Genomic DNA, 57,671 nt, shown 5'->3' with positions numbered 1-57,671 from the left:
TGATTTAAATTTCCATAAAAACTTTGATTGCTAGTCATAATTATATCACCAGCTGCAGAGTAGTCTCCGTCTCCTAGTCTAACAGCACCGTGAGTGTCTAGCGCGCTTTGTAAATTTGAAGCTTGCTCTTGCGGGAGAAAGAAAGCATTAAAATATGCGTTTTCGGCAGGAGTATTTTGTTCTGATGTTTGTGTAAAACCTTTAAAACAGATTATTAAGATGGTAAAGAGTGGTTTTATTTTATTCATTTTTTTAGAATTTGGAAATTTTTAGAATCTCCATTACTATTAATTAATTTGAGAATATATAGCGCAGAGCTTATATTATCTATATTGATAGTTATATTATATTTATCTAATAAACCATTTTTTACATTTTTACCAGTCTGGTCAATGAGTTGATATTTAATAATATCAATTCCATCGTAAGCTAATGAAATAGATGAATTAGCTGGGTTAGGATAAATGGAGCTATTATTCAGTGTTTCTTTAAGACTTATGTTGTTTGCCGATAGTGTATTATCTGAATTTTTAACAAGCTTTTCAGGACTTATACCTTCAAAAATATACTTACAAATTGAGTTTACAAATCGGTTTCTATAAGGTTCTAAACCATTTTCTAAGTGAATGTTATCTGAGCTTAAATAACTTTCATAATTATTATATACAAGAACATAAGGTTGCATAAAACTTTGCCCATCTTCAAAAGCAAACTCTGGAGTTCTTTCTAATATTTTAGGAATTATTAAATTATCGTTATACGGTTTACTGCCATTTTCTTCATTTTCATATGTGGTGTCATCGTAATTGCGAAATGTAATATCAAACAAAATAGGAATAAATCCTTTTGCTTCAATAGCATCTATAATATAATCTAAATCTGAATTTAATTCATCTATATTTTCTTGTGTTAAAGATGAAAATGGTCTTGTATTCGTCACATCATTACCACCAATATGTATTGGGCAGAATGTTTGTATTGTTGTTGTGTGTGTGTATTGGTCTAAAATTTCATCAATTGTGTTTTTTAACCAATTAATTGTAGAACCACCAACTGCTTCATTATAAACCTCTACAGTTTCATCAGGGTAAGTCGTATTAATTTTTTCGGTTATAGTGCTATAAGCATTAACAGAAAATACGGCATTAGTTATCGAAGCTCCAAAAGCTATAAATCTTGTGGAATCATAATTATCTTGATTTGTTTGTGTAAAACTTTTAAAACTGATTATAAGGATTATAAAAAAAATAAAAATTTGTTTCATTTTAACAAATATAATTTATTTTACTTAACTGAAATTTTTTATCAAAAAGTTCAGTTTTGTATTTTACTATATATTAACACATTACACTCCCCTCCTGCCGCCGGCTTGCATAAATCAGTGTTCTATTACCTTTTTTAAAGAAGCTTTTCGTTAGAAAACTTTTAAAAATAAACTATAGAACTGGTAAACTTTGCCTTTCCCCAAGCAAAGTGACATAACGCAAGTACATTATAATACTTTTAATATTATAATCAGTCATTATATAAAATTTCTTTGTAAACCTTTAAATATGAAGTTTTATTATGATGAATAACTTTTTAACGATCACAGATTGTTTTCATAATCCATACTTTGGTTTAATACGCGAACAATTAAAATATCAATATCTGTAGCCAAATAAAATTGCTTTTTGTTTAATATAAGATCTTAATTTAATAATACAATCTAAAATCAAGTAGTTTACAGACTTTGTAATACCTTTGATGCAACTCTTCTACCACATCTAGCATATTATCATCTTCTTTAAATAAGTTAAAGAATGCAATATCAAGATTTGAGCTAGTGATTCCATTTAATTCATTACCATATCCAGAAACACCTTTTGCACCTGTGATATCCAAAAAAAGTTGTGCCTCTTCTTCGTCTAAATCCAGCACTTTTGCATTAGAAAAATGTAAAATCTTTCCTTTTAATTTCCCTTCAAAAATTTCTGCAATTTCTTGTAGACTGTAGTAATAATTATTTAAACAAATGCTATTTGCTTCACCTGTTATAATAAAGTAGATAATTTCATAGTCTTTAAAATTATGATCATCTAAGACCAATGTATTTAAACTAGTTTCTAAACCTTCAATAGTATCGCAGGTTTTATAAATACTGGCTACGCCATATTGAGAGGTCAATTGTTCTAATTTTTTTTGCGCCTCAGTAATCTCATTCGTTTCAATATCATGAACTGCTTCTAGACAGTAAATGAAATAATCTGTATCTATACATTCTTCTTGTGGTAATTGCTGTCTTTTCTTTAACAAAATTGAGGGTTTATGCGAAATATCGATAATGCAAAAATAATATAACTCTTTTACTTTTTTTGGGGATTTCATGTAAAATGTATAGAAACAATATTTGATGCTTTCTACATACAAAGTTGGTCTTTAGCTTAAGATGTCAATATTATTATAAATACTATTGTCCCACTATGTAGAGGATAAGGCCAGGCATATTAGAATGTATGTTGATAATTTTGTTGATACAGTACAAGAACATATTCAATACCTATCATTGTAATATATTAGAAACAAATAAGGCAGAAACTTTAAGTTTCTGCCTTATATATTATAAAGATTGCTAACGATTACTTAATACATCACATTAAATAAATTTATAATTCGATGATAGTAAGTTCTGAATTAGCTACAACAGATTGAGTAAAAGTCGTATTGTAAACACGATTAACCTCGTCCCATACATCACCTAAAACAGCATCTCCAAAATCACCCCATACACTAATAATTGAAGCATTAGCATATGTGAATTTTTCAAATGTACCGGCTTCTTCTGCATCAAACTTTATGTTTGAATTACCATGTCCATCAGAAAGATATAGACCGTTATTTCCTTTAAAAGAAATTGTTCCATCTTTCCAGGTAACCATGGTAAACGTTTCCCAAGTACCCACTTCTGTTCTGTTTGAAAGTGTTACATTTTCACCATTTTCTGAACTTAAATAAGTATCTCTACGAATAGATTTTATTGCCACTGATTTCTCAGATACTACATTTGGATCTGGTATTGGTAATTCAATGATATCAAAATCCCAATAAACACCGTCTGTATTAAAAACTACATCTGTATCACTACCATTTAATGTAGATTCCCCATCCCAAACACTAGTAATTGTGCTACCATTATAAATGAATTTTTCAAATGTACCAGCTACTTCTTTTTCAAACTGAATGTTCAAATCGCCATGTCCATCAGAAAGAAATAATCCGTTATTTCCTTTAAAAGAAATTGTTCCATCCCCCCAGGTAACCATGGTGATTGTTTCCCAAGGACCAACTTCTTGTCTATTACAGGTTACATTACCGCCATTTTCTGAACTGATGTAAGTGCCATTACGAGTAGAATACAATGCAACTAATTTTTCTGATACTATATCTTCTCCTAAATTGATTATAGTAAAATCTCTGTAGACACCTCCATTATCGATATTAAAATTTACATCGGTATCACTACCATTTAAATAAGAAAAGTTGACCCCATCTTCTTCTCCGGCTCTAATAATACCTACTCCTTCTCCTGTTCCGCCTACTGTTTGAAATTTTTCCCATAATCCGGCTTCTGCTCTATCAAACTTTATATTGGTTGCACCATTTTCATCAGAAAGAAATAATCCATTATTCCCTTTAAAAGAAATGGTTCCATCCTCCCAGGTAATCATAGTGATTGTTTCCCAAGGACCAATTTCTTGTCTATTACAGGTTACATTACCACCATTTTCTGAACTTATATAAGTGCCGTTACGGGTGGAATATAGTGCAACTAATTTTGTAGAGACTGCTTCTTTAGAAATCGTATCGAGCAGAAGATTTTCACTTTTTTCTAATAGGTTCACTTCCTGATCTGATTCATCAATAGATTCATTTTCACAAGAAATAAAAACTGTACTGATCAGCATAACGAGTACACTGAAAATTGAAATTTTTAAATAATTTTTCATTTTGAATAGGTTTTAATAGTTTATAAATTTTTGTGCGTATTTATATACGTGGTAAAGATCCTGAAAAAAGAATGAATCCTCTTTAAAAAATAAGTTAATAAAAGTTAATAATGTATTATCAATGTTAATAATAGTTAAAAAAAAAGGATAAAAAAGATAATTAGGCTTAAAAAAAAGAATTTATGGAAAATCAATAAATTATAAAAATAGTCCAGATTTCATATTATATTAGAAATATATATACTAGAACTGATACCAATGTTGAAGAAATTATTTTGACTACACTATATGATTTTAATAAAAGTTTATGTTCACTATTACCACATAAGCAAACAATAGCACCAATAGAGCTAATGATTGCTTTTTTGTTTTTAGACTTTTGAGATAATCAAATTTTAATTAAAACTAAAAATATGAATTTAAAAGATAGAGTAATCGTTATTACTGGAGCATCAAGTGGAATTGGAGAAGCAACTGCTAAAAAAATTGCAAAGGAAGGGGCTAAAGTTGTTTTAATGGCAAGAAGTGAAGATAAACTAGTCACGCTAAAAAATGAAATAGAAAAAGATGGAGGAAAAGCACTTGTAGTTGCAGGTGATGTAACTAAGAAAAAGGATTTTGAAAACGTTGTTGAAAAAACGGTAGATACCTTCGGAAAAGTTGACGGTTTGGTTAATAATGCAGGCTTAATGCCACTATCTTTTATCAACAAGCTTAAAACGGATGAATGGGATAAAATGGTAGATGTCAATATTAAAGGTGTGCTTAATGGAGTATCGTCTGTTTTACCACACTTAATTGACAATAAAGGTGGTGATATTATTAATATTTCATCCATGGCAGCGAATCGTTATTTCCCAGGTGGAGCAGTATATTGTGCTACTAAATCTGCTGTAAAAATGTTTTCTGAAGGCTTAAGACAAGAACTTGCACCAGAATATGGAATAAACGTAACATCGATTGAGCCGGGCGCTGTGGCAACAAATTTAACCAGTACGGTTACGGACGAAGATATTAAAGATAAAATGTCAGAAATGTTAGAAATGAACACATTGGAGTCTGAAGATATAGCAAATGCAATTTACTATACTCTCACACAACCTAAACGGGTAAATATTAACGACATTTATATTGTACCTACAGAGCAAAAATAAGTGCTCAATCTTAATAGCGTATTGGGTAATATAGTATTAAAATAAAACATATGGAAACCGTAACAGATATAAAAATGATTGAAACTACAAATCCTGCTACAGGAAAAAAAATATCATCATATAAGTACATGACAGATGACCAGGTAGATACAATTATAAACGACTCACATGAAGCTTTTTTAAATTGGAAAATAAAATCCTATGAAGAACGTGGGAACATAATTAAAGCTATTGGAAATGAACTTCAGAACTACAAAAACGAATTATCTCAACTCATGACAGATGAAATGGGTAAACTTTTAGAACAAAGTAACCAAGAGGTAGATTTATGTTCTGGTATTTGTGAGTATTCTGCTGATAATGCCGCAGAATTTCTTAAGAACGAAGAAAGAGAATTAACTGATGGTGGTAAAGGAATAGTTACCTACTCACCTATAGGGATAATTTATGGAATTCAGCCCTGGAATTATCCATCTTATCAAGTGATACGTTATGCTATTGTAAACTTAATGGCAGGAAACAGTGTATTACTTAAACACGCATCTAATGTAACAGGTACAGCACTATTATTAGAAACTATTTTTGAAACTGCAGGCTTACCAAAAGGTTTATTTAAGGTTTTAGTGATTGAACATGATCAATCTGATACCATCATTAAGCATACGTATGTAAGAGGAATTACATTGACAGGAAGCTCAGGAGCAGGAAAAAAAATTGGACAGAAAGCAACTGCAGAACTTAAAAAGTCAGTGTTAGAACTTGGTAGTAACGATGCCTACATTATTTTGGATGATGCAGATTTAGAGGTTGCTGTAAAAATGTGTGTTAAAGGAAGAATATATAACAATGGTGAAACCTGTATTGCAGCCAAGCGTTTTATAGCCGTTGACAGTATTTATGAAGAGTTTAGAGATGCCTTTGTAAAGGCCATGAAAGACTTAAAAGTTGGCGATCCATCAAAAGAAGATTCTGAAATGGGTCCGATGGCCAGAAAGGATTTAAGGGAAACGTTACACGAACAAGTTGAAAAAAGTGTCTCTAAGGGTGCAAAAATTCTTTGTGGAGGAGAAATTCCAAGCGGAGAAGGATATTATTACCCTGCCACTGTTTTAGAAAATGTAAATACAGGACAACCAGCGTATGATGATGAGCTTTTTGGACCAGTTGCAGCATTAATAAGAGCAAAAGATGAGGATGATGCCATGCGTATTGCTAATGACAGTCGATTTGGACTTGGTGGAGGAATTTTTTCTACAGACATAGAACGTGCTACCAAACTTGCCGAAAATCATTTTGATACAGGAATGGTGTTTATTAATTCATTTGGATTAGCAGAACCTTCTATGCCTTTTGGAGGGGTTAAAGATTCTGGATTTGGAAGAGAACACGGAGGTTTTGGTATTAAGGAATTTGTCAATGTAAAGTCAATTTTAATACCTGACGCTTAATTAAAATAGTAATATCACCTATAAAAGCATTTAATTAAAGTTAAATGCTTTTATAGGTTATTTAGTGATTCCGTATAATTGTTATCGGTGTTATTATCTATACTAGTAAAGTCAAAAAGGTATATCGATAAGGAAGAGGATAATACTCTCTTTTTTATTTTGAAGTATATTCTTAAGGTTTACTAAATACGAATAAAAGAATCCAGGAATTGCTATAAAACCTCTTTAATAATCCCATTATATCATTTCTACTTCGCTCCTATTATCCATGCGGACAGAGCGTATTACATCATAATTTTAAAGTACTGTTTGTGATGATATAGAAAAAATTATTTGAGTAATAGTGATGATACCTAAAAAGCTTCAGCTATACCAAAATAAAAACCATTAGTACCCTCGCCAAAACCAACATCAAAACGAAGGTTAAGGTTTTCTACTTTATCAAGATTAAATCGAGCTCCAACTCCATAATTAGGTTTCAGGTTTTTAAACTGGAATTCACTTACATTATTATATACATCACCAGTGCCCAAAAAACCAACTACCCCCCATCTGGAGTTATTAAAATTCTTTCTGTACTCTGTCTGAATAGCGAGCAGATCACGATCTACATATCTACCTTCTTGATAGCCTCGCATTATTTCGCTCCCACCAAAAAAAGAATATTCTGAAAACGGAAGGTCTCCGCGTGAAAATTGCGCATAGAATTGAAATGCTAAGACATCTATATTTTTCTTAGAAACTTCGTAATAATGTCTTAAATCTAAACGTGTTAAATTAAATTCATTGGTACCACCCAAAACTTTACCATATTTGCCATGGGTAAATTCGAAATACCATCCGTCTTGTGCATTGAGGAGACTACTTCTGCTATCATAAAGCGTAGCTACCTCTACACCTACTGATGTAGAACCATCGAATCCATTAGGTTGATTTTGGGCAATTAAACCATCGGGATCAATTTTAGTTTTAAATATATGATTGTATCTAAAACCTGCTCCGATAAATAGATACTTATGAAACATTTGTTTTAAGAATATGGGCTCGACAAGAAACTGATAGTAATCATATTGCTCCTCTGCACTTTTTGGTGTGTTACTACCAAGACCATAGTATAAACGTGGGTAATTTTGAAATAATAGGTTGCCTTCAATAACCCACTTCTCCTGATTCGTAAATACTTCGAATCCAGAGTACAGAAAAAATTGATTATTAAGCGTGTATTGTAACGTCATTGGCATATTAGAAACTCTTGTTTCTTCTCCACTTCCATTAAATTTAAAGAGGTACTTAGCACCCGTTCCAAACGCAAAGTTAGTTTCTGGTGAATAGGTAAAAACAGGTGCTGCAATAAACTTTTGTTTATACAACGTAGAATCGCGTTCCGCAGCTTTTTTATTAGGATAAAAAGTGAAAAATTCCTTGATTTCGTCTACAGTTTGTGCTGACATTGATATGGATGAACAGCAAATGGAAAAAAACAATAACTTCCCAAAAATCGATTTAATTTGAGTATATCTCAATATGTATGATTTTTATATACTATTCAATAAACCTAGTGGTCTTTATTATGAATAGCATCTAAATTAAGAAGGCGAAATTAGTCAAATTTAAAAACTTACCAAATGTTTTATGAAACATTAAGAGTGTCTAAAATATAGATAAACAATAGAATTATTATCATTATAGAAGCAAGTAAGAAGTGTTGTTTATTGTATTCTAACGTGCATTATATACTATACATTTAATGTCCGCAATTACATATCGTATATTTTTGAATAAAAAACTACTCGCATACAATTTTGTAACTATTTCCATTCCACAAAAATTACACTTTTCCTCATTCTTAAAAATTAAAACGGATCACTACATCTGGTGTAAGTCGCAACGACCTTTTATCAAAAGCTTGTAATATGATGTCATCTACGCCATCTGTAAATTCGAGCCCTTGATCAATTATATTCTTTCGATTATAAATATTGCGTAATGACAAACCAAACATCCCTCTCCATTTTTTTTGTTTTAACATTAAACCGATATACGACGGAAGCGTCTCAACCACATACCATAATACGATAAAAGATATTTTAATATCATAGTAATGAATACCAAAACCCCTTGGTGATGAACGCATAGCGCTGATGCAAAATTCTACTCGTTCTATCAAGTCCGCATGATTATTTGATAAATATCAATTTATTTCTTTTTAAAAATTCTAATCTTTGAATATAGAAAGTAATAAAAATGGAATCTAGAAGTATTCAAAAAGTTGGAGGTGTTTTTGCAATCCTCGAAGCATGTATATACATATCAGCATTTATCGTTTATGGAGGTCTATTGGTATATCCGGATAAAGATGCAAATACGGTTGATACTTTTACTTTTTTAGAACATAACTATATCACTTTATCTACAGTAAACTTTATCAGTTATGTATTATTTGGAATCCTGTTAGCCGTGCTTGTACTTGCACTACACGAGTATTTAAAAAGACATGCTCCAAACCTATCAAAATTAGCCTTCATATTTGGAGTTATATGGGTTGGATTAGTCATTGCTAGTGGTATGATTACTACTATAGGACTCACTTCTATACTGGAAATAGGAGTTACAAACCCAGAAAAAGCAATGCAAATCTGGTCTGTTATTAGTATTGTTGCTGAAGGGCTTGGCGGTGGAAATGAGATTGTGGGTGGCATTTGGGTATTATTGATAAGCAGTATAGCCATCCACAGAAATTTATTTTCAAAAGCTTTAAATGTTCTAGGATTACTCGTTGGGTTAGTAGGAATATTAACGGTTTATCCATTGGATATTTTTACTGAAATTTTTGGAATTAGTCAAATCATCTGGTTTTTCTGGATAGGAATCGCTTTGTTAAGAAAGCCTAAAACCTATAAACGGATTAACACTTCATAATTTCTAAAGTATTGTAACTATTCAAAGAAAGAAGAAATATTATGTAAAGAAAATAAGTAACAATAATTGGGGTATGCAATCACTTTTTAAAACATCACAAGGGAAGAAAGAAATTTTAGGTTTATATGATCAGAAATTAAAAGAACTTGCCATTGAATTTGAATATCTCAACATCAAAACTTCGTTTGGCGAAACCAATATTATTACAATAGGCGCGATATCCAGTCCACCTATTATCATTATACACGGATCCAATGGGTGTGCTCCAATTGCGCTTGAAACGTACCCTAATTTAAGTAAACATTTTAGAGTTTTTGCTATAGACGTTTTAGCACAACCTAATAAAAGTGGTGAAACACGATTGGATATGAAAGATGATTCTTATGGACAATGGATGAACGAAGTTATTGATGCCTTAAAGGTAGAAAATGTAATTCTTGTTGGTTTTTCATTTGGAGGATTGGTTGTCCTAAAAACCCTCGAATTCAATGAGCGTGTAATTAAAGAAGTGTATTTATCTGCTCCCGCGTACATCGTTAATGGAAATCCTCTGAAAGCATTATTTAAAATATTTATACCTATGAAACGGTATATAAAAACCAGGAAGCTTAGATATGTTGAAAAGTTTCTAGCAGAAGTTTTTTCTGAACGTGATGAATTCGCAATACAATATTTATCTAAAGTATTCTTGTATTTTGATATGGATTTTACATCTATTCCTGTCATTGGTGCTAGAAAAGCCAATACAATACAAACTCCGATAACTCTATTTGCCGCAAAAAATGATATTCTTTTTCCTGGAAAGAAAATGATTAAAAGAGCTAAAAGAATATTTCCTGGTTTACAAAGTGTCAAATTATTAGAAAATTCCAAACACGTTCTAAGCAAAAAGCAAAATGAATTAATTGAAAAAATCATCATAGAAAATAATACATGAGTACACATCAAATCAATCATCAACCAATCAAAATGAATAGTAACCTTAGACTCAACTCATGAAACAAAGTTTCACATATTACCTTGCACTATTAGTGATTAAACTCAAAGGTTTAAAAAAGAATTTTAGTCAAGATCCAGTACCGTATAAAACCATAAGAAAAGAAGATGTTTACCAGCCAAAAGGTAAGTCTTTTAAAGAAAATATCATTAAAAGCTTTAAAATCTCAGGTTCATCCATTACAGAAATAGGTCAAAAGAGCTCCTCTGATAAATTATTGTTGTTTATTCATGGTGGCGCTTTCATTTGTGGACCCGGACAGCATCATTGGGATACAATAAAGACGATAGCAAAAGAGACTGATTACATTATCTGGATGTGCAATTATCCCAAGGCTCCGGAACATACGATATCTAAAATCTCAGAAAACATAGATTCTATCTATAAAACGGCTTTACAGAATTATCAACCAAGTCAAATCTCATTAATAGGTGATTCTGTAGGAGGAACATTAATTACTGCTCTAACGCAACGATTAATTGCTAACAAAAAGGAAACCCCTAATATACTTATTCTTGTTTCGCCTGTAATGGATGCATCTATCTCTAATCCTGATATTGATAAAGTAGATCAAAAAGATCCTATGCTTTCTAAAGTGGGTTTACTAAGTGCCAAAAAGATGTGTGCTGAAAATGGTAATCTAAAAGATGTAATGATTTCTCCCTTGTATGGAAGTTTTGAGCAATTTCCTGATACTATTTTGTTTCTCGCAGAAAATGATATTACCTATCCGGATCAAAAGTTGATGGTAACAAAATTAAAAGAGGCAAACATACCTATGAAATTAATAGAAGGTAAAAACATGCCACATATATGGCCATTTCTTCCTGTGATGAAAGAAGCTAAAGTTGCCTTAATTACAATTATTAATTTATTAAATAATAGTAAAAAATAAAACGTGTATTCTACGCCGATTGCTTCTACTCCTCTACTCTAATCTAAGCCAAATGTTTAGTTTGCAAAGTATTTGCACGCTAGTGATTGAGCTATAAATCAAGTTTTAAGATGTTTTTTCGTAATTCTAAATCTTATCTAATACATCTTTTCTATATGATTTACCTATCGGTAATTTAACATCATTGCGAAGAATTGTTTGATTACCATCGATCAGCTTTAATTCATTAAAGTTAATAATGAATGATTTATGAATGCGAACGAAAAAATCCGGTAATTTATGTAAAAAATCAGATAACGTTTGTTGGGTTAACACCATTCTATCTGTGTAAATTTTAATATAATTGCCATAAGCTTCGACATAATTAATCTCATCAAAACTAATTTTGATAATTTTTTTATCATTTTTCACAAAAATAAATCTCTGTTTCTCTGCTTTTACAATTGATATACTTTCTGTATTTATTTCTGAGGTTTTCTGTACTTTATTTACAGCCTGTAAAAAACGCTCCAGAGAAAAAGGTTTTAATAAGTAATCTGTTACTGCAAGTTCAAATCCTTCAATAGCATATTCCGGATATGCAGTGGTGATGATTACGTCAGGTTTTTGTTGTATTGTTTTTAATAAACTTAACCCTGAAAGTTTGGGCATATTAATATCTAAAAACAAAATATCTATTGATTTTTCTTGTAAAATTTGAAGAACTTCAAAAGCATTTTTACAAGAAGCAATAATTTCTAAATTTGGTAGAGAATCAATATAATTTTCTAAGATTTGCCGTGCTATTGGCTCATCATCTGCTATGATACATCTTACTATTTTCATTTTATAAATCTACTATTAATTGCACAGTAAAGTGGTTTTCATTTTCTTCAATTGACAATTGATGTTTGTCCGGATATATTAGTAGCAAACGTTTTTTAGCATTCTGCAAGCCAATTCCCGTCTTTCCTCTTTCTAGAATTTCGTCTTTAGGTTCCAGTTTCTCAATTGTATTGCTACATCTAAATCTAATTGTGTTATCTATTTCTTGCAAAGAAATAATCACCTTACTATTTCCATCTTTTAAAGTCCCTAAATGCTTAAATGCATTTTCTACAAAAACAATTAAAAGCATAGGTGCAATGTTTTTTGATGAAAGATTTCCTGATTTAGTGAACTGAATATTTGTTTTTTCTTCTAATCTAATTTTTTCTAATGATATATAATTTTCTAAATATTTAATTTCTTTTTCTAATGGAACTAATACTTCTTTAGTATCATATAAACTGTAGCGCAACAGGTCTGATAGTTTTAACATTAAATCAGGTAGTTTATCAGATTTAACCACTGATAATCCGTATAAATTATTAAGCGTATTAAACAAAAAGTGAGGATTTAATTGTGCCTTTAATAACTTTAATTCTGCTTCTTTTTCTTGTTGTCGACGACGAAAACTATCTCGAGTAATACGCATTGTCATACCAAAAGTTATTGCCAAAAACATAGCACCAAAAAGATTAAAGAACTTATCTATTTCAAAGTCTTTTTCTATAGACTTCATAATTATAAAACAAGGAATTAATGTAAATACGACTAGGTTTAGAATAAAAAACAATACAAACCGAATATTATTTCTTCTAAAAAGTGGTAGAATAAAATAATTATTAATATAAACCGCTGGTGCTAAAAATAGAAAAATGTATAAAGCTGTTAATGGTTTATTATCAGAAGAGATGGTGCCTACCAATATCAAAAAAAAGCAACTCCAAACAAATATGTTTTGTACTACTTTATGATCTATCCATGTATCAAATTTTGACATATGTTATTCTTAAATTTTAAACCCAAAATACGTTTTAAATATAAAGGATACTTTTTTAAATGATGAAAGGTACTTTTTTTTACTTGAACAGTCTTTTTTTAGTGATGACCCAATAAAGTTAACTTCATCATGTTAGAAAACCACTTCATCATTTTTCTTTTTCATACTAGGATTTTAGTAACACTTTTGAAGTGTACATTATAAAAATCAAATCATTATGAAATCATTGACATCAATAGTATATAGTTTATTATTTGTTATTACAAGTGCTTCTTATGCGCAATCCTTACAAAATCAACTAGATAAATACAACCCCTATTTGGAAGAATTACATCAGGGAATTGGAATTTTAATACACAAAAATGGTGAAACTACTACTGCTAATATTGGCAATTATAATTTTAACCAGCATACCGTTTTTAATATTGGTAGTGCTACAAAAAAAATGACAGCTATTTTAATTTTAAAAGAAGTGGAAAAAGGAACCTTACAACTTTCTGATTCTATTGGTACCTTCTTACAGCCTATTAAAAATGTGAATGGGCGTTTAACAATAGAAACATTATTGCGTCATAGAAGTGGTTTAGGCGAAATTGTTGGAGAGAATTATGAGAACAACTTTTATGCTAAAAGTGATAGCTTGTATAATGGTAATTTCTTAAACAAAATACCTAAAAACAATCCTGATAAGGTTGGTAAATTTGATTATTGTAATACCAATTTCATTTTATTAGGGCATGTCTTAGAAAAGGTAACCGATAAAAGTTATTTTAATTTACTGCAAGAGTACATCTTTACGCCTTGTAATATGACAGCATCATATCCCTATGTTTCTAAAAACCTTGCAAACCTAGCAACGCCTATTCATAAAAAAGAAGATGTTACTCCATATTTAGATTATAGATTCTTTGCCAAATTTGCTTATGCAGCAGGTAGCATTGCCTCAACATTACACGATATGGCTAAATTTTATCATCATCTATTTCAACAAAAAACATTGCTTTCTGATACTTCATTACAACAGCTAATTTCTTTTGATGATGCCTCCTGTGGTCTGGGTATGAGAAAATTTAAAAGTGGCTATATTGGTCACGGTGGGAATAATATAGGTTACTCTTTTAAAGAATATTATAATCCTGAGAATCAAAACTTAGCCTTATTCTTCAGTAACGGTATTTCTATTCCTTTTGGGAAAATGATAAAAAATGAACTGCTAAACTTCCTTGAAGGAAAACCGACTACTTATTCATTTGACAAAAACATCACTACTAATTTTGAACATGTTATAGGGAAATATCTTTTTGATTCGAATGGAATGAAAATGGACATAGAAATTTTAGAGAGTAACAAACAATTGTACTTGTCAGCTCAGGGTGCTAAGGTTATTTTAATTAGTAAAGAAAAAAACAAACTCTATAATGGGGGTTTTGGTGTAGAATTAGAAGTAAATCCAGAAAATCCAAATGAATTAATTTTCAGACAAAATGGTTTAGAAGCTATTATTAACCGTGTAATCTCTGAAAATTAATAACATGAAATTAGAGATTCAGAATATATCTAAAAGATACAGTTCAAATATATACGGAATTAGCGATTTTTCTATAACTATAGAAAAAGGAATTTTAGGCTTATTAGGTCCTAATGGGGCAGGAAAATCTACATTGTTAAAAATGATTGCCACAGTAAACAAACCTACCAAAGGCATTATTTGCTTAAACAAAAATAATATTGTTAAAGATCCTAATTATATGAGAAAGCAACTAGGGTTTTTGCCACAAGATTTTGGTATTTATCCAAACTTAAACGCCTATGAATTTTTAACATATATAGCAGCAATGAAAGGGGTTGGTGGTCATAATTTGAAACCTAGAATTACGCATTTACTAAAAGGTTTAAACTTAATTGATGCTGCTAAAAAACCAATAGGAACCTATTCTGGAGGAATGAAACAACGTGTGGGGATTGCACAAGTATTATTAAACAATCCTACAATTGTAATTTTTGACGAACCTACAGTAGGCTTAGATCCAGAAGAACGGGTTCGGTTTAGAAACTTAATTTCTGACTTGGCAAACGACTGCATTGTAATTTTATCATCACACATCGTCTCCGATATAGATACAATTGCAGATAGAGTTGCCATTATGAAGAACGGAACACTCATTACTCACGGAAATCAGGAAAATATTATACAAAAGGTAAGAAATAAGGTGTTTGAAACCACTATAAAAAAGGAGCAGTTATCTATTTTTAAAACAGAACAACTCGTAGTAAGTACTTCTCGTAAAAAGAATCAATTAATTGTTAGGTACATAGCTGATAACCCTATTGATAATTCCTTTGAAAAAGAAGCAAATTTAGAAGATGCCTATTTATACTTAACTAAAATGAATTAGTTGTTTCTCCTTATAACCCAGAACCATAAAACTATGAATACTTTTTTTACCATCATAAAACTAGATTACTTACAACGTACTAGAAGTTATGCGTTTTTAATTACGCTTTGCTTAAGTGTAGCTATTGCATACACTTTTGTGCCAGAGCCAAATGCAAGTTACTCCACCATTAGAATTGCAAATTATATAGGTTATTATAATGCCGCCTGGTTTGGTTATGTAACCGCTATTATGACCAGTATATTTTTATCATTAATTGGATTTTACTTAGTAAATAGTGGAATAAAAACGGATATTGACACAAGAGTTGGTCAGATTATATCCACAACAAAAATTAAAAATTTTGCTTATTTACTTTCTAAGATGTTAAGCAATTTTTTATTGTTACTCACTATTGTAGTAATCGTTTTTTTTATGAGTATTATGCTGTTTTTCCTATATAATGATGGCTATTCATTTGAATTATTTCAATTTATAAAGCCATACGTACTTATTACGATTCCTGCTATATTTTTTATTTCTGCACTTGCTGTTGTTTTTGAAATCTTTTTAAGAAAATACTCAGTAATACAAAATGTTATATTTTTCTTTATTTTTTCATTTCTAATGGTATTTTCTCCTAAAACTGAAGGAGAATTTGCACTTGATATTTTTGGAAGTAAAATTGTTATACAACAATTAGAGGAAAGTGTTAGGAAACTCACAAATGAAGATAAAAATACTGATTTGTCTATAGGTTATGTAGTAGGAAATGTTAGAAAAGCAACAAAATTTGAATTTAACGGAGTTACTTTTCCGACTTCTTTTATACTAAGTCGTTTTCTTTGGATTGCTTTAGGTATTTTATTAATATTCATCACTTCTTTTTTGTTTCATAGGTTTAACGTAAAGCAGCCTATAAAGATTAAAAAAACATCAAGTTTTAATGATCAACAACAAAGAATGAATGAAATTAGTTTGTCAAATGTACCTGAATCCCAATTGGATTATAGCATTATTCCTTTACTAAAAATTGAATTTTTATTACTATTTAGAAAAGGAAAAAAATGGTTGTGGATATTAAATATTGTGGGGATGGTGCTACTTGCAGTACTTCCTATAAAAATGGCACATCAAATAATATTACCTGTTTTGTGGTTTTTACAAGTTAGCAGGTTATCAGATATAACTTCAAAAGAGGTCATAAACAATGTATACTATTTTGTGTATACATCAAATAGACCAATTAGTAGATTGCTGTTTTCGCAGATATTTTCTGGCATCTTGTTAATATTACTATTGGCTTTTCCTTTAATAATTAGGTTAGGTATATCATTTAACTATATAGCGATTCTTTCCATACTAGTGGGAAGTGCTTTTATCACTTTACTCGCTATAACACTTGGTATATTATCAAAAGGAAAAAAACTTTTTGAAGTATTTTTTTTTCTGATTACGTATGCAAACATTAATGGAATTATTTTTGCGGACTATTTTGGTAGTTTTAGTCATAATCCATTCTACATCATACAGCTTGCAGTAGTGGTCATACTTTTAACCCTGATTAGTATATATGGTAAGAGATATCTATTAGGTAAGTAACTATTTTTTAGTACAAGCAGGTGATTCTCTCCTACTATTTGATCAATAAGCGTAGGAACACGTTGATATATACAAAGTGTTCCTTTAACCTTATTGTGATACAAATAAACTATTGCGAATTTATAAACTTAATTATATATTGAATATCATAATAATAATACTAGAAAGTATGCTCGCAATAAGAATATTGAAACTCCATTTTGCTTTTTGTTGAGAAAGAATAGCTGCATTGTATGTCATACACATACAGGTTATTATAAATAATTGAAACATTTCTAAAAACGAATTTCCGTTCATCAATGTAAACATAACAGCTACCGATCCTAAACAACTTTGACCAATGATTGCCAAAGCTTCTACATAATTAATCTCATCAAAACTAATTTTGATAATTTTTTTATTATTTTTCACAAAAATAAATCTCTGTTTTTCTGCTTTTACAATTGATATACTCTCTGTATTTATTTCTGAGGTTTTCTGTACTTTATTTACAGCTTGTAAAAAACGCTCCAGAGAAAAAGGTTTTAATAAGTAATCTGTTACTGCAAGTTCAAATCCTTCAATAGCATATTCCGGATATGCAGTGGTGGTGATTACGTCAGGTTTTTGTTGTATTGTTTTTAGTAAACTTAACCCTGAAAGTTTGGGCATATTAATATCTAAAAACAAAATATCTATTGATTTTTCTTGTAAAATTTGAAGAACTTCAAAGGTATTTTTACAAGAAGCAATAATTTCTAAATTTGGTAGAGAATCAATATAATTTTCTAAGATTTGCCTTGCTATTGGCTCATAGACTTCATAATCATAAAACCAGGAATTAATGTAAATACAATTAGCTTTAGAATAAAAACAACACAAACCGAATATAATTTCTTCTAAAAAGTGGTAAAATAAAATAATTGCTAATATAGATTGAATAAGTAATGATCAAAACAAATAGTAACAAAAGCTATTTATAATCGAACTTGTATTAAGAAAAGGCACCCTTAGATACGCTCTGGTCAGCACTTAAAGCAAATGTTGATAATTAAAATACACTTTCGAGATAAATAAAAGATGGAAGTACTTTTACATTTACATATATTTCAAAGCCGTTAGGCATTTTATATTGTTATATAATTCAAATTGAACTAACTGAATACCTGGAACAGTTTTATGAATTACATTTCTACATTTAACTATCATTATCTGTACTAGAATTACCTTGCAAACCCTTCCCGTATCCATCTATTAATAAAAGGAGCAGTCAAGGCAGGGTTCCAATTTGCACGTGATTGTAAATATAACTGATCAATAAATTTCTGTTTCGTATTGCCTAAACCCAAAGTCGAAGTATACATCTCAATATCCCTCTCCGGATTAGCCCATATATCTGTATCAAAGACCTCGGCATCATTTTCTATTTCTTCTAACCAAGTATCAAAATTCTGCCAAACTTCTTCTACACCAAACCATTCTTGAACTCTTGAGCTGTTGTAAAAATTACCAGAAAAGAAAAAGCCATCTTGATTATTAAAAGTGATCAATCCAGAGGATTCACTATTATGAAGATAGTTTTCTGTAATATCGATATTCGTCGCATTACCAGATCCATTTGCTATTAATAATCCTCGATTTTTATCAGAAGCACCAGATAAACCGTAAATAATATTTTTAGAAACAAATACATCTCGCATGGCAGTAGAAGAACTAAGCGCAATTCCATACGTAGAGGTAACCTGATCGTTTTCTTGATGTAATATAAGATTCTCACTTATAGTTCCACCATCCCAGTCACTTGCTGAAATATTCCAAGCTAAATTTCTATTGGTTGGTCGACTTTCACCTACATTCAGTAAGACATTATTACTAATAAGAATGTCTTTGAATCGATATGCACCTGGATTATTACCTCCCATACTTATGCCCAATTCGCCGTCAATGAATAAATTGTCTATTATTGCAATATCTTGAGCAGAAGATTCGCCATTATTTGCAGTCCATTTTGTTCCTATCGATGAAGCTCTTAAGAAGATATTACCATAAAACAATACGCCTTTTGCATTTGCAAAGTAGGTGTTATGATTAAAATAAGTTGCTTGTCCATCTGTGGCATCTTGTCCTGGACTATAACTTTGTAAACGCCATCCATTATGATCAAAGATATTTTCTTCTAATAAAACAGATGTGCCTCCACTGGCGCCCTCGCCATTATAATAAATACCTTGAGAATGCCCTTGCCCATTTGTTGCATAATTTCTAGAAATAATATTTCTTCTCATTACAAACTTATCAAAAGGTAGCCTTGTGGCATCTGTAGCTCCTGTTAATACATTATTTTTATAAGATCGAAACATGCAATCTTCTATTAATACATTTTCTATAGCTGCGTCATCCCGTGTGTAAAAATTAAAACCATCACTTCCTTCTTGATTTTCAAAATAAGGACCTTCATCATCTCTGGTATGTGCCCAGAATTTAATACCTGATATTATTGTGTTACTGATTTGCTTATTTAAAATTCCTCTACCATCCCCAGTCCGTAATAAAGGTCTTGAACCTGAACCATAAGCTGCGTAGATACTACGCTCTTCATTCGATCTCCCACGCGTCACGGTAAGACCTACATCCCAAACACCACCCGCAGCAAGCAACATAATATCTGGTGCATCATTACGCATATTACTTTTTGCTGCATCTATAGATGCAAAAGGTTTTATACTTGTTGTAGGCATTAGCATATTTTGACCTATCTCTTGTGCATTAGAATCATAGACTTCTCCTGTAGTATCGTTTCCAGAATTACTATCAACATATACTATTTTACTATCAGAACTTGGTGTCAATATAGTAAAGCCATCTGAATTTTGAGACGGTAAGTCAAAATCATTTGTAGTTATAAAGGATGCTATAACGGTTGAAGGTTCTTCCTCTTCTTGATCTACGGTCTGCGGTGAATCGGAAGTTTCAGATTCTGTATCTTTAGAGCATGAGCCCATAGAAACAAATAAAATAAAAATTAAATTGTATAGATGATTTTTAGTCAATATCATAATATTTGTACCATTAATAATACAATCTGATAAACTTAAAATATATTATTTGTCTTTTACTAAAAACATGGCTATTTAACATAAAATTCTAATTACTAGATAGAAAGCTTAAATAAAAGTAAACATTAGTCATTCCAAACACTAAAATTATTCATTTAAATTCGGCAGAACAATTACAATAAATTTTGTAACCCATAAAACATATTATTGAACTCGAAATAGTAAATATACAATAACCTTACCTTTACCTTTTTCATAGGAAAACTTGGAGAAGATATCTTTTTAAGTTTACTTGCAATTGATTTTTACAAAGTCTAAAATGATGCTATTATGTATGCTATGTCGAATGCAAAGTATTTTTTCTTTATCCTTTTATTAAGTGCCTGTCAGTCTAAGATTCATAACTTGAATGTTAACGACAATGATTTAAAATTAGTTAATGAAATTATGCTGTATAAAGAAGAACCTTTTTCAGGAATACTTTTTTCCAAGACTGATACACTTACTATCTATAAAGCAACTTATGAAAATGGAAAAAAACATGGCAAAGAACAAAAATTCTTTTACAATGGCAGTTTAGCAGAATCGGGATTTTATACAGGTGGTAATAAATCCGGAACACATCTGGCTTGGTGGAACAAAAATCAACTAAAATCCGAATATCATTATGATGATACTGGTAATTTTATAGGAGTGCAACAAGAATGGTTTGGCAACGGACAACTATCAAAAGAATTTCACTATAATGAATATGGTGAAGAAGATGGCACCCAAAAATTATGGAATTTTGCTGGTAAAATAAGAGCAAACTATACTGTTATAGCGGGTAAGCGCTATGGATTAACTCCCTCAGAGGGATGTAAATCTATTACAGAAATTCAATAAGAAAAATATCAAAAACTTCTTCAAAACTGTTATTTCTATTTTTTATCGCTTTCAATATCTATTACTGAATTACGAGTACCTATAAGTAGTATAATAAATTCTGTAATTGACTAATTCATCTGATTTTCTCTTTTTATTATACTAAAAATTTATTTATTATTTTTCGTTACAAAAACACATATAAAAATAGTTTGTAATAGTTTGGTTTACGTCCCTATTATAAAGGCAATCTACCTCCTAAAGGCGTTATATTCTTATCCATTTTATAGCTGAATTTTGGTCAACCAATCTTAAAAAAACAGGATTAAAATTTTGTTAAAATTTAACATTTGGATAATAAATACATAAATATCAGTTATTATTTAGATAATAATTAATTCACACAAAAGTCTAAAATTAAAATTAACCAACATGAGAAGAGAAAAACTCAAAGATGAAATCTTATTGGGTAAGCATTACTCTGTAAAAGAATTGACATTGCGAATATTGGTTTGCGCAGTCCTTGTACTGGCGCCGATTCAATACGCTTTTACCCACGGTACCGTAACATACCCACCCAGCCGTGTATGGGTATGTTTTCAGGAAAATCCTGAAAGTCCTGACTCGCCCGCTTGTGAGGCCGCAATTATTGGTTGGGGTACCCAAGCCTTTTATGATTGGAGTGAAGTTGCTCGAATGGATGCCGGAGGAATGCATCAAGCAATTATCCAAGATGGAAATCTGGCCAGTGCAGGAAGACCTGACAAGTTTGGAGGACTGGATCAAACAAGAGATGACTGGGTAGCCACTGAGGTTGAGGCTGGTCCGTTTCAAATTACCTGGACAAATTCAGCTCCACACGTAACATTATATTATGATGTTTATATTACTAAAGCAGACTGGACGCCAGACCAACCCCTTACTTGGGATAGTTTAGAACGTCTTGTACGTACAGACCCAAGACCTGCTGCTGCAACTGATATAATCGATGTGGTATTACCTCCTAGAACAGGTAAGCATGTTATTTATAGTGTATGGCAACGATCACGAACTCCAGAAGCTTTTTACTCTACGAGTGATGTTGATTTTGGTACAGCTGGTTTGGAACCAACTGCACCAGTAGCTTCTTTTACAAGTGAAAATGATAACAGATGTGGTGGTCCAATTGTACATTTTGATGCATCTGGTTCATCAGATGCCAATGGAGATGAACTTACTTATTCTTGGGATTTTGGTGATGGTACTACTGGAGAAGGCGTAGAAGTTTCTCACACATACACTGACTTAACGAATGCAACAGTAACATTAACCGTGAGCGATAATCAATTCAGTAGTGGTACAGTAGCAAGTGTAAATCTAATAAGAGACCCCGATTGTAACGAAATTGTTTGTCCTTATGACACCCCTAGAGAATCTCCTCTTCCTACGATCCAAGGATCTTACAGAGGTATCTTTGTAGTTGGTGAAAATGGACCTGTTTTAGATAATCATAAAATTGATATCAATTGGAACTTAACTAATAATGGGTTATATCAATTCTCAATTCAAAGTTTTGGAGGTGCAAGTGTTTGGACTAATCTGATACCTAATTTAACTCAAAACTTTAACCAAGCAAATCCGCAAGTAACGATTACAGGTACTAGTTATGAAGGATTGAACGGATCATATTATGTATCTGTAGATGGAGATAATTTTATAATGGTCTCAACAACAGGTGATTTTACAATATACCTAAGTGAGTTAGCATCAGATCCAGCTCCAGATTGTGGTGATGAAACTCCTATTGTAACTGATGGTGGAACATTATCTGGCGGGCCTTTTGTGTTTACCGTTGGCGATGGGATCCCTGATTATGCTACAGACGTTACTTTATCAGGAAATGTTGGAGATAATTCTCAATATATCATTACAGATAGTTCTGGAGGTATTTTAGGATTACCAACAGCAGTAGAGGATACTGATTTTGATGGTACTGGTGAAGGTAGATGCTTTATTTATCATGTAAGTTATAATGGAACTATTACCGGATTAGTCGTTGGAGGAACTCTTTCAACATTAAGCGGAGATTTTGATATTTCAAATTCAATTGATGTCACTAGAAATATTAATGGTGGAGTTATTGAAAATGTGGTTTACGACGAGGATATAGATGGTAATTTATCTACCGATAATTTGGTACCTACCTTAATCGAATTAGCTGGTGGTGATAATCGTGTCATTTCTGGTCAAACCGGAACTGTAGATCAAGCTAACTTCTTTACATTCGAGATTCCTGATGGATATCAGTTATCAGAACTCATAGTTGACCGTTACAGCGGTGCAGATGATATAGGTTTTATAGGAATCGATGAAGGTGAGATCATTAGTGGTCAGCCTGCTAATAATGCTCCTTCCAGACTTATAGGAGGATTAAGTTATGGAACCGCAAATGTAGGTACTAATATACTTCCTGCTATGGGTGATTTAGATAACCCAGCGGCTCCTTTTGTATCTGGTTTTGGTTTTACACCACCATTACCTTCTGGAACATACACAGTATGGTTAAATCAAACCGGTGGTTCTTCATCAACGATCTTAAATTTTGTATTAACACCAACAACTGCCATTGAAGTCGATGGAGGTATTGTAAGTGGAGGTCCTTTTGAATTTACGGTTGGAGATGGTATTGCAGATAATGTATCTGGTGTTTCTGTTTCAGGAAATATTGGAACAACTTCACAATGGGTAGTTACTGATGATTCAGGAAATATTCTTGGTTTACCTATTACTATAGAATCTGTTGATTTTGATGGTACTGGAGTTGGAACTTGTTTTATTTACCATTTAAGTTATAATGAAACCATTACTGGACTGGAAACAAACAATAATCTTTCTGTATTGACCGGAGATTATGATCTTTCTAATAAAATTGATGTTGTTAGAACAACTGATACAGGTAACCCAAATGGTAGTGATTGTACTTTTGGAACACCATTAAGTACACCTTTACCTTCAACTGATTATGCACCTTATCAAAACATATATGTGTTAGGAACTGGTGGTCCTAATCTTGATAATATTACCAAGTTTGTGGTAAACTGGAATTTAGATAATAACGGTTTATACCAATTTTCTTTTAATCTGAGTACTGCTCCTTGGTATGTTAATTTTTCTGATAGTGTCCAAAATTTCGGTCAAGCTAATCCTACGATTACATTAACCGGAACAGGAATCGATGGCTTAGATGGTACATACTCCGCAGCAGTAGACGGAGAAAATTTTGCACTAGTGGGAGATGGATATACTATTTATTTTAGTAATTCAGGAACAGCACCTGATTGCGACTCTTCAGAAGATAAAGCAAATAATGGAGGTAAACTTTCTTTTACCATGTTCCCGAACCCTGCGACAACAAGTTTCACGGTACGCAACATCACTGATTTAAAGGATAATGTGATTACAATATATAATCTTGCTGGAAAAAAGATAAAATCTTTAACAGTGAAGGAAAGCACATCTAATACAACTATAGATATTTCTGGAATGGTACCTGGTTTATATATGGTAAAAGTGTTAGGTTCATCTGGTGATAGTCCTCCGCTAAAATTAATTGTAAAATAACAGAACCCTGTTTGAAGAATAATTCAAACTTAACCTAGAAAGTACGATTAGCTTTTGCAATCTCTTTCTTTAATAAAAAAGCAACCTTCTAAATTTTAGAAGGTTGTTTTTTATTTAGATCAGATCTTCTGTATTGTAGAAGCAATAAATTAAGACTATATCTATATCGTGCAATTATATGTTACGGTCAGAACTGACTAATAAAATTTTTACATTCATTTAATTTGTAATTAAAAACTGAAAGAGTGTAAAAATAAAAAGACTGCCTAAATTACCTTTTTAGACAGCCTCCTTTTTAATGCATACTATTCTTCACTTTTTATTATCTAACAATTAATTTTTTAGAAATTGTGGTATCACCTCGAGATTCAATTTTTACAACATAAATCCCGGAACTAAGTGATAAGTTATTAGCAGAGAAATTATTTACTCCAGAATATAATCCCGCTTCATATTTTTTCTGTCCTAGAAGTGTAAAAATACGAACCTTAATTTCTTCAGTACCTTTAGAATTTACATACAGAGAAAATTGATCATTTGTTGGATTAGGAGTCATTGTAATAGCACCTATCCCTTCTTCTTCATTACCCATTAATGCTTCTTTATCAGATAAATTGGCGATTACTTCTTTTGCTGTCAATGAACCATTACAAGATCCTTCATAAACTTTGACATTAGAGAACAATGAGTTGTTTCCTGACCCTGTATCATTATCATTTATAAATACAAGTCTGTCAGTTGCTCCTATATAAAAGTTTCCTACAGGTATTGTGTATGTTTTTGTAGCACTACCTGTATAATCATCAAAATTTGTAATTCCATAATTTTGAGTACCGTGTACTTTAAAGTAATACGTAGAAGTTAATGTATTATCATCTTCGAAGCCCACTCCATGAATTTCTCCTTGAGAAGTACTGGTAAAATCAAACTGTAAAATGGTATTGGCAGTTACATTATAATTAAATGGAATTTGCTTCCAGGTATTATTACGTAAGATCAAACCTGCCCCGCTATTTGCAATTTCAAAAGTACCATCAGCATCCTGATTAGAAAATGATGTAATTGCAGTAGTACCGAAATCTATCTGATCACAATCACCACTAGGAGGAGTTCCTGTAGTATTAGAAATGCTAAGCGCATCAATTGCTATATCACCTTGCCAGCTCGTACCAGAAACAGCATTAATTCTTAATTGCACACTAGATTCTCCTGCATAGGCAGAAAGTGCGATATCTGCTTGATTCCATCCGGTACCCTGTACACCAGTTCTACTAAAAACTGACGTCCAGTTTCCTGTATTATTAGTTCTTGCTTCTACTGATAAGTTACCTACGGCATTACCAATCATATGGTAGCTAAATTGAAGTCTGGGCGAAGCTATTGTGCTTAAGTTAATACAAGGAGAATTTAAAATTCCTTGTTTATTAGGAAATCCTTGTCCATCACCAGAAACCTCTAAATAAATATATGAATTACCATCCACTGCTGCAGAGGGTCCTGTTCCACTAGAAGGTGTCCCATTCGCATTGACTATCCAATTTAAATCATCGCTTGTTGCTTGTTCCCAGGCTCCTGTATTTCCTTCAAAACTTTCGCTGTAAGGAAAAGAAGATATATTTCCTGAACAAGTATCGTCTGTAGGTGGTGGAGTGGTTGAACCTATTTCACCATCGATATCAAATCGAGAAAAGAAATTCCAAATTTCCTGAGATGTATTCACATTTCCACCTACCCAGCTATGTCCTTTTCCTTGCACTCTAATAAATTCTGCAGTTACACCGTTATCTCCATTATCCCAGATAGATCGTGTAGATCCACCACCTAGCTGAATAACTTCTGGTGTGGAGTCTCCATTGTTTACAGCTGACCAATATTCCATAACATCTTGTATCGACTCATTACTTCCATTACCATTAATAGAAATAACATTGTCACTAGTACCTGTAATTTGTAAAACAGCAGTGGGATGTTGCGGTTGACATTGACCACTACTTATCCAACCTCTTGTCATACTGCCTGCAACAGAAGCTACAGCAGCAATTCTCGAGCTTAATTCGCATGCTAATCTATAGCTAAAAAATCCACCGTTGGAAAATCCAGTTGCATAAATACGTTTATCATTAATATTATAGTCTTCTTTTATTTTATCAATTAGTGCATCTGAAAATCCTAGATCATCTTCATTACCACCAAAACTATTATTTATAGACCATCCTGAAAAAAAGCCGCCTAAGCCTTGAGGAGTTGCGAATATAAATTGATTGTCTTCTGCTAATTGTCTAAAATCACTTTGATTATACTGAATGTCAATTGTATTGGTAAAGCCGTGATAATTTAAAATTAATGGTGATGGATTACTTGCATCATAACTTTGAGGAATGTAAAGACGATATTGTCTTGTCCTGCCATCTTGTTGTATAGTTGCATTAATCACCTGTTGTCCATACATAGTCACGGTGGTGATCAATGTAATGGCAAAAAGCCATAAAAATCTTTTTGCAAATGTTTGTTGAGTTTGTTGAGTTTTCATTTTAAAGTTTTAAGATTTATTAATGCGTGAAAAATAGTATGCATGAATACTATTTTTGCAATATTCGTAAAAAAATAGCACTTAACAGATTATTTAATATAATAAATAACATATTTTGGAATTAATCACAATAAATTATATAAAATAGTAGAAGATAATAATCCGTATAAAATTTTGTGTGTAGGTAGTTCAAAGGTCATATTTGCAATTGATCAGGTTCTTTAAACCTTAATTTTACTTTATAAATAAGTATACTTTTCTATTCCATTTTTCTATTCTACGAACCCAGAAATAATAAATACATCTATTTATTTGATTTCTAGGTAGTATATTTGTCCTGTTATGAATACTAAATTAGTATAACCTACAATACAACTAACCTCTTAAATAGCTATCGCTTTTCACTCTATGCCTTTTAAAAAATTACATGCTGATATCCAGGAGAAACTAGCGCATCTGGAAATAGTAACTCCAACTCCATTTCAAAGTAAAAGTATTCCAGTAATTAAAAGTGGGGCTAATGTCTTCTGTACTGCATCAAAGAATGTTGGAAAGACCACAACTCTTATACTTACCACTTTACATAAATTAAAATGTGAGGCAGTTGGAAATGCTCCAAGAGCCATCGTTCTTGTAGAAAACACAGAACGTGCATTAGAGACTTTTAATGCTTTTTTAACCTACACTAAGCACACTTCATTACGTGTATATGTAGGACATGAAAAACTTCATATTGATGTTCAAAAATCAGAGATATTTGAAGGAGTAGATATTCTTATTTCAACACCTGCCGAAATGAAAAAATTAATATTGTCAAATGGTGTTAGTACCTCGCAATTAAAGATTTTTAGTATCGATGATGCTGAGTTTCTAATTCAGAATTCCGCATATATTGCTTTAATTTCAATTACTCAAAGTATTAAAAAGTGTCAATTTGTGTTATATTCAGAAAAAATGCATCCTAAATTAAAACGTTTTGAATCTTATTTTATGGAATACTCTAAGACTATTGCTATGTAGCTTATTATGTTTTTCAATATCTACTGTTATTAAAAGTTAAGTTTCTAATGCTATTAATAGGGTTGTGTATTCCTTTTCTGATTTTTATCCAACCATTGTACGTAATTTATTACTTTTTGTAGTGTCTTACTATCTCCATTTGTATGGTTTATGGCGATGCTACAATTATATTTTGGAAAATGCATAAAAATTGTTTCCCAGAAGCCTGCGTGTAAAAAAGCTTCTACATCTGATGTTTTACTTCTGATATTTCCAAAACCTAATCGGTATTCTGGCAACTCTCCTTTTACCTTTGGTATAAAATCTTTTTGTAATAACATCACAGGTAACGTATTCTTATTCTCATAAATAGAACCATTAAAAAGACCCTGAAGAAAAATACAGAGATCTCTTGTGGTAGATGATAAACCACCACCACCATAAAGGTCCACAGAATTATCCCAGTCTGAAGCATCTATATTTCCTAAATATCGTTTTACCGAAGGCAATAAACCTACAGGACGATTTTCTAGACTTTCTAACCAGGTAGCATTCATTTCTAATGCATCAAATTTTAGAAGTGTCCGTAAGCCTTCTGCGAGCCCCTTTTGAGTTATATTTTCAATAATTTCTCCTAGTAATATATAACCAGTATCACTGTAGTGATGCTCTTTTCCGGCAAGGGCAAGTGGTTTACCATAATCCATAGCAAATTGAATTTGCTCAGTACGCGTCCATCTTTTCTTTGGGGATTTACTTGCCATCTCGATATAATCTGGCCCTCCTTCTGCATAATCATATAGACCACTGGTATGCATCATACAATGCTTTAAGGTAATAGTACCAGGAAGATATCCTCCTTTTTCTAATATGGAAATATGTTTTTCTGAAATATAAGAAGTTATAGGGTCATTAATATCTAATAATCCTTGCTCTTGTAATCTTAAAATTGCTGATGCTACAAAAGTTTTTGTTAAACTCGCAATTCTAAAAGGTTGTTCTGCTTTTAGGGTCGTATTCTTATCTTTACTGTCATAACCAGCTGCTCCAGAAAAGTCAAGACCCAATTCTGGTGAAATAACAGTCAGCGAAATTCCTGCCGTCTCATTCTGGGGGGTATTAACTTCTTCCTGAAGTATACGATTAAAATTAACTTCAGGATTGATATCATAAACTTCTTCAATTTTAGAAGTTTTACATCCTGTAACTAGTAATGCAATAAAAAGAATTCTATAAATCATTTTTTTTTTGCAAAGAATGTGTTTTTTTTTAATATGTCATTGTAAAAATTCGTCAGGAATAATCTGGCCTTACCTGTATAAATGCTGGATTTTGTAATAATTGAGAAGGTGTAAATGAGGTATACCTTTTTATATCCTTAATAAAATGGCTTTGGTCATAGTATCCGTACTTTTCTATATAATATTGCCAATCTAAGTGCTGAGACGTATATAATTCTCTGACAGCAAGCTTATAACGCTGTAAAGATTGAAATTTTTTTGGTGTCAATCCAGTATCTTTTTTAAAATACCGTTCCATAGTAGAATAAGAATATTTTGTAGCTTCCATAATTGTTTTCAGATCAAGTTCTGAGCTGATTTCTTGAGACATTTCAAGAATAAAACCTTCATGTTCCTTTTTATATCTTTCCAGAAACCACGCATCTAATAGCGTAACAATTTCTTTTGATGATTGTTTAGCTAGGTGTTTAATAAAAGAATCTATATTCACTTTAAAAATATCTTCTACTAACACTACAGAATTAGACATTAACTCAGTTGATCGATAGTTAAGAAAAGGTAATAAAGACGAAAGTCCTCTGGATTTAAATTTAACGATAATACATCTTTTAAGGTGCGTTAAATCGATCACTAGATCTTTATGAATAAAACAAAAAAGCAAACTTTTATTAGAGATATGATGTTTTTCCAAGTAATGAATCTCATAATGCCCTTCTAAAACAATGATCATATCTGGTGTTACCCCTGGATATGCATGCATTCTAAAACCTCCCTGAGATAGTAAAAAGATATCATTAATAATCCAATAATGATCAATATGATTCGCTATTTCAGTAATTTGTGGTTTAAAAAGCATACAACTATTTAGAATTATTTTAATCGATAGAATTCTCCAAAGCTCTTTTAGGGTGTAAATTATAAACTCAGTATACAAAACGTTTTACTTCCTGTAGTAAAGCAATCTTGTTTCTCATACTTCTTACCCTTAGACTGTAGAGTTCATTGATAATTTAATTTCATAACAATATTAAAGGTACAAAATGATGTTATGATTCATTTTCTTATTTTATAAAAAGCCAAAAACAAGTTTACTACAAAAATTTGTAATTACCCTTCTCTTCGCAAAACTTCTAAAGGAGAACTTCTCAACACTGTCTGAATATTACTTAAACCAATACTAACAACCAATAACGTAATTCCTGGTAAAAACACTATAAAAGGAATGATAGAAGGTACAAACGATTCTTTAAACACAAAAACTGCTAAACACGCACTACTTATTAAAGCTAACAAAATTCCTACAAAACTACCAAGAAAGCCTAAAAACAGATATTCGAAAGCTGAAATTTCTAATATTTGCTTATTTTTTGCACCAAGAGTACGTAATAATACACTTTCTTTAATACGTTGGTATTTACTAGTTCTCACAGAACCTATTAATACAATAATCCCCGTGAGGATACTAAAAAACGCCATAAAATTAATGATCCAGGATACTTTTTCCAGAATATCTTCGACCAGCGTATATACTTGTCGTAAATCAATTACGGTTACATTAGGAAAATTGGCAACCAAATCACGTTGTAATTTTGCCGAACTCTCAGCATCCGAAACATTTGTTGTTAAAACATTAAACTGAGGTGCCTGTTCCAGCACTCCTTTTGGAAAAACAATAGAGAAATTTAGCTGTAATTGCCCCCAGTCTACCTTTCTAATACTCCCTACAGTAGTTTTCATTAGTACCCCCTGTACATTAAAAGTAATAGGATCACCGACAGTTACATTAGCATCTGATGCCAAATTATCTGATATAGAAATGACTACAGGATCTCCTGACTTTTGTGCTGATGTCCATACTCCTTCTATTAATTCTTCTGATGCAATAAGTGTATCGCGATAGGTAGTTCTGAATTCATGTTGTAAGATCCAACCTCGTATTTGACGTGTAGTATCCTGACGTAATTCATTCACCAATCTTCCATTGATACTATGCATTCGCATGGTAACTAGCGGAATATTATTAATGACTGGTAAGTTTTTTTCTTCTATGTTTTGCGCTACTGCATCCCGTTGTTCTGTTTGTACATCTAATACGATAATATTACTGGTTGCAGACGTCTGCCCTATTGCCGTTTTTGATAGTAAAATATCTTTTGTAAAATACAGTGTACTAATTAAAAATGTACCCAGACCAATAGCTACAATTAAAACAACGGTCTGATTATTAGGCCTGAATAAATTTAGTAAACTTTGTCTCTTGGTAAACCCCCAGCGTTTTGGGAAAAATTTTCTAATCATTTTTATAACAAACAAAGCAACACCCCCTAAAATTGCAAAAGTTACTATTGTTGCTGCAACAAAAATCAGCGCATATACTGTATCTTTAATAAGCCAAAGTGAAAATAAAAACAGAAAAACTAAAATAGTTGTAAATACCAGAAATCGCACTTTTTTAGGTTCTTTAGATAACTGATTATCAATACGTAATACTGCTAAGGGCGACACGTACCAGGTTCTTAACAATGGTAGTAGAGCAAAAAGTACAGACATAAAAAAGCCTAGAAATATTCCAATAAAAATAGGTTGAAATGAAATCGTTATTTCTACAGGAAATGGCAGAAAATCTTTTAATAAAAACGGAAATAATTCCTGAAGCCCCACACCAATAAGAGAACCTATGATACCGCCAATAATTCCAATACCAGAGATCTGAATAAGAAAAATGAGAAAGCTTTGTAGTCTTGATGCTCCCATACATTTTAAGATAGCAATAGCTTTTAATTTTTCTTTAATATAAATATGAACAGAACTAGCTATACCAATACAACCTAACAATAAAGCAATAAAAGCTGCCAGATTTAAGAACTTACCTACATTTTCATACCGTCGTCCTAATCTTCTGCTTGTACTGATGTGGGTATCTAAATCGGCATTTTCTATATCAAGTAAAGGGTCTATGGTATCTTCGAGTACCTTTAAATCTAAAGAAGCCGACGTCTTGTAGTAATACAAGTATTCTCTTCGACTTCCAAATTGGATGAGTTTTGTTGCTTCAATATATTGAAGTGGAATCACTACCGGTGGCGCTACTGAAGATGAAAAAGCTGAACTACCCGGAATTGATTTTAATGCACCAGCAATGGGAAGTGTTATTTCACCTATTTTTATAGAATCCCCTGGTTTTATATCAAACTGAAGTAATAAAGTAGCATCTACTAATGCTCCTCCTGATTCCTGATATATCCCTGCAGCAGTACCCGGTTGCGTATTTATCATACCATAAAAAGGAAAACCTCCTTCTATGCCACGGACTTTTACCAATTTAGAACCTCCATTTTTTGGAAAAGCAATCATAGAGACAAAGTTGATCTCTGATGCATCTGGCTGTAATGAATCTATAATCGCTTTAGCACGTTCTGTAGGAATTTGTCTGGTATCAATTCTATAATCTGCACCCATCAGCGTTTTAGATTGTCGCTGTATATTGTCTCTAAGGTTAGTGCTAAACAACTGTATAGAAACTACCGCGGCAATGCCTAATATAATAGAAGCCATAAATAACAGTAAACGTATACTACTTGCTTTAGCATCACGCCAAGCCATCTTACAAAGCCATTTTACGCGTAGGGTCATGTTAGTATTGGATCTATTCACAATGTTGTGGTACGTTGATTTGTTACTATCTTCCCTCCTTTTAATCTTAATATTTGCTGTGTACGATTGGCTAATTCCAGATCATGTGAGATAATGACTAAGGTGGTTCCGGCTTCTTGATTGAGTTCTAATAATAATTGAATTACTTTTTCTCCAGTTTCATCATCTAAATTTCCTGTAGGTTCATCGGCAAATAAGATTGAAGGTTTGTTAGCAAAGGCTCTGGCTAAAGCAACTCTTTGTTGTTCTCCTCCAGAAAGTTGAGAAGGATAATGATGCATGCGATTTGCTAAACCAACTTTTTCTAACAAAATCATACTATCCTTAACAGCATTTTTGGCTCCTTGTAATTCCAGAGGAACACTTACATTTTCTAAAGCAGTAAGGGTTGGTAATAATTGAAAATTTTGAAAAATAAATCCAACTTCTTTATTTCTTAACTGTGCACGTTGGTCTTCATTCAAATCATTTAGATTTTGTCCACATAATTCTACACTGCCTGTATTAGGTTGATCTAATCCGGCACATAAACCTAATAACGTAGTTTTTCCACTACCCGAAGGACCCACGATAGAAAATGTTTGTCCTTTATCCACATCAAAAGATATATTATATAAGACCGTTAATTGTTTGTTACCGCTGGTATATGTTTTTTCCAACCCGGTAATCTTTAATATCTTTGACATATTAATTTTAATTTAGAAGACACCTTATGTCTATTAATCAAAGTAAGCGATTGCAATTAAATCTACCAACAGTAGAAGTATCTAAATTCTTAAAGTTTTGTTATTTTATAATAGCCTTAGCATTGTTTGCTTGTGGTGAAGATACATCTAAAAGCACCAAACAAAATAAACAATCCACTGCAGAGATTGAAGAAACGAAAGTGTCTACTGCTGCTTCTAAAATAATTCTATGTTTTGGTGATAGCATTACCGCTGGATATGGTCTTGATGATACTAATGATGCCTATCCTGCTATTCTACAACAAAAGATTGATTCATTAGCCCTAAACTATACGGTTATTAATTCTGGTGTAAGTGGAGAAACCACTGCTGGTGGTAAAAGTAGAATTGATTGGGTCATTAAACAAGATGTAAGCGTTTTTTTATTAGAGCTGGGAGCTAATGATGGTTTACGAGGAGTGCCTATATCTGAAACCCGTGCCAATCTGCAAGCAATTATAGATATAGTTCAAACTAAGAGTCCGGAAACTACTATTATTCTGGCAGGTATGGAATTACCTCCCAATCTGGGACAAGTCTATACAAAAGAGTTTAGACAGATGTATCCTGATCTGGCTAAGAAAAATAATCTGAAACTGATTCCTTTTATTTTAAAAGACGTGGGAGGAATTGCTGCACTCAATCAAAGTGACGGAATTCACCCTACGGCAGAAGGTCATAAAATAGTTGCCAATACCGTCTGGGAATTATTAAAAACAACGATAATACTATAATAACTAACTAAGAATCTAAAAGACTCTTTGTTAAAACTAAAAAAGACGTTTAAAATTAAACGTCTTTTTTGATCCTACTTTTAGTATTATACCACTAATAGCTAATGCTAGTATAGATTATGCGTCTGGACAGTTTAAGAATAGTTCAGCAAGTTCTAAAGCAAATTTTCCATCTTCTGCACATTCTAACTCATTATACTCTTCAATAGCTTCTTTTGCATTATTACATTTGTCATCATCCTCTTTATCATCTTCCCAAGCATCAAAAGCTTCTTCTGCTACAGTTTCTAAAGTTCCTTCACTCACTTCACAAGCTACATCATCAACGTCATCACCATCACAAGAGAAAAAACTTAATGACAGTAAACAGATTCCTACATAAATAATCTTTTTCATAATTTTAAATTTTAATATTATACTTTAACAGACTACAAAGCTATGCATGCATAGCTTTATCAACGTGCTTTTATACAAAAATTGAGCGCTCAAATGAAAAAGAAGTATTTTAAATCAAATAGTATATCCTTTAGATCACATTAAATTATATATTACTTTTTATATGCGGAAGGAGTCATTTTTTCAAATTTCTTAAATGCTACGTTAAATGAAGATAAACTACTAAATCCAGTATCAAAAGCAATGGATGAAATCTTACCTCGTTTAGATTGAATATTTTTAGATAAATAGGGTAAGTCTTTGACCTGAGTAGCTTCTAGTGTAAGGTTCTTATGAGGTATTAAACTTTTAAACCATATCCCGAAAGTAATGAATATAAGGATGATACCTAAAAAAGAAATTAAGGTCCATTTTAGAATTCGATATTTTTTAAACATAACAACGCTTTTATAATTATTGAGCTAAATACTATAAAATAGCTTGCAAAAGCTGTCGAAATGATCATTCCGTCAGAGTAAAAGATGATTTCAGAAGAAAGAAAAGGAGTGTAAAGATTATTTATAGTATTAAATATTAAAACCAATCTAATATTTCCTGTTTTATTTCCTTTATGGATAAATTTAATAGGTTTACTATAGATGAATATAACGCCTAAGAATTTTTCATGAGTTCAAAATTATCCTTATCCTCCGCATACGAAGTATATACACATATCATGATTACTAGTATTTTAAACAGGTTCTTTCGAAAAATAATTATAATTTGATTTATGATAGATGCATTCTAAATGCTTTCTGTAATTGATGTGCTTGTTTTTTAGGAATACCTGCCTTATCTGCATATATATTCCAATTGGCGATAACTTGCATTATTTCTTCAATCGCTATTCTGCTATTTTTATAACTAATCTTCTCTCCTGCCTCTAATAAATCTTTCATAGTAAACTCATCACGCTTGCCATTGACAGACATTTGATGTAAGCTTGTCCAAATTCCAGTGGGATTGTAAGAATAGGTTACATCATAAGCGGGAGCTAGTTTCCAGATACCTTTATTATTCATTAAAAATGAAATATTCTTAGTATGATCGTCCTGATTTCTGGCGATTACATTAAATAACATCCTTTTATATTGCTGTACAGCATCGCTATGAGGTAATCTCAGTTGACGCATGATCCCAAATGCATTTTCATAAGAATAGACTCCCGGAAATTTATAATCAAAATGTGCTATAGAGCATAAGGTCTGCATATGTAACTTCTCATTATTAGGTAATCGGTCAAATCGCTTTGTCATAAAATGAGCACGACCATTTTCTTCGAATAATTGAGAAGGTTGCATAATAATACCACAGTCAACCGCCATTAAGTAGTAAGCAAATTCTATTCTCCCATACCCTTTTGGATCACCAAGAGACATATCATTAACTCCATCAAATTTAAAGAGATAATGCTCAAAACCATCCGGTATATTAGTTTGTCCTGATTTAATTTCATTGGTTTTAGGATTATAGGCTATTATTGCTTTAGCACGTTGCCCTCCTGCAGAAGTTCCCACCTTGATTAATTCATTAAGATGCTCAGTATCCGCCATATTCAAATCTATCTTTTCTCTTGAATTTAGTACCTGTTGGGCTAATACTACTAGTTTATCAATCTCTATTTTACTTGCTTTAGTAATCGTGTTTTTTGCAGGTTGAAACTCTAATGCCCCCATACCTCTGGTTCCGATGTAACATAAACGATCTAAAGGGGTAAATTGTGCCTTTGGGATATGATTTAGTAATAACCATTGATCAATCAGGCGATTACCAAAATCATCTGGTAATACGTCAGATAACATACCCGGAAGACCTTTATAAGTATCTTCCTGTAAACGTGGAAAACTATAAATTCTTTTTTGTGATGTACTAATTGGCATGTGTATAGGAGAAACATCCCAATTATTCTTTAAAAACTCTGGAAAAAACTCAAAGGAAGCATATTTATTAGTTGCATCCCAACTTAAAGCTCCTAACTCTTGACCCCAAAGTGTAATTTTAATAACATCTACCATGAGGATTCGTTGGTATTATCTTTAGAATTCCCGGATGCTCTTTCTCTTTCTTTTCCTTTTAATTTTAATAATTGTATCGGACTCACTCCAGGATCTGGTAGAAATGAATCTAAAGCATCTAAGTCTCCAAATGCCCTAAGAATCTGAATAAAAGTTAATAAGTTAGTGGTTTTACCTGCTTCAAAATTTTTAATAGTTTGCACATGTAAACCAGCTTTATTAGAGAGTTCTTCTTGCGTAATATTAAGATTAAGCCTTCTCTTTTTTACACGGTGTGCAAGCTCCAAAAAAATATCAGTATCAGAAAGATTATATAGATTCATTATACTATTTTTTTTAAAGTATATACAAATATACATTAAATAAAAATATGGTACTTAAGGTATATATTAATATACTTAATAAGCATTAACTATTGTAAGTATATTTACTTATACTTATAGTGACACATATAGCATTTAAAGTATATCATGACCTACTTTACATGATATGCCGTGATAGAACAAATATACAAATACTTATGTTGATTTTAAATTTACAATCTCTAAAGACTTTTTATTATTTATTCTATAATTCCGCATAACAAGAACAGCAACCAACACAGAGAGTATAATCACCCCAAGCTTATAAGTCAGGTCTATATCTTGTAAAAGCTTGTTTTGTGACAAATTAAAGAATGAATGAAATAAAGCACACATAATTAAAGAATTTGACCTTTCTGCAATAAAACCGATCCCATAACTTCCGGCAAATAAAATAATAAAAAAGATAATATTTCCCATCGAAATCTCAAAATTTAAATGCCAAACAAACCAGAGTATAGCAATAATTAAATATTTGTATATATTTTTTACCCCACTTAATTCTGATTGTAAATAGCCTCTCCAGCCATACTCCTCCAGCAATGCATAACACATAATAACACCAACATAACTTATTAGATATAAACTAAACTGCCCTGTGCTAATTATTGACGCTAATGAAAATAAAAACAAAGGTGTTACTACTACAAGAAGTGTTCTCCATATCCCAATACTAAAAAATGTAAGTTTATTAGCTCTTTTCAAAAGATATACAACTACTAATCCCCCGATCATAGGCCCAATACCTTGTAGCAGTACTTTTATATATAAATTAGAGCTTACAAAAAAGTCGGGTCTAACCTTTATAATATAGTATCGTAAACTAATTGCTATTAGAAAAAATAAAGAAATGGATACTATTTTTTTCACCTGATCGCTCATATTGCATTGATTTTAGATCAAATGAACCACTTTTTTCAGGCATACTAATAATTGATCATACTGAATTGTCGGTTTTTACTGATGAACTGTTAATTGCTATACACTATAAAATAACCTAAACAATCAGACAAAACTTACCCTATTACATAAACTATCGACAAAATCAGGTAAAACACCCTTTTTTTGATTTCATTATATAACTATATTTCAAACACTTAACACTTCAATTTAATAATCAGATTGTTATCTAAAAACTGAGATATGAAAAGTTATATTCGATTACAAAATATAAGCATAGTCATTATATTCTCATTATGCTTTATGAATTGTATGTCTACACGGGTGGTAAGTACATACGACAACGATTCTATAATGAAGCAGAGCAAGACCTCATGGAATTATGCATGGGGATTGATTACCTCAAAAGATATTGATCCTACATGTGAATCAGGACATATGAATGCAGTGACCAGCACTACTAATATTGGATATATATTAATATCAGCAGCTACACTGGGGATTGTAGTTCCGCAAACAGTTTCATGGGAGTGCGCCCCCATTGACATTCCTATAGAATCTTTATAACAATAAAACAACGCTACATCATGGCACTACCAAAAGGCATAGAAATACTACCTATTACATCTTGGGAAAACAGACATCAAAATTTTAAACAAAAGCTAATCAAAGACGCTTCTTTTAAGCTTCGAAACAACCATGCTTTATCAAAAAGCTCAGAAAAATACAGAGCCACTACAAAAAATATCCAATGGCTTATCGGGCATGCTATAAAAAACAAAATCAGATTGCGTGCTATGGGTAGTGGATGGTCATTCTCTAAGGTAGCAGTATCAGAAGGAGGTATTGTTGATACGAAATCTTTACGTCTTTCATTCTCAATAACCAGGTCATATGTAGCAGATGCTTATATTAATCAGGGAGGAGCACCAGAAAACTTGTTTTTCACTCAATGCGGAATGTCAATTTTACAACTTAACTCAAAATTAGAGAAAGAGAAAAAACCTGGTAGATCCATTAAAGCATCTGGTGCGAGTAACGGACAAACCATTGCCGGTGCACTATCTACAGGCACTCACGGCGCTGCTTTTAACGTGGGATCTATTCAGGATTTTGTAGTTGGTATTCATCTAATTGTTGGTAAAAATCGTCATGTTTGGTTAGAGCGTCATTCTACTACTGTTATATCTGATAAATTTGTGAATTGGCTTGGAGCAGAACGCATTCAGGATGATACTATGTTTAATGCTGCTTTGGTTAGTTTTGGGAGTTTTGGTTTTCTTCACGGTATTTTAATAGAAACCGAGCCTAAATTCCTGCTTGAAGAGCATCGTATAGATAAAATCGCTTATAATGATATCTTAAAACACACCATGATTACTCAGGATTTTTCTGCTATTGAAAATTTATTACCATTTCCTCAGCATTCTCCGGATCGAGAACTATATCATTTTGAAATATTAATAAATCCTTATGACTTTACACCAGATAATAAAGACAAGGGAGTTTTTATAAAAGTAGCTTATAAACGAGAGTATCGTGATGATTATCAAAAAAGAGTTCGTGATACTAACGGACTCACCTATGGGGATGATTTACTGGGATTGATCCAAACAATGATGGATAGTCTGGGTACATTATCTACCACACTAGTACCCGGTTTAGTTAATATGCTTTTCCCACTTGCATACAAAAAAACTCCTGCACTAGAGGGTACCATTGGCGAAACATACAACAATACAAAATTTGGAGGAAAAGTAGCAAGTGCAGCATTAGGTATTGATATCAAAGATAGCGTTACTGTTACAAAAGAGATACTTAATATTATAGAAGGAGGTGATCCTTTTCCTGGCGGTATCTCGTTACGCTATGTTAAAGGAACTCAAGCATTGCTTGGTTTTACAAAATTTACTAATACTTGCGTATTAGAACTAGATGGTGTAGATTCTGATAGCACCCGTAGATTTTATCAAAAAATATGGAATAGACTAGAAACATTACATATATCATACACCTTACACTGGGGTAAAATAAACTTTAATCTTAATTTTAGTAGAATTCAAAAAATGTATGGCACAGCTGCGGTTCAACATTGGATTGAAACACGTAACGCATTACTTGATCATGATACGAGAGCAGTATTTACTAATAAGTTTATTGAACAGTGTGGGTTAAACAAAGATATTGGAGTTATTGTTTAGCAAAACATACTTAAACAATTAAAAATCAATACTATATTGATTTTATTTAGATCGATAAAACATGTTTAACACAAGACCTGCTATTACAAGTACAGTACCTAATACACTGAGTAGAGGGTACACATCGCCCAACCATAAAACACCAACAATCATCGTAAAAATCACTTCCATATATTTAAGAGAAACTACTTTATTAGTGACTTGTGATTGAAACGCTTTTGTCATAAATAATTGTCCAAAATATCCAAAAACACCTAAGCTCAATAAAAACAACCATTCTACTCCTTCCGGGTTCTTAGTCCAATTAAAAATGGATAGGATTCCTCCTAAAATCACAGAAATCCACATAAAATAATTAACAATTACCACAGGGTGGTCTTTTACTCCTATTTTATTGATTAACACATATACCACGCCACTAAATAAAGCTGATGATATAATAAGTAATAATCCGACAGTATCAATAGAAGCATCAAAACCTTTTATGATTAGTACCCCAACAAAAGCCATCAGAAAAAATAGCCACTGTATAGGTTTTACTCTTTCTTTTAGAAAAAAGACAGCAAGAATTGCTGCAAAAATTGGAGCCAAATAGCGTAAAGAAACTGCGGTGCCAATTGCTAAATACCCAAGAGACATAAAATACAACCCCATAGAAGTAACACCGGCCAGCCCTCTAAAAACTAATAATACCTTCTGATTACCCAATATAGGAATCTTATGATATAGTAGATAAGGCATGGTAAAAAACAAGGTTCCTATTGATCTAAAAAAGACTAATTGAAAAGCATCAAAACCCAGATCCTTTAAATGTTTTAGAAACAAATTCATGACCGTAAATGCTACGGTACTCATAATCATAAAATAGATTGCTTTTTTCAATAAAATATCATTTTATACTGTTGATAGACAAACTACGTTTAAGCCAGGCAAATATAGAACTAGAATTCTTATTCTAGATTAAATACATCATGAGTTATTTTTAAAAATAGTATACAAAAAGTAAGAATAATATTCTTTGGCCTTCTTTTTGTTTTAAGAAAACTAAAAACATATGTATTAAAATTAGTAACAATCCTTAAGAATAAATTGAAGAAACTACCGTTTAAAAATATTTTTACTAATTTAACCAACTATTAATCCCCCTAATCTACAATGAAAAAAATTGCTCCGTTACTCCTTTTTTTTATGTTTTTTCATTTTGTGTCTGCTCAGGTCTATACTGTATTAGATGCTGTACAAAAAACTCCTATATCATATGCTACTATATCTTTTGGTAATGGCAATGGGTTATTTGCAGATGCGGATGGTGTTTTTGAATTTTCTAAAAAACGATATCCTGATATAGACTCATTATATATTTCTGCATTAGGCCATAGAGAATTAGGCCTTAGTGTAACAAAACTTCCTAAAAACATTTTTTTAACACAAGATATAGCTGAGCTTCAAGAAGTGATCGTAAAATCTGAAAACTTAGGAAAATATAAAACAAAGAAACAAAGTGCTATCCTACATGATGATTATTTTAAATGTTGGCTACCTACTGTAGAATCAGAAATTGCCGTTTTCTTTCCCAGAGACCCTTTAAAATCAACAAAAGTTGCCTCTGTATATATACCGGTGATGATGGAGTCCTCAAAAAATCCTTCTGGAAACAAACAGTCCTTCTCCACCTTATTTAAAATGCAGTTTTATCAAAACAATGATGGTGTTCCCGGAAAACGATTAGCTAATGAAGATATTATTTTCAGAATTACTAATAAAAATAAATCTAATTACGAACTGAATATTTTAGATTATAAAGTTTTTATACCAAAAGAAGGATTTTTTATTTCTGTTCAGGTTTTAGGCTACACCGATAAAGAAGGAAAATTACAACATACTAAAAAGTATCACGAGGTAGAGACCCGCAAAGGGATTGTAAAAATACCTACAACCTTCCGTCCACTTCTTCCATTTACCAATAAAATTAAAAATAATATCACCTTTAGTAGAAGAATATTTTTTAGAAACCGAACGTGGCAACGCTTTGATAAGGAATATAGTGAGAATAACACATTGATCCAAAGTGGTCATATGAATTATGGTATGGGATTAAAAATGCATGTGTATGACAAGTAATTGTTTATAGAAAACCGAATACACATTCCGGAAGTTTTTGTTTATTAATCTAAAAAAGAACGCTTATTATTGAACTGTACGGCCGCTTCGAATGTATCCTGATGACTTTCTTCATTCTCTGTATACCTTACTGCGTCTTCAATATTCATAAAGTAATGATGCACTCCCAATCTATCTGTAAAACCAGCACGCTTTAAAACATCTCTGACCGGTCCAATTGCTCCTGTGATCAATAATTGAATTCTGGATTCTTCTAAATATTGATGTATATCCTCAAGCACATGTAATCCTGTACTATCAACATCATGCATATTAGTACATACCAGAATAAAAAAATTAGGTTTTACTTTGCGTTTATTGATATGACTTAGAATCGTATCTTTAAAATAACTAGTATTTGCAAAATATAGTTGATCATCAAATCGTATAATTAAATAGTTACTGGATTGCGATGCTTCTGGAAATCTATTGATATTACGATAATATGTTGTTTCAGGAATATTAACCAACTCAGCTACATGCGGTTTTGAACTATAATATTGTAAAAATATATAGGAAAGAATGACACCTATAAAAATTCCTAATTCCACTCCAAAAACTAAAGTGCCAAAAAAAGTAATAATCATAACGATAAACTCCCTTCTACGCAAAGTGAGTAAATACCTGGCTTCTTTGTAATTGATAAGACCAAAAACAGAAACTAATATAATAGCTGCTAATACGGCTTTGGGGATATAATAAAAATAAGAAGTAAGAAAGAGAAGTGAAATAATAACCATACACACGGTTATTATAGATGAAATAGCTGTCTTCCCTCCTGCTTCGTCATTAATTGCTGATCTACTATAACTTCCGGATGATGGAATTGCCTGAAAAAAAGAACCAATAACCTTAGCAAGACCAAGAGCTAGTAATTCCTGGTTAGGACGAATAGTATGATCTCTGTTTTTCATCTCAAGAGATTTTGCAATTCCAATACTTCCTACATATCCAATAAAAGTAACAGTCAATACAGAGGGAATAAGTGCCATCATGCTATCATAACTCATGGTAGGTATCCCAAATTCAGGAAGTCCACTTGGGACTTCTTCAATCACAGCTACTCCCAGGTTATTTAGATCAAAAGCAATGGTAATACCTGTAGCTACAACTAAAACAAATAGTGCTCCGGGAAAAGATTTTTTCCACTTTTTAAACACTAACATTAATGTGATCGAAACAATACAAATTATAAATGTAATTAAATGAATAGCATTAATATGTTGTATAACATACCATACATTTTCATATGCATACTTAAAATCAGGAATTTTCATTCCTAAAGATGATCCTAGTTGTGAAATGATAATGATGATAGCAGCAGCAGATATAAAACCGGATATTACTGGTTGAGAAATTAGATTTACTAAAAAACCCATACGTAAAACACTCATAAAAATTTGTAATATTCCAATTAGCAGTCCTGCAAAAACGACTAGATTGGTAAACTCAGTAGTAAAAGGTTTTGCCAGTTGACTAACCCCACTCATTACCAAAATAGCAGTGACAGCTACTGGCCCGATACTTAATTGCCTGGATGTTCCTAAAAAAGCATATAAAATCAAAGGAATTAAACATGCATACAATCCATAAATCGGAGGTACACCCATTAAAAGTGCATAGGCAATTGCCTGAGGTATTAATATAACACCTACTGTAATTCCCGCAACAGCATCTGATCTAAATGTAGAGATATCATAATCACGAATAGATTGCAGAATAGGTAGTATGTTATCTAAAGCTTTAACGTTGGTTATATTTTTTTGGTTAACAATGTAAATCTACAATAGTTTACTAGTTTATACTATATATGCTGTGCAAAAAGAGTAGTATTTTTTAGTTTTGGTTATTTTTGAGAACTATTAGTAAATACCATTGTCTTTATGAATGAAATTACACTTCTTATATTACTGGCACTTGTTGGATTTCTGGCAGGCATTATTAACACCCTTGCAGGCGGAGGCTCCTTGCTTACCTTACCAATGCTAATTTTTATGGGATTACCGCCTTCTGTAGCTAATGGTACTAATAGGATTGGAATTTTTATACAAAGTATTACTTCTGTAGCAGGTTTTAAAAGCAAGGGAATAAAACCCTCGGTTTTTAGTATATATCTGGGTATTTCTGCGCTGATAGGTTCTTTAATTGGTGCTAAAATTGCTATTGATATCAAAGGAGAAACGTTTAATAAAATATTAGCAGCCATGATGCTTATCATGGTGTTATTCATGGTGTTCAAACCTAATATTACCTTAGAAAACATTAAAGAACGTTTTGAAGGAAAGTATTTATGGATATCCATAAGTGCATTTTTCTTCATTGGAATTTATGGTGGATTTATTCAGGCTGGTGTAGGTATGTTTATTTTGCTTGCGCTAAGTTCTATTAATAAAATGAGCTTAGTAAAATCTAATGCGGTAAAAGCGTTAGTTGTTTTCATTTATACTATTGGAGCGTTAGCAGTTTTTGCATTTAATGAACAAATAAATTATGTATATGGATTGGTCTTAGCATTAGGTAATGCATCCGGAGGATGGATTGCCAGCAGGTGGTCTGTAAAAAAAGGAGATGGTCTCGTAAAATTTTTTTTAATTATTATGGTGGTTCTGATGGCTATCAAATTATGGATCAATAGTTAATCTTGCATTAAAGTTTTTCAAGATATAAGATCGTTTTATATATTAAAATATAATCTAAATAAACACTAATGAAATTTCACACGTTATTATTATTTGCAATTTGCATATCCATATGGAGTTGTAAAAACAGTAAAAAGGCAGAAACTACCATAGCAGGTACTGAAGCTAAAGAATTCAGTACTGACACCACTAAAGGCATAGTTTCTAATATAAAAATAACTCCTATTGAACATGCTACAACCATATTAGAATATGATGGAAAGGTGTTGTACATTGATCCTAACGGAGAAACCAAAGCTTTTGAGAATCAAAAAAAGGCTGATTTGGTATTGATTACGGATATTCATGGAGATCATATGAATATAGAAACATTAGACAGTTTAGATCTTTCTAAAGCAAAAATGATAGTTCCTGCAGCTGTGGCAGAAAAATTACCCGCTAACTATACCAGCCAATTGATGATTCTTAATAATGGAGATAGCCTTAATACAAAAGGAATTACCATAGAAGCCATACCTATGTATAATTTACGTGAGGAAGCATTAAAATTTCATAGTAAAGGACGAGGCAATGGATATGTTATCACACTGGGTGATGAACGTGTTTATGTTTCTGGTGATACAGAAGATATCCCGGAAATGAGAGCACTTAAAAATATTGATATTGCTTTAGTCTGTATGAATTTACCGTACACTATGACTGTAGAAAGTGCTGCTAGTGCTGTCTTAGAATTTAAACCTATAAAGGTATACCCATACCATTATCGCGGAACAGAAGGTTTGAGTGATGTATCCAAGTTTAAGGAAATTGTAAATTCTGGTGATCCTTCAATTGATGTCGTTCAATTAGATTGGTATCCTAATCAATAGTATCAGCAAAACAAGAGAAATTAAAAATGGTCATCACAAAAGCGATGACCATTTTTAATTTCTTATAATATATGATTAATGCTTACACTTTCTTTACACGTACAGCATTTAATCCTTTCATTCCCATTTCTAGTTCAAAAGTAACTTTATCACCCTCTCTTACTTCATCAATTAAACCATTGATATGCACAAAATATTTTTCACCCGTATCTTCTTCGTTGATAAAACCATATCCTTTATCATTATTAAAAAATGCGATTTTACCTTTTTTGATAGGATCTTCTTCAATATGCTCTCTTTTTGGTATACCTATCTCAATATTCTCTGCTTTAATTACTTTTTTCTTCTTAGTAGGATCTGGTGGCGTTTCTGAAAGATGACCATTTTCATCTACATATGCTATCATATTATCGAATCCACTTCCTTTTTTAGAATTAGCTCTACGCTCTTCCTTCTTCTTTTGCTTGTCTTCTCGCTTTTTTATCTTCTTTTTTTCTTTTTCAATCTTGCTAAATGTCTGTTGCGATTTTGCCATTCGTTTAAAAGCTGTTTTTTTTGTTTAATGAAACTTGTTTAGTACTATATTTATAAAGTTATTGAGATACCAAACCACAAGAAGAAGCTTAAAAAAATTAAACTTATACGTTAATAAGATACTTCAATTACTAAGCATAAGACTATTAAAAAAACTATTTTTTACAGCATTATGCATCTTTGCAAAGATAGTTCTTCCTAAGATGATGACAAAACTCTAATGCATTTTTAATTGTTTTACAGTATTATACAGAATTTTACCTGATTTCTTATCAAAAAAAATACTTTTGTCCTTCTTTTTACTTGCATATGAATACAGAGATTAAAAATCATCATCATTTTGCTTTATACAAACCTTATGGATATTTAAGTCAATTTATCAATAATGGGCAGAAGCAAAAAACCAAACGATTGCTTGGTGAATTATTTGAATTCCCGGAAGGAAGTATGTCCATAGGTCGATTAGACGAAAAATCTGAAGGTTTATTACTTATTACTACCGATGGAAAAGTAAGTAATCATATCTGTAGTAGTAAGATTGAAAAAGAATATTTTGCTCAGTTAGACGGAGATATTTCAGCAGATGCTATTTTAGAATTAAGCAAAGGTGTTGAGATTGGTTTTGATGGAAAAAAATACAGAACTAAACCTTGCAAGGCTTATAAGTTAACTTCTATTCCTGAGTTTCAGGAAAGATCTAAAAGGATAAGAGATGAACGTCACGGTCCTACCAGTTGGGTTTCAATAACACTGAAAGAAGGTAAATTTAGACAGGTGCGTAAAATGACATCAGCTGTTGGTTTCCCTACGCTACGACTAGTACGTGTACGTATTGGGAATCTTTCTTTACAAGAAATTAAAATTGGTGAGGTGAAACAATTTGATACACTACCTGTTTAAAATAAAACACAACCACCTTAAAATAGAATCATCAGAAAATCAAAATAATAATTTGAAAATAGGATTTTTATTTTGAAAATTAATTATTTTTCTATTTTGATTGAACACATACAAACAGGCTGATTCAAAATGCTTTGAACTGAAACCAGAAACTTATCTATTGAGGTATATTATTATTTATTTTATAAATAATTGAGTAAGAGTTTAGCAGAGACTAACATCTTAAAGTTAGGATGATCTGTAGGTTCCTCGTGCATTTCGTGAATCCATGTAGTATGAAACGGAACGTGAAAAGCATGTGCTCCAATATTGAGTACAGGTACAATATCAGATTTTAAGGAGTTACCTACCATCAAAAACTCACTTACATCAATATCCAAATGCTTAACAAGCTTAGCATATTGCTTTTCGGTTTTATCAGACACAATTTCTATATGGTGAAAGTACTTCTCCAGACCAGACTTAATTAACTTGCGCTCTTGATCTAGTAAATCTCCTTTTGTAGCCATTACTAATCGGTATCTGGTAGATAATTCTTGTAAGGTTTCTTCTATTCCATCTAATAACTCAATAGGCTCATTGAGCATTTGCTTTCCTTTTGCTATAAGAGTATTAATTAATTGGATTGTAGTATCCCCATTAGTTACTCGTATAGCGGCTTCTATTAAAGAAAGTGTAAATGGCTTGATACCATACCCATACAGATCCAAATTTTGCATTTCTACTTCGTAAAGCAATGCATTCGCCTCTTCTCTTGGTAAAAAATCAGCTACTAAATCGCAGAATTCTTCTTCTGCTTTCCTAAAAAAGGTTTCGTTTACCCATAAAGTGTCATCCGCATCAAATGCAATAACTTTTATTTTTTTTAATGGCATTGCCTATGATTTAAGCATCAAATTATATATTTTAATTTTAATTAATGTTACGTAGAAATTTATCATTTAGAACATACACAAAATAAATTACCTGACTAATTTCTTATATTTAATTCGTTTTGGCATTAAATCACCACCCAATCGTTTCTTTTTGTTTTCTTCATAATCAGAGAAACTACCTTCAAAGAAATATACTTGTGAGTCCCCTTCAAAAGCTAATATATGTGTACAAATACGATCCAGAAACCAACGGTCGTGAGAAATCACTACAGCACATCCCGCAAAGTTTTCTAACCCTTCTTCTAGCGCTCTTAATGTGTTGACATCAAGATCATTAGTAGGTTCGTCTAAAAGCAATACATTACCTTCTTCTTTTAGCGTCATTGCTAAGTGTAGGCGGTTGCGTTCACCACCGGATAGGGTAGATACTTTTTTATTTTGCTCACTTCCTCCAAAGTTAAAACGACTTAAATATGCCCGTGAGTTCACTTCCTTACCTCCCATCATCACCAGATCTTGTTCATCACTAAAATTTTGCCAAATAGACTTTTCAGGATCAATATTAGAGTGTGCCTGATCTACATAAGCTATCTTAGCAGTCTCACCTACAGAAAAACTACCTTTATCTGGTGTTTCTTCACCCATGATCATTTTAAAAATTGTAGTTTTTCCTGCACCATTAGGTCCTATAATCCCTACAATTCCTGCTTGAGGAAGGTTAAAATTAAGGTCTTCATATAGTAATTTGTCACCATAAGCCTTACTAATGCCCGAGGCTTCAAGCACATTGGTTCCCAGACGAGGTCCATTAGGTATATATATCTCTAATTTTTCGTCAAGCTGCTTTTGATCCTGACTCATTAATTTATCATAATTTTTTAAACGAGCTTTTTGTTTGGTTTGTCTTCCTTTAGCTCCCTGACGTACCCAATCAAGCTCTCTTTCTAATGTCTTTTGACGTTTAGATGCTGTTTTGCTTTCTTGTGCTAAGCGTTTAGACTTTTGATCTAACCAGGATGAATAGTTACCTTTCCAGGGAATTCCTTCTCCTCTGTCTAATTCTAAAATCCAACCAGCTACATTATCGAGAAAATATCTATCGTGTGTAACAGCAATTACAGTACCTTTATATTGTGCTAAATGATGCTCTAACCAATGTACTGATTCTGCATCTAAGTGGTTAGTTGGCTCATCCAGTAGTAATACATCTGGTTCCTGAAGTAATAAACGACAAAGTGCAACACGTCTCTTTTCTCCTCCAGATAATACTCCGATTTTTTTATCAGAATCCGGAGTTCTTAGCGCATCCATAGCAATTTCTAACTTGGTATCAAGTTCCCAAGCACCAGAAGCGTCGATTTGATCTTGTAATGTTGCTTGTCTATCCATCAGCTTTTCCATCTTATCAGCATCGCTATATACCTCTTCCAGACCAAACATATCATTGATCTTATTATATTCGTCTAGAATAGCAACCGTTTCTGCAGCTCCTTCTTTAACCACTTCTAGTACTGTTTTCTCAGGATCTAATTGTGGTTCTTGCTCCAGGTATCCTACAGAGTAATCAGATGAAAAGACAACATCTCCCTGAAAATTTTTATCTATTCCCGCTATAATTTTTAATAATGTGGACTTTCCAGAACCATTAAGTCCCAGAATTCCAATTTTAGCACCATAGAAAAAACTTAAATATATATTTTTAAGAACTGGAGTATTTGCACTTTTATAAGTTTTTGTCACTCCGGACATTGAAAAGATTACTTTTTTATCATCTGACATAAGCCTACTAATTATTTTTTGTGTTACTATTCTATATTGTATTAAACTCTGCCTTTTAGAGCATTAAATACCCAGGCGATCGCAAAAAAGCCTCCACCAACTGCAGCAAAACCATATCCTGATACATCACGATATTTAAAAGCTCCTAAACCTATAAGTACTAACCCCACAGCTATCATAATAAAGGTTGCCCAAGCTAATACTGTATTTTTATCCATTCCCATAATCTGTTGTTTAATTATTCATTTCACATAAAAATGTATACAAATATCGGTATTTTATCGTCAAAACACAGATTTTTGAAGAGTTCTTCAAAACCTGAATACTACTAAACACTGTAAAATAAGAAGTTAGATATATATAAATTATAAAAAAGACTTTATATAAATGAACTATTCCTAAAGCAGCTCATTCTGGATATTAAATTCAGTAACGCATTACCTAATGCATTACCACTATAAATTTTATGGATTTAAAATAGTATTCAAAAAACCTACAATTCAGGTCTTTTAAAATGGCAATACCAAGCATAGAACAAAGTGATAGAATGGTACTAAGTTATTTAATTAGACGGTTCATTATCCACTCTGGATTCCAAAACAGATTCTACTGAGTTTGTTATATTCTCAAAAAGATCATATCCAGTGAGACTTTCTATGCTGTTTACTGAGGTTCTAAACTGCGTCCAATCCGAACTAATATCTTGATCATTAGGCACATTTATAGCAATTATTCTTGTAGAAGTAGTCACTCTATTGATATCATCGGTACCATTAGGCAATACTAATGCCACTTTCCAGAAAGAATCGGGTACAGTGATATTACCACCATCAATTGTATTCGCAAATCCATTACTCCCTGTTCCACCACTCCCAATAACACCAGCGACGATATGAATTTCGTTGCCTTCTAGCGTTAGATCCCGTAAGTAGTTTTCAAAATTAGCCCAACTTCTTTGATTATTATCAGGTGCCTGTGGTGCAATATTGGTCATATAATAAGTACTTTCATTAGAATCTTCTGTAGCATCCCGATCAGCTGATGCGCATAAATGACCTCTATCAAAACCAGAATTAGTATAATCATCGGTAGTCGCTCTAAAAAAACCACTGGGTAATGAGGTGTCAGATTTAAAACAATTACATCTGGGTTCATCACCAGTCCAGGCAGTACTAAGATGCCAACTGACCCAATTTGCAGTGCCTTTATCATTATTATATGACAATGTATAATCAGGTTTTGATAAGAAATAATTTGTAGCACTTGTACCGGCATCAGATGGATTGCCAAAGGTTAGATTGCTATCCTGAGAAGCAGTACCTCCACCTCCACTATTGGTACCGGTACTTATTTCTATATTATCAATATTAATTCGATTCGATCCTCCAGAGGTTTTATAGACACCATAACGCACACCTCTGGATTCATTTACAGTAAACGAAACTGTATTAAGACTTGTAGAACTTGTAGTAATTGTATCTCCTGCATAAAACCAGGAAGCACCACTATCATATGAAGCAATGAGTCGCCAAGTAGACGTATCATCACTACCATACTTAGCATGTCTTATAGTTACCGTTTGCGCTCCGTTATCCATATCAAAAGACATAATAGCATACCCTGTATTCTGAATTCTTATAGATTTTGATCCAAATTTTTGATCACTAGCAGATGTTCCAATTAAGGCATCACTTAAATACCAATTACCAGAAGCTGTAAGTGTCACACTTCCTCCTGCGTAACTAAATTTTGTACCGGACTCAAAAGTTTCTGTAAAACCTACTACTCTTTTTTCTGAATGTTGATGTTCATGAGGTCCTTGATTATCATAATAATGAATAGCTGTCTTTAGTTCTCCATTAATTTTTAAAGGAATCGATTCTAACGTAGTATCCTGAATCGGTTGTTCTTGTATACTACAAGAGAATAGCATACTTGCGAAAGTCAATGCTGGGACACTGATTTTAAATAGTTTCATAGTTGAGTTTATCAAAAGTTATATCTCTGAAAATTAATTGATTATTAATAAAAAAGCGTTAACTATTTATTAATCAAATGTTAGTAATTAGTTATAAATCAACACCTTTCAATATAATTGATCAATGGTAGACTCACTTTGATCTTGAAAATAGTATGGGCCGTCATCGGTAAATACATTCACAAAAATTATTTTTATGACTCTTCTGTATCTTTGTTTTTTTAACAAATTTTTATGGCATCATACCTTCCTTCTTTTTTGTACTTTCGTGAAAACAACAAACACATATGGATTTAAACTTCAATAAAAACGAAGATCACAACAAGCTTTTAGTATCTGCCCTACGTCAAAAAATAGCACAGGTAAAACTAGGAGGTGGAGAAAAACGTATAGAGAAGTTACATGCAAAAGGTAAAATGACTGCCAGAGAGCGTATCGCCTATTTATTAGATGATAATGAGAATGCTATAGAGATTGGAGCTTTTGCAGGAACGAATATGTATGAGGAGCATGGAGGATGTCCTAGTGGTGGTGTTGTTATTAAGATAGGACATATTAGTGGTAAACAATGTATTGTGGTCGCTAATGATGCCACAGTAAAGGCTGGTGCATGGTTTCCTATTACAGGAAAGAAAAACTTAAGAGCTCAGGAAATAGCTATAGAAAACAAATTACCAATCATATATCTGGTGGATAGTGCGGGGGTTTATCTTCCTTTACAAGATGAGATTTTTCCGGATAAGGAACATTTTGGGAGAATTTTTAGAAATAATGCAGTAATGAGTAGTATGGGAATTACTCAAATCTCTGCTGTCATGGGTAGCTGTGTTGCTGGTGGTGCCTATTTACCTATTATGAGTGATGAAGCTTTGATTGTTGACAAAACCGGAAGTATTTTTCTTGCTGGTAGTTATTTAGTAAAGGCTGCAATTGGAGAAAATATAGATAATGAAACCTTAGGTGGGGCTACCACACATTGCGAAATATCAGGAGTTACCGATTATAAGTCCAAGGATGATAAAGATGCATTAAATACTATTAAAAATATTGTTTCTAAAATCGGTGATTTTGATAAAGCTGGTTATAATCGAGTAAAGTCGTCAAAACCAAAAGAAAATCCACAAGATATCTACGGCATATTGCCAAAAGCCAGAAATGAGCAATACGATATGATGGAAATTATCGAAAGACTAATTGATGATTCTGATTTTGAAGAATACAAGGCTGGATATGGTCAGACTATTATCACAGGATACGCTCGTATTGATGGCTGGGCAGTGGGTATTATAGCCAATCAGCGTAAAGTTGTAAAGAATAAAAAAGGTGAAATGCAGTTCGGAGGTGTTATCTACTCTGACTCTGCCGATAAAGCGACTCGTTTTATTGCAAATTGTAATCAAAAGAAAATCCCTTTGGTCTTTTTACAAGATGTTACTGGTTTTATGGTAGGCAGTAAAAGTGAACACGGTGGTATTATTAAAGATGGGGCGAAAATGGTAAATGCTGTGAGCAATAGCGTGGTTCCAAAATTTACAGTCATTATTGGTAATTCTTATGGTGCAGGAAATTATGCTATGTGTGGTAAGGCGTATGACCCCAGACTTATTTTTGCCTGGCCTAGTGCAGAGTTAGCTGTTATGGGTGGCACACAGGCAGCAAAAGTATTAGCTCAGATCGAAACAGCATCCTTAAAAAAGAAAGGTGAAGAAATCTCTGAAGAAGAAGAAAAAGCTGTTTTTAATAAGATAAAAGCACGGTATGACGCGCAAACATCTCCTTATTATGCAGCGGCAAGGATATGGACAGATGCAGTGATTGACCCATTAGATACCAGAAAATGGATTTCTATGGGGATTGAAGCAGCTGACCACGCCCCTATTGAAAAACCATTTAATCTAGGTGTAATACAAGTGTAATACTCTTCGGTTTATTAAAAAAGCTGACAACAGTTTTCTTTTTAATAGTAATCTTATTCACAGTGTTTATAGCACCTATTACTTGACTTTCTTTTTTGCCGTATATAGTATCTCTCCTTTTTTATTTATATAGTTTTTAGATGGGTATGCATTTTTATCATGCACTTGAGCTATACCATTGTAAAATGGAGAAGCATTAAAAAAACGAGGTTTAATTACAAATTCACCCTTCGTATTAATATATCCGTATTCATATGAATATTCATCGGTTTTGACACCTACTACTGCCAACCCCTCTATAAATGGACCCGGAGTATCAAATTTAAAAGGGATAATTTGCTTTCCTTCTTTATTAATATATCCCCATTTTAATTTATCTCCCTTTTTTATTGCTACAGCTGCTAATCCTTCACTAAAACTATTCGCATAATCATATTTAGGATAAATCTCTAATTCTGCTTTCAGGTTAACATAGCCAAAAGTTTTATCATATTCAACTACTGCTAACCCCTCCTGAAAATATTCTAATTTATCATAGTCAAAATCAATAATAATTTTATCGGAAGTATCTATTACTCCATAATTATAGTTATCTCCTTGTACAACAGCATATCCATCATAGAATACTCCAACTTCATTGTATTTAATGGGAATTACTTCTTTTCCTGTACTATCAATAAACCCCCATTTCCCTGCTTTACTAACACCCGCGTATCCTTGGAAAAAGTCATTAACTCGATCATATTGAGGTGTGCTGATATAATTTCCTTCTTTATCAATAAAACCATACAACTCATTGATTTTTACCGCTGCAAATCCTTCATTAAAATAGCCAGCTTCATCAAACTTGTTTTCTATACTGATGTCACCCTTTTTATTGAGGTATCCATATTTACCATTGATTGAAGTACTAAAAGCTGCTCTGCCTTCGCTAAAATGAAAGGTAAAAGCATATTGAGGAGGGATTACTTCCACACCTTCTGTGTTTACAAAACCATATTTCTTATTGAGTCTTACCTCTGCTAAGCCATCATTAAAATATCTGACACGATCATACTTAAAAGGAGTAATCTGTTCACCTTGTTCATTGATAAAACCATCTTTACCATTATACCCTACCCCGATAACTCCTTCAGAGTATCCTTCGAAATCATCATAAATAGGCTCAATAACCAATTTACCAGAAGCATCAATAAATCCATAGTCACCATTTACTCCTATAATTAGTAAACCTAGATCATCTTTATTATTTTGACAACATACTAAGGTGTTACTTATAATGAAGATTATAAATAGTATTCTGGTCATAATAGAGTTTTGTTTATTTTGAAAACAAATATATTTTTTATCCATATAAGTTTTAAATCCTAAATTATAAATATCATTGAAAAACCTATATTCGCAACTGTTATACTAATTTTCGTGAAATAAACTATCTCGATCCAAGGGAATTCTATTGATTCAAGACTTTATATAATGAAATACTATGTCTAAATTTTATTTTATACTTTTCTCCATTGCGATTGGAATATTGCTCTACAGTATTACAGGATTACTTTTAGCCTTTATCATCATATATCTGATAGATAATCATCATCCGCATAGCATGATAGGACTTTTATACCTATTCATTCCTTGTATCGGAGCAATAACAGGGTCATTATTAGGTCTCGGTTTATCATTATATAGTAAAATAAATAACACCGGTGTAATTGTCAAGCAGCTACTAATTAGTGTGCCCATTAGTATTAGTATATTTTTATAGTTAATTACCTTAGTTACAAGATGATTTAATAATTTTCTAATTAAACTAAACTTCGCTTGGTTTATGCTTTCTGCAAATTGAATAGGTTTATGTAAACATATATCACCCTGTTTTCAGGGTACTGATTTTTCACTGAAACTAGTGTAAAATATCCTTTAATTGAAGAATAAATTTGTGATATATAGAAGCGTAGAAGTTTTATACTTTCTATAATTTAATTATTAAAAATATACACATAATATTATGGGATTAGCAGAAAAAAGAATTGTTAAAACTTATCAAGAAGGTACTTATCAGGAATTAATAAAAGAGATCAACACATTAGCAGGTTATGATCTAGAATTCCAAGTAGATTGGAGTAGTATTTCAGACAATAAATACTCTAACATCTGGGAAGATTCTTTTACAAAAATTTACTTTACTCCAATTATTGAAGCTTTTAAAGGGATCACAGCCGATGAAATGGGAAAAGAAGCATTACAAGAAACGCTTAAAACCATAGTGATAAAGGATGAAAATGATAATTATTCTCCGAAAAGCGCTTATAGTTTTGAAGGAAACACCCTTACTATTGATCATTCTCCTTTTTCTAATGTAGATAATCTACAAGAACGTTCTTCTTATTTAAGTGAATTTTTAGAATCAAAATTATAATTGGATGACCATAGTACGAGATACTCTAAGAAAAGTTCCTGTATATAGTAAGCAGGAACTTTTTTTATATATGTTAGACCAAAAAGCAGAACAAACGCTACTTATAGTTACTAATGCAGGATTAAGTTATAGAGGCATCGTTATTAATATGAGTGAAGTAAAAGAGGAAGGAATTGTTCTGATACTCCAACTTCTAGAACCGCACAATAAGAATAATATTTTACATATTTCTCTTTGTAACATTGAATCTGTAGAGTTTCTGGAAAATGAACATATTCTTACTATATTATCTAAAGGTACTTATATACAACCCAAAGAATATGGAGAGTCAGGAAAATTACAAGTAAAAAAAGCGCTAAAACATTTTAAAGATATCATTTTAAAAAAATCTGGTGTGGATGTTGGTATTCCCGAAATTGACTTACCAATAGATGGAAAAAAACTAAATAGAATTATACAGCTTACACAGCAATTACAGGAAGTATTTCTTAGTATTTTACAGGAAAAAGATGCACAAGAAAGTTGGAAATCTTCATATCAAAAACTGGCTTTTATTAATGATAATCAGTTAGATATAGTAAAAAATGATATTACTATGGAAATTCATTTTCCATTCATAAATCTTGCATATCCAGAAATACCAACAGAAGAAGCCAAAACTAAGATGATGGTAGTTTTATAATTTGATTTAAAAATCAAAAATTTAATAGATGATCTCCTTATACTTAATGTGTATTAAATTAAAAATCATTTTTATTCATACAATTATGTGAGATGTATTTCTAATGATAGACATCTATCTTAGGGAGTTCAATAAAATAACAAACTATTTTTGCGGATCATTTGGTGATTAATTCTATTAATATTTTAAAATTAAAATTGGATCTGTAAATTAAAATCTACGTTGATTATAATCCCCCATAGACCCCAGAAACTTCAGTACGTTGGCTAACGTAAAATTCGTAATTTACTGGGGTATTAACTTTAGCTCTTTGTGAGACCGTTTTTTAAAATGTTGCTGCTTTTAGTAAGCACGAGCGCAATCCTGGTTGAAATGTTTGCCATCAGTACATTGGCGATGCACTTGGTGTAATCCCGTTCAGAATAATTTCTTTGCCTAAAGCACA

50 protein-coding genes (1 of these 50 running past the window's edge) are annotated in these 57,671 nt (G+C 32.0%); 21 read left to right on the top strand and 29 right to left on the bottom strand.

Going from position 1 to position 57,671, the window contains the following annotated elements:
* The 4 genes from ABD816_RS12975 to ABD816_RS12960 form a co-directional block, all read right to left on the bottom strand.
* On the bottom strand, positions 1–248 hold the beginning of the coding sequence (locus tag ABD816_RS12975) for a T9SS type A sorting domain-containing protein (protein ID WP_344927978.1). The gene continues 2,221 nt to the left of window position 1, outside the view; 248 of the gene's 2,469 nt are visible here — the first part of the coding sequence; its start codon is at positions 246–248; the stop codon falls past the left edge of the window.
* Positions 245–1,264, bottom strand: a complete 1,020-nt coding sequence (locus tag ABD816_RS12970; protein WP_344927975.1) for an SGNH/GDSL hydrolase family protein — start codon at positions 1,262–1,264, stop codon at positions 245–247. The genes ABD816_RS12975 and ABD816_RS12970 overlap by 4 nt, the downstream gene beginning before the upstream one ends.
* A 431-nt stretch (positions 1,265–1,695) precedes the next feature.
* Entirely contained in the window at positions 1,696–2,295 is a 600-nt protein-coding gene (locus tag ABD816_RS12965) for a DUF6642 family protein (RefSeq protein ID WP_344928182.1), read from the bottom strand.
* A gap of 350 nt (positions 2,296–2,645) precedes the next feature.
* Positions 2,646–3,986 carry a hypothetical protein gene (locus tag ABD816_RS12960; RefSeq protein ID WP_344927973.1) on the bottom strand — a complete coding sequence of 447 codons (1,341 nt, stop codon included), beginning with the start codon at positions 3,984–3,986 and terminating at the stop codon, positions 2,646–2,648.
* A 413-nt stretch (positions 3,987–4,399) separates the two neighbouring features.
* On the opposite strand from ABD816_RS12960, the gene ABD816_RS12955 reads away from it, so the two are divergent.
* Entirely contained in the window at positions 4,400–5,140 is a 741-nt protein-coding gene (locus ABD816_RS12955; protein ID WP_344927971.1) for an SDR family oxidoreductase, read from the top strand.
* 50 nt (positions 5,141–5,190) lie between these two features.
* Entirely contained in the window at positions 5,191–6,588 is a 1,398-nt protein-coding gene (locus tag ABD816_RS12950) for an NAD-dependent succinate-semialdehyde dehydrogenase (RefSeq protein ID WP_344927970.1), read from the top strand.
* A gap of 353 nt (positions 6,589–6,941) precedes the next feature.
* Here ABD816_RS12950 and ABD816_RS12945 read toward each other — a convergent pair whose 3' ends face one another.
* The gene (locus ABD816_RS12945; RefSeq protein WP_344927967.1) at positions 6,942–8,039 is read right to left on the bottom strand and encodes a BamA/TamA family outer membrane protein; all 1,098 of its coding nucleotides are present in this window, start codon (positions 8,037–8,039) and stop codon (positions 6,942–6,944) included.
* Between the two features lie 395 nt (positions 8,040–8,434).
* Entirely contained in the window at positions 8,435–8,722 is a 288-nt protein-coding gene (locus ABD816_RS12940) for a hypothetical protein (RefSeq protein WP_344927965.1), read from the bottom strand.
* Positions 8,723–8,832: 110 nt separating this feature from the next.
* Here ABD816_RS12940 and ABD816_RS12935 point away from each other — a divergent pair, with 110 nt between their 5' ends.
* The 3 genes from ABD816_RS12935 to ABD816_RS12925 all read left to right on the top strand — a co-directional run bounded on the left by ABD816_RS12935 (position 8,833) and on the right by ABD816_RS12925 (position 11,399).
* Complete coding sequence (locus tag ABD816_RS12935) at positions 8,833–9,507, top strand: DUF4386 family protein (protein ID WP_344927963.1); 675 nt, start codon at positions 8,833–8,835, stop codon at positions 9,505–9,507.
* Between the two features lie 73 nt (positions 9,508–9,580).
* Positions 9,581–10,444 (top strand): alpha/beta fold hydrolase, encoded by an 864-nt coding sequence (locus ABD816_RS12930; RefSeq protein WP_344927961.1) that lies wholly within the window; start codon positions 9,581–9,583, stop codon positions 10,442–10,444.
* Positions 10,445–10,502: 58 nt separating this feature from the next.
* The gene (locus ABD816_RS12925; RefSeq protein ID WP_344927959.1) at positions 10,503–11,399 is read left to right on the top strand and encodes an alpha/beta hydrolase fold domain-containing protein; all 897 of its coding nucleotides are present in this window, start codon (positions 10,503–10,505) and stop codon (positions 11,397–11,399) included.
* 126 nt (positions 11,400–11,525) lie between these two features.
* Here the strand turns inward: ABD816_RS12925 and ABD816_RS12920 are convergent, their stop codons facing one another.
* Both ABD816_RS12920 and ABD816_RS12915 read right to left on the bottom strand, forming a co-directional pair.
* Positions 11,526–12,224 (bottom strand): LytR/AlgR family response regulator transcription factor, encoded by a 699-nt coding sequence (locus ABD816_RS12920; protein WP_344927957.1) that lies wholly within the window; start codon positions 12,222–12,224, stop codon positions 11,526–11,528.
* A 1-nt stretch (position 12,225) separates the two neighbouring features.
* The gene (locus tag ABD816_RS12915; protein WP_344927956.1) at positions 12,226–12,942 is read right to left on the bottom strand and encodes a sensor histidine kinase; all 717 of its coding nucleotides are present in this window, start codon (positions 12,940–12,942) and stop codon (positions 12,226–12,228) included.
* A gap of 478 nt (positions 12,943–13,420) precedes the next feature.
* On the opposite strand from ABD816_RS12915, the gene ABD816_RS12910 reads away from it, so the two are divergent.
* Genes ABD816_RS12910 through ABD816_RS12900 form a run of 3 tightly spaced genes read left to right on the top strand, consistent with a single transcriptional unit; the run spans position 13,421 to position 17,180 of the window.
* The gene (locus ABD816_RS12910; protein ID WP_344927955.1) at positions 13,421–14,731 is read left to right on the top strand and encodes a serine hydrolase domain-containing protein; all 1,311 of its coding nucleotides are present in this window, start codon (positions 13,421–13,423) and stop codon (positions 14,729–14,731) included.
* Positions 14,732–14,735: 4 nt separating this feature from the next.
* Positions 14,736–15,599 (top strand): ABC transporter ATP-binding protein, encoded by an 864-nt coding sequence (locus ABD816_RS12905; RefSeq protein ID WP_344927953.1) that lies wholly within the window; start codon positions 14,736–14,738, stop codon positions 15,597–15,599.
* 33 nt (positions 15,600–15,632) lie between these two features.
* Complete coding sequence (locus ABD816_RS12900; RefSeq protein ID WP_344927951.1) at positions 15,633–17,180, top strand: ABC transporter permease; 1,548 nt, start codon at positions 15,633–15,635, stop codon at positions 17,178–17,180.
* A 132-nt stretch (positions 17,181–17,312) separates the two neighbouring features.
* Here ABD816_RS12900 and ABD816_RS12895 read toward each other — a convergent pair whose 3' ends face one another.
* Complete coding sequence (locus ABD816_RS12895) at positions 17,313–18,041, bottom strand: LytR/AlgR family response regulator transcription factor (RefSeq protein ID WP_344927950.1); 729 nt, start codon at positions 18,039–18,041, stop codon at positions 17,313–17,315.
* Between the two features lie 341 nt (positions 18,042–18,382).
* On the bottom strand, positions 18,383–20,215 hold the full coding sequence (locus ABD816_RS12890; RefSeq protein WP_344927948.1) for a hypothetical protein: 1,833 nt from the start codon (positions 20,213–20,215) through the stop codon (positions 18,383–18,385).
* 405 nt (positions 20,216–20,620) lie between these two features.
* Here ABD816_RS12890 and ABD816_RS12885 point away from each other — a divergent pair, with 405 nt between their 5' ends.
* Both ABD816_RS12885 and ABD816_RS12880 read left to right on the top strand, forming a co-directional pair.
* Positions 20,621–21,100 (top strand): toxin-antitoxin system YwqK family antitoxin, encoded by a 480-nt coding sequence (locus ABD816_RS12885; protein WP_344927947.1) that lies wholly within the window; start codon positions 20,621–20,623, stop codon positions 21,098–21,100.
* Positions 21,101–21,511: 411 nt separating this feature from the next.
* A complete protein-coding gene (locus ABD816_RS12880; RefSeq protein WP_344927945.1) occupies positions 21,512–24,679 on the top strand; it encodes a lytic polysaccharide monooxygenase in 3,168 nt (1,055 codons plus the stop codon).
* 322 nt (positions 24,680–25,001) lie between these two features.
* Here the strand turns inward: ABD816_RS12880 and ABD816_RS12875 are convergent, their stop codons facing one another.
* Positions 25,002–27,209, bottom strand: coding sequence for a T9SS type A sorting domain-containing protein (locus ABD816_RS12875; protein ID WP_344927944.1), 2,208 nt, complete (start codon positions 27,207–27,209; stop codon positions 25,002–25,004).
* A 408-nt stretch (positions 27,210–27,617) separates the two neighbouring features.
* Here ABD816_RS12875 and ABD816_RS12870 point away from each other — a divergent pair, with 408 nt between their 5' ends.
* Positions 27,618–28,229 (top strand): DEAD/DEAH box helicase, encoded by a 612-nt coding sequence (locus tag ABD816_RS12870; protein WP_344927941.1) that lies wholly within the window; start codon positions 27,618–27,620, stop codon positions 28,227–28,229.
* 53 nt (positions 28,230–28,282) lie between these two features.
* On the opposite strand, the gene ABD816_RS12865 is transcribed toward ABD816_RS12870, so the two are convergent.
* The 4 genes from ABD816_RS12865 to ABD816_RS12850 all read right to left on the bottom strand — a co-directional run bounded on the left by ABD816_RS12865 (position 28,283) and on the right by ABD816_RS12850 (position 33,789).
* A complete protein-coding gene (locus tag ABD816_RS12865) occupies positions 28,283–29,449 on the bottom strand; it encodes a serine hydrolase domain-containing protein (protein WP_344927939.1) in 1,167 nt (388 codons plus the stop codon).
* Positions 29,450–29,501: 52 nt separating this feature from the next.
* A complete protein-coding gene (locus ABD816_RS12860) occupies positions 29,502–30,305 on the bottom strand; it encodes a helix-turn-helix domain-containing protein (RefSeq protein WP_344927937.1) in 804 nt (267 codons plus the stop codon).
* Positions 30,306–30,556: 251 nt separating this feature from the next.
* Positions 30,557–33,052: an ABC transporter permease gene (locus tag ABD816_RS12855; RefSeq protein WP_344927936.1), complete on the bottom strand. Its 2,496-nt coding sequence runs from the start codon at positions 33,050–33,052 to the stop codon at positions 30,557–30,559.
* A gap of 47 nt (positions 33,053–33,099) precedes the next feature.
* The gene (locus ABD816_RS12850; RefSeq protein ID WP_344927934.1) at positions 33,100–33,789 is read right to left on the bottom strand and encodes an ABC transporter ATP-binding protein; all 690 of its coding nucleotides are present in this window, start codon (positions 33,787–33,789) and stop codon (positions 33,100–33,102) included.
* A gap of 26 nt (positions 33,790–33,815) precedes the next feature.
* Here ABD816_RS12850 and ABD816_RS12845 point away from each other — a divergent pair, with 26 nt between their 5' ends.
* Positions 33,816–34,562: an arylesterase gene (locus ABD816_RS12845; RefSeq protein ID WP_344927932.1), complete on the top strand. Its 747-nt coding sequence runs from the start codon at positions 33,816–33,818 to the stop codon at positions 34,560–34,562.
* A 117-nt stretch (positions 34,563–34,679) separates the two neighbouring features.
* Here the strand turns inward: ABD816_RS12845 and ABD816_RS12840 are convergent, their stop codons facing one another.
* From ABD816_RS12840 to ABD816_RS12820, 5 genes are all read right to left on the bottom strand, one after another.
* Positions 34,680–34,958, bottom strand: a complete 279-nt coding sequence (locus ABD816_RS12840; protein WP_344927931.1) for a hypothetical protein — start codon at positions 34,956–34,958, stop codon at positions 34,680–34,682.
* 152 nt (positions 34,959–35,110) lie between these two features.
* Positions 35,111–35,395 carry a helix-turn-helix domain-containing protein gene (locus tag ABD816_RS12835; RefSeq protein ID WP_344927929.1) on the bottom strand — a complete coding sequence of 95 codons (285 nt, stop codon included), beginning with the start codon at positions 35,393–35,395 and terminating at the stop codon, positions 35,111–35,113.
* A 330-nt stretch (positions 35,396–35,725) separates the two neighbouring features.
* The gene (locus ABD816_RS12830) at positions 35,726–37,012 is read right to left on the bottom strand and encodes a type II toxin-antitoxin system HipA family toxin (RefSeq protein WP_344927928.1); all 1,287 of its coding nucleotides are present in this window, start codon (positions 37,010–37,012) and stop codon (positions 35,726–35,728) included.
* Positions 37,006–37,335 carry a helix-turn-helix transcriptional regulator gene (locus ABD816_RS12825; protein ID WP_344927927.1) on the bottom strand — a complete coding sequence of 110 codons (330 nt, stop codon included), beginning with the start codon at positions 37,333–37,335 and terminating at the stop codon, positions 37,006–37,008. Before ABD816_RS12825 ends, ABD816_RS12830 begins: the two co-directional genes overlap by 7 nt.
* A gap of 195 nt (positions 37,336–37,530) precedes the next feature.
* Positions 37,531–38,256 carry a CPBP family intramembrane glutamic endopeptidase gene (locus ABD816_RS12820; RefSeq protein WP_344927925.1) on the bottom strand — a complete coding sequence of 242 codons (726 nt, stop codon included), beginning with the start codon at positions 38,254–38,256 and terminating at the stop codon, positions 37,531–37,533.
* Positions 38,257–38,517: 261 nt separating this feature from the next.
* On the opposite strand from ABD816_RS12820, the gene ABD816_RS12815 reads away from it, so the two are divergent.
* On the top strand, positions 38,518–38,841 hold the full coding sequence (locus ABD816_RS12815; protein ID WP_344927924.1) for a hypothetical protein: 324 nt from the start codon (positions 38,518–38,520) through the stop codon (positions 38,839–38,841).
* Positions 38,842–38,861: 20 nt separating this feature from the next.
* On the top strand, positions 38,862–40,475 hold the full coding sequence (locus tag ABD816_RS12810) for a hypothetical protein (protein ID WP_344927922.1): 1,614 nt from the start codon (positions 38,862–38,864) through the stop codon (positions 40,473–40,475).
* Positions 40,476–40,517: 42 nt separating this feature from the next.
* Here the strand turns inward: ABD816_RS12810 and ABD816_RS12805 are convergent, their stop codons facing one another.
* Positions 40,518–41,357, bottom strand: coding sequence for a DMT family transporter (locus ABD816_RS12805; protein ID WP_344927921.1), 840 nt, complete (start codon positions 41,355–41,357; stop codon positions 40,518–40,520).
* A 273-nt stretch (positions 41,358–41,630) separates the two neighbouring features.
* On the opposite strand from ABD816_RS12805, the gene ABD816_RS12800 reads away from it, so the two are divergent.
* A complete protein-coding gene (locus tag ABD816_RS12800; RefSeq protein ID WP_344927920.1) occupies positions 41,631–42,596 on the top strand; it encodes a peptidase associated/transthyretin-like domain-containing protein in 966 nt (321 codons plus the stop codon).
* 44 nt (positions 42,597–42,640) lie between these two features.
* Here the strand turns inward: ABD816_RS12800 and ABD816_RS12795 are convergent, their stop codons facing one another.
* Entirely contained in the window at positions 42,641–44,353 is a 1,713-nt protein-coding gene (locus ABD816_RS12795; protein WP_344928180.1) for a SulP family inorganic anion transporter, read from the bottom strand.
* A 165-nt stretch (positions 44,354–44,518) separates the two neighbouring features.
* On the opposite strand from ABD816_RS12795, the gene ABD816_RS12790 reads away from it, so the two are divergent.
* Both ABD816_RS12790 and ABD816_RS12785 read left to right on the top strand, forming a co-directional pair.
* A complete protein-coding gene (locus ABD816_RS12790) occupies positions 44,519–45,274 on the top strand; it encodes a sulfite exporter TauE/SafE family protein (protein WP_344927919.1) in 756 nt (251 codons plus the stop codon).
* A 68-nt stretch (positions 45,275–45,342) separates the two neighbouring features.
* Positions 45,343–46,143, top strand: a complete 801-nt coding sequence (locus ABD816_RS12785) for an MBL fold metallo-hydrolase (RefSeq protein ID WP_344927917.1) — start codon at positions 45,343–45,345, stop codon at positions 46,141–46,143.
* 82 nt (positions 46,144–46,225) lie between these two features.
* On the opposite strand, the gene ABD816_RS12780 is transcribed toward ABD816_RS12785, so the two are convergent.
* On the bottom strand, positions 46,226–46,678 hold the full coding sequence (locus ABD816_RS12780; RefSeq protein WP_344927915.1) for a cold-shock protein: 453 nt from the start codon (positions 46,676–46,678) through the stop codon (positions 46,226–46,228).
* Between the two features lie 308 nt (positions 46,679–46,986).
* Between ABD816_RS12780 and ABD816_RS12775 the strand changes: the two genes are divergently transcribed.
* Complete coding sequence (locus tag ABD816_RS12775; protein ID WP_344927913.1) at positions 46,987–47,577, top strand: pseudouridine synthase; 591 nt, start codon at positions 46,987–46,989, stop codon at positions 47,575–47,577.
* 182 nt (positions 47,578–47,759) lie between these two features.
* On the opposite strand, the gene ABD816_RS12770 is transcribed toward ABD816_RS12775, so the two are convergent.
* The 4 genes from ABD816_RS12770 to ABD816_RS12755 form a co-directional block, all read right to left on the bottom strand.
* A complete protein-coding gene (locus ABD816_RS12770; protein ID WP_344927911.1) occupies positions 47,760–48,452 on the bottom strand; it encodes an HAD family hydrolase in 693 nt (230 codons plus the stop codon).
* Positions 48,453–48,539: 87 nt separating this feature from the next.
* On the bottom strand, positions 48,540–50,231 hold the full coding sequence (ettA, locus tag ABD816_RS12765; protein WP_344927910.1) for an energy-dependent translational throttle protein EttA: 1,692 nt from the start codon (positions 50,229–50,231) through the stop codon (positions 48,540–48,542).
* 41 nt (positions 50,232–50,272) lie between these two features.
* Positions 50,273–50,455 carry a CAL67264 family membrane protein gene (locus ABD816_RS12760; protein WP_344927909.1) on the bottom strand — a complete coding sequence of 61 codons (183 nt, stop codon included), beginning with the start codon at positions 50,453–50,455 and terminating at the stop codon, positions 50,273–50,275.
* 338 nt (positions 50,456–50,793) lie between these two features.
* A complete protein-coding gene (locus ABD816_RS12755) occupies positions 50,794–52,209 on the bottom strand; it encodes a DNA/RNA non-specific endonuclease (RefSeq protein WP_344927907.1) in 1,416 nt (471 codons plus the stop codon).
* Between the two features lie 287 nt (positions 52,210–52,496).
* Between ABD816_RS12755 and ABD816_RS12750 the strand changes: the two genes are divergently transcribed.
* Positions 52,497–54,125 carry an acyl-CoA carboxylase subunit beta gene (locus ABD816_RS12750; protein ID WP_344927905.1) on the top strand — a complete coding sequence of 543 codons (1,629 nt, stop codon included), beginning with the start codon at positions 52,497–52,499 and terminating at the stop codon, positions 54,123–54,125.
* A gap of 78 nt (positions 54,126–54,203) precedes the next feature.
* Here the strand turns inward: ABD816_RS12750 and ABD816_RS12745 are convergent, their stop codons facing one another.
* Both ABD816_RS12745 and ABD816_RS12740 read right to left on the bottom strand, forming a co-directional pair.
* Positions 54,204–55,433 (bottom strand): WG repeat-containing protein, encoded by a 1,230-nt coding sequence (locus tag ABD816_RS12745; RefSeq protein ID WP_344927903.1) that lies wholly within the window; start codon positions 55,431–55,433, stop codon positions 54,204–54,206.
* 285 nt (positions 55,434–55,718) lie between these two features.
* Positions 55,719–55,868 carry a hypothetical protein gene (locus tag ABD816_RS12740; protein WP_344927901.1) on the bottom strand — a complete coding sequence of 50 codons (150 nt, stop codon included), beginning with the start codon at positions 55,866–55,868 and terminating at the stop codon, positions 55,719–55,721.
* A 265-nt stretch (positions 55,869–56,133) separates the two neighbouring features.
* Between ABD816_RS12740 and ABD816_RS12735 the strand changes: the two genes are divergently transcribed.
* A complete protein-coding gene (locus ABD816_RS12735) occupies positions 56,134–56,544 on the top strand; it encodes a hypothetical protein (protein WP_344927899.1) in 411 nt (136 codons plus the stop codon).
* Positions 56,545–56,548: 4 nt separating this feature from the next.
* Positions 56,549–57,226 (top strand): hypothetical protein, encoded by a 678-nt coding sequence (locus ABD816_RS12730; RefSeq protein WP_344927897.1) that lies wholly within the window; start codon positions 56,549–56,551, stop codon positions 57,224–57,226.
* Positions 57,227–57,671: the final 445 nt, after the last annotated feature.

The sequence above is a fragment of the Aquimarina addita genome (genome assembly GCF_039539305.1).
GTDB classification, from domain to species: Bacteria; Bacteroidota; Bacteroidia; order Flavobacteriales; family Flavobacteriaceae; genus Aquimarina; species Aquimarina addita.
The sequence above is the reverse complement of the archived record's forward strand: the minus strand, read 5'-3'. Positions and strand labels throughout refer to the sequence as shown.

What these genes read in the sequence shown, in the direction of transcription:
- ABD816_RS12775 (WP_344927913.1), top strand. Translation starts at nt 46,987, where the DNA reads ATGAATACAGAGATTAAAAATCATCATCATTTTGCTTTATACAAACCT.
- ABD816_RS12810 (WP_344927922.1), top strand. Translation starts at nt 38,862, where the DNA reads ATGGCACTACCAAAAGGCATAGAAATACTACCTATTACATCTTGGGAA.
- ABD816_RS12930 (WP_344927961.1), top strand. Translation starts at nt 9,581, where the DNA reads ATGCAATCACTTTTTAAAACATCACAAGGGAAGAAAGAAATTTTAGGT.
- ettA (WP_344927910.1), bottom strand. Translation starts at nt 50,231, where the DNA reads ATGTCAGATGATAAAAAAGTAATCTTTTCAATGTCCGGAGTGACAAAA.
- ABD816_RS12940 (WP_344927965.1), bottom strand. Translation starts at nt 8,722, where the DNA reads ATGCGTTCATCACCAAGGGGTTTTGGTATTCATTACTATGATATTAAA.
- ABD816_RS12730 (WP_344927897.1), top strand. Translation starts at nt 56,549, where the DNA reads ATGACCATAGTACGAGATACTCTAAGAAAAGTTCCTGTATATAGTAAG.
- ABD816_RS12925 (WP_344927959.1), top strand. Translation starts at nt 10,503, where the DNA reads ATGAAACAAAGTTTCACATATTACCTTGCACTATTAGTGATTAAACTC.
- ABD816_RS12855 (WP_344927936.1), bottom strand. Translation starts at nt 33,052, where the DNA reads ATGGCTTGGCGTGATGCTAAAGCAAGTAGTATACGTTTACTGTTATTT.
- ABD816_RS12950 (WP_344927970.1), top strand. Translation starts at nt 5,191, where the DNA reads ATGGAAACCGTAACAGATATAAAAATGATTGAAACTACAAATCCTGCT.
- ABD816_RS12960 (WP_344927973.1), bottom strand. Translation starts at nt 3,986, where the DNA reads ATGAAAAATTATTTAAAAATTTCAATTTTCAGTGTACTCGTTATGCTG.
- ABD816_RS12760 (WP_344927909.1), bottom strand. Translation starts at nt 50,455, where the DNA reads ATGGGAATGGATAAAAATACAGTATTAGCTTGGGCAACCTTTATTATG.
- ABD816_RS12850 (WP_344927934.1), bottom strand. Translation starts at nt 33,789, where the DNA reads ATGTCAAAGATATTAAAGATTACCGGGTTGGAAAAAACATATACCAGC.
- ABD816_RS12840 (WP_344927931.1), bottom strand. Translation starts at nt 34,958, where the DNA reads ATGAAAAAGATTATTTATGTAGGAATCTGTTTACTGTCATTAAGTTTT.
- ABD816_RS12735 (WP_344927899.1), top strand. Translation starts at nt 56,134, where the DNA reads ATGGGATTAGCAGAAAAAAGAATTGTTAAAACTTATCAAGAAGGTACT.
- ABD816_RS12910 (WP_344927955.1), top strand. Translation starts at nt 13,421, where the DNA reads ATGAAATCATTGACATCAATAGTATATAGTTTATTATTTGTTATTACA.
- ABD816_RS12945 (WP_344927967.1), bottom strand. Translation starts at nt 8,039, where the DNA reads ATGTCAGCACAAACTGTAGACGAAATCAAGGAATTTTTCACTTTTTAT.
- ABD816_RS12755 (WP_344927907.1), bottom strand. Translation starts at nt 52,209, where the DNA reads ATGAAACTATTTAAAATCAGTGTCCCAGCATTGACTTTCGCAAGTATG.
- ABD816_RS12905 (WP_344927953.1), top strand. Translation starts at nt 14,736, where the DNA reads ATGAAATTAGAGATTCAGAATATATCTAAAAGATACAGTTCAAATATA.
- ABD816_RS12955 (WP_344927971.1), top strand. Translation starts at nt 4,400, where the DNA reads ATGAATTTAAAAGATAGAGTAATCGTTATTACTGGAGCATCAAGTGGA.
- ABD816_RS12770 (WP_344927911.1), bottom strand. Translation starts at nt 48,452, where the DNA reads ATGCCATTAAAAAAAATAAAAGTTATTGCATTTGATGCGGATGACACT.
- ABD816_RS12800 (WP_344927920.1), top strand. Translation starts at nt 41,631, where the DNA reads ATGAAAAAAATTGCTCCGTTACTCCTTTTTTTTATGTTTTTTCATTTT.
- ABD816_RS12915 (WP_344927956.1), bottom strand. Translation starts at nt 12,942, where the DNA reads ATGAAGTCTATAGAAAAAGACTTTGAAATAGATAAGTTCTTTAATCTT.
- ABD816_RS12935 (WP_344927963.1), top strand. Translation starts at nt 8,833, where the DNA reads ATGGAATCTAGAAGTATTCAAAAAGTTGGAGGTGTTTTTGCAATCCTC.
- ABD816_RS12860 (WP_344927937.1), bottom strand. Translation starts at nt 30,305, where the DNA reads ATGCTTTTTAAACCACAAATTACTGAAATAGCGAATCATATTGATCAT.
- ABD816_RS12835 (WP_344927929.1), bottom strand. Translation starts at nt 35,395, where the DNA reads ATGTTTAAAAAATATCGAATTCTAAAATGGACCTTAATTTCTTTTTTA.
- ABD816_RS12825 (WP_344927927.1), bottom strand. Translation starts at nt 37,335, where the DNA reads ATGAATCTATATAATCTTTCTGATACTGATATTTTTTTGGAGCTTGCA.
- ABD816_RS12890 (WP_344927948.1), bottom strand. Translation starts at nt 20,215, where the DNA reads ATGATATTGACTAAAAATCATCTATACAATTTAATTTTTATTTTATTT.
- ABD816_RS12870 (WP_344927941.1), top strand. Translation starts at nt 27,618, where the DNA reads ATGCCTTTTAAAAAATTACATGCTGATATCCAGGAGAAACTAGCGCAT.
- ABD816_RS12815 (WP_344927924.1), top strand. Translation starts at nt 38,518, where the DNA reads ATGAAAAGTTATATTCGATTACAAAATATAAGCATAGTCATTATATTC.
- ABD816_RS12845 (WP_344927932.1), top strand. Translation starts at nt 33,816, where the DNA reads ATGTCTATTAATCAAAGTAAGCGATTGCAATTAAATCTACCAACAGTA.
- ABD816_RS12780 (WP_344927915.1), bottom strand. Translation starts at nt 46,678, where the DNA reads ATGGCAAAATCGCAACAGACATTTAGCAAGATTGAAAAAGAAAAAAAG.
- ABD816_RS12900 (WP_344927951.1), top strand. Translation starts at nt 15,633, where the DNA reads ATGAATACTTTTTTTACCATCATAAAACTAGATTACTTACAACGTACT.
- ABD816_RS12970 (WP_344927975.1), bottom strand. Translation starts at nt 1,264, where the DNA reads ATGAAACAAATTTTTATTTTTTTTATAATCCTTATAATCAGTTTTAAA.
- ABD816_RS12785 (WP_344927917.1), top strand. Translation starts at nt 45,343, where the DNA reads ATGAAATTTCACACGTTATTATTATTTGCAATTTGCATATCCATATGG.
- ABD816_RS12880 (WP_344927945.1), top strand. Translation starts at nt 21,512, where the DNA reads ATGAGAAGAGAAAAACTCAAAGATGAAATCTTATTGGGTAAGCATTAC.
- ABD816_RS12740 (WP_344927901.1), bottom strand. Translation starts at nt 55,868, where the DNA reads ATGGGCACACTAATTAGTAGCTGCTTGACAATTACACCGGTGTTATTT.
- ABD816_RS12830 (WP_344927928.1), bottom strand. Translation starts at nt 37,012, where the DNA reads ATGGTAGATGTTATTAAAATTACACTTTGGGGTCAAGAGTTAGGAGCT.
- ABD816_RS12790 (WP_344927919.1), top strand. Translation starts at nt 44,519, where the DNA reads ATGAATGAAATTACACTTCTTATATTACTGGCACTTGTTGGATTTCTG.
- ABD816_RS12750 (WP_344927905.1), top strand. Translation starts at nt 52,497, where the DNA reads ATGGATTTAAACTTCAATAAAAACGAAGATCACAACAAGCTTTTAGTA.
- ABD816_RS12920 (WP_344927957.1), bottom strand. Translation starts at nt 12,224, where the DNA reads ATGAAAATAGTAAGATGTATCATAGCAGATGATGAGCCAATAGCACGG.
- ABD816_RS12820 (WP_344927925.1), bottom strand. Translation starts at nt 38,256, where the DNA reads ATGAGCGATCAGGTGAAAAAAATAGTATCCATTTCTTTATTTTTTCTA.
- ABD816_RS12745 (WP_344927903.1), bottom strand. Translation starts at nt 55,433, where the DNA reads ATGACCAGAATACTATTTATAATCTTCATTATAAGTAACACCTTAGTA.
- ABD816_RS12865 (WP_344927939.1), bottom strand. Translation starts at nt 29,449, where the DNA reads ATGATTTATAGAATTCTTTTTATTGCATTACTAGTTACAGGATGTAAA.
- ABD816_RS12875 (WP_344927944.1), bottom strand. Translation starts at nt 27,209, where the DNA reads ATGAAAACTCAACAAACTCAACAAACATTTGCAAAAAGATTTTTATGG.